53 protein-coding genes and 3 pseudogenes (1 of these 56 only partly in view) are annotated in these 56,292 nt (G+C 64.3%); 27 read left to right on the top strand and 29 right to left on the bottom strand.

Annotation, left to right across the window (positions count from 1 at the left end; translation table 11 throughout):
• A protein-coding gene (locus V8683_RS23650) for an MFS transporter (protein WP_411190937.1) crosses the window boundary here: on the bottom strand, positions 1-546 show its beginning. The gene continues 642 nt to the left of window position 1, outside the view; the window shows 546 of its 1,188 coding nt (coding positions 1-546); the start codon lies at positions 544-546; its stop codon lies beyond the left edge, outside the window.
• 382 nt (positions 547-928) lie between these two features.
• Between V8683_RS23650 and V8683_RS23645 the strand changes: the two genes are divergently transcribed.
• Together V8683_RS23645 and V8683_RS23640 are read left to right on the top strand one after the other, a co-directional pair.
• Positions 929-2,014, top strand: coding sequence for a helix-turn-helix transcriptional regulator (locus V8683_RS23645; protein ID WP_411192490.1), 1,086 nt, complete (start codon positions 929-931; stop codon positions 2,012-2,014).
• Positions 2,015-2,153: 139 nt separating this feature from the next.
• Positions 2,154-2,288 (top strand): hypothetical protein, encoded by a 135-nt coding sequence (locus tag V8683_RS23640; protein WP_281175886.1) that lies wholly within the window; start codon positions 2,154-2,156, stop codon positions 2,286-2,288.
• A 61-nt stretch (positions 2,289-2,349) separates the two neighbouring features.
• Here V8683_RS23640 and V8683_RS23635 read toward each other — a convergent pair whose 3' ends face one another.
• Positions 2,350-3,453 carry a DmpA family aminopeptidase gene (locus tag V8683_RS23635; protein WP_411190938.1) on the bottom strand — a complete coding sequence of 368 codons (1,104 nt, stop codon included), beginning with the start codon at positions 3,451-3,453 and terminating at the stop codon, positions 2,350-2,352.
• A 48-nt stretch (positions 3,454-3,501) separates the two neighbouring features.
• Positions 3,502-4,908 carry an APC family permease gene (locus tag V8683_RS23630; protein ID WP_411190939.1) on the bottom strand — a complete coding sequence of 469 codons (1,407 nt, stop codon included), beginning with the start codon at positions 4,906-4,908 and terminating at the stop codon, positions 3,502-3,504.
• A 132-nt stretch (positions 4,909-5,040) separates the two neighbouring features.
• Here V8683_RS23630 and V8683_RS23625 point away from each other — a divergent pair, with 132 nt between their 5' ends.
• Positions 5,041-5,832: a helix-turn-helix transcriptional regulator gene (locus tag V8683_RS23625; RefSeq protein ID WP_411190940.1), complete on the top strand. Its 792-nt coding sequence runs from the start codon at positions 5,041-5,043 to the stop codon at positions 5,830-5,832.
• A gap of 130 nt (positions 5,833-5,962) precedes the next feature.
• The gene (locus V8683_RS23620) at positions 5,963-6,580 is read left to right on the top strand and encodes a LysE family translocator (protein ID WP_411190941.1); all 618 of its coding nucleotides are present in this window, start codon (positions 5,963-5,965) and stop codon (positions 6,578-6,580) included.
• A gap of 13 nt (positions 6,581-6,593) precedes the next feature.
• Here V8683_RS23620 and V8683_RS23615 read toward each other — a convergent pair whose 3' ends face one another.
• Positions 6,594-7,997: an aminotransferase-like domain-containing protein gene (locus V8683_RS23615; RefSeq protein ID WP_411190943.1), complete on the bottom strand. Its 1,404-nt coding sequence runs from the start codon at positions 7,995-7,997 to the stop codon at positions 6,594-6,596.
• Positions 7,998-8,154: 157 nt separating this feature from the next.
• On the opposite strand from V8683_RS23615, the gene aptA reads away from it, so the two are divergent.
• Both aptA and V8683_RS23605 read left to right on the top strand, forming a co-directional pair.
• Positions 8,155-9,483 (top strand): omega-aminotransferase AptA, encoded by a 1,329-nt coding sequence (gene aptA / locus V8683_RS23610; RefSeq protein ID WP_411190944.1) that lies wholly within the window; start codon positions 8,155-8,157, stop codon positions 9,481-9,483.
• Between the two features lie 215 nt (positions 9,484-9,698).
• Positions 9,699-9,947 (top strand): hypothetical protein, encoded by a 249-nt coding sequence (locus V8683_RS23605; RefSeq protein ID WP_411190945.1) that lies wholly within the window; start codon positions 9,699-9,701, stop codon positions 9,945-9,947.
• 28 nt (positions 9,948-9,975) lie between these two features.
• On the opposite strand, the gene pcaC is transcribed toward V8683_RS23605, so the two are convergent.
• The 5 genes from pcaC to V8683_RS23580 all read right to left on the bottom strand — a co-directional run bounded on the left by pcaC (position 9,976) and on the right by V8683_RS23580 (position 14,075).
• The gene (pcaC, locus tag V8683_RS23600; RefSeq protein ID WP_411190946.1) at positions 9,976-10,365 is read right to left on the bottom strand and encodes a 4-carboxymuconolactone decarboxylase; all 390 of its coding nucleotides are present in this window, start codon (positions 10,363-10,365) and stop codon (positions 9,976-9,978) included.
• Complete coding sequence (pcaD, locus tag V8683_RS23595) at positions 10,362-11,153, bottom strand: 3-oxoadipate enol-lactonase (RefSeq protein ID WP_411190947.1); 792 nt, start codon at positions 11,151-11,153, stop codon at positions 10,362-10,364. The genes pcaC and pcaD overlap by 4 nt, the downstream gene beginning before the upstream one ends.
• A 5-nt stretch (positions 11,154-11,158) precedes the next feature.
• A complete protein-coding gene (locus tag V8683_RS23590; protein WP_411190948.1) occupies positions 11,159-12,538 on the bottom strand; it encodes a 3-carboxy-cis,cis-muconate cycloisomerase in 1,380 nt (459 codons plus the stop codon).
• Positions 12,539-12,702: 164 nt separating this feature from the next.
• Complete coding sequence (locus V8683_RS23585; protein ID WP_411190949.1) at positions 12,703-13,362, bottom strand: 3-oxoacid CoA-transferase subunit B; 660 nt, start codon at positions 13,360-13,362, stop codon at positions 12,703-12,705.
• 11 nt (positions 13,363-13,373) lie between these two features.
• Positions 13,374-14,075 carry a 3-oxoacid CoA-transferase subunit A gene (locus V8683_RS23580; RefSeq protein ID WP_411190950.1) on the bottom strand — a complete coding sequence of 234 codons (702 nt, stop codon included), beginning with the start codon at positions 14,073-14,075 and terminating at the stop codon, positions 13,374-13,376.
• A 357-nt stretch (positions 14,076-14,432) separates the two neighbouring features.
• Here V8683_RS23580 and folE point away from each other — a divergent pair, with 357 nt between their 5' ends.
• Positions 14,433-15,080: a GTP cyclohydrolase I FolE gene (folE, locus tag V8683_RS23575; RefSeq protein ID WP_411190951.1), complete on the top strand. Its 648-nt coding sequence runs from the start codon at positions 14,433-14,435 to the stop codon at positions 15,078-15,080.
• Between the two features lie 46 nt (positions 15,081-15,126).
• On the opposite strand, the gene epsC is transcribed toward folE, so the two are convergent.
• Complete coding sequence (epsC, locus tag V8683_RS23570) at positions 15,127-16,056, bottom strand: serine O-acetyltransferase EpsC (protein WP_411190952.1); 930 nt, start codon at positions 16,054-16,056, stop codon at positions 15,127-15,129.
• Positions 16,057-16,195: 139 nt separating this feature from the next.
• A complete protein-coding gene (locus tag V8683_RS23565; protein WP_411190953.1) occupies positions 16,196-16,429 on the bottom strand; it encodes a hypothetical protein in 234 nt (77 codons plus the stop codon).
• A gap of 302 nt (positions 16,430-16,731) precedes the next feature.
• Here V8683_RS23565 and V8683_RS23560 point away from each other — a divergent pair, with 302 nt between their 5' ends.
• Complete coding sequence (locus V8683_RS23560; protein WP_411190954.1) at positions 16,732-17,094, top strand: DUF3005 domain-containing protein; 363 nt, start codon at positions 16,732-16,734, stop codon at positions 17,092-17,094.
• Between the two features lie 338 nt (positions 17,095-17,432).
• Positions 17,433-18,137 carry a helix-turn-helix transcriptional regulator gene (locus V8683_RS23555; protein ID WP_027794511.1) on the top strand — a complete coding sequence of 235 codons (705 nt, stop codon included), beginning with the start codon at positions 17,433-17,435 and terminating at the stop codon, positions 18,135-18,137.
• On the opposite strand, the gene V8683_RS23550 is transcribed toward V8683_RS23555, so the two are convergent.
• Entirely contained in the window at positions 18,121-18,444 is a 324-nt protein-coding gene (locus V8683_RS23550; RefSeq protein WP_411190955.1) for a helix-turn-helix domain-containing protein, read from the bottom strand. The two genes, V8683_RS23555 and V8683_RS23550, sit on opposite strands and share 17 nt — an antisense overlap.
• Positions 18,445-18,615: 171 nt before the next feature.
• Between V8683_RS23550 and V8683_RS23545 the strand changes: the two genes are divergently transcribed.
• A complete protein-coding gene (locus tag V8683_RS23545) occupies positions 18,616-19,206 on the top strand; it encodes an acyl-homoserine-lactone synthase (RefSeq protein WP_027794509.1) in 591 nt (196 codons plus the stop codon).
• A 155-nt stretch (positions 19,207-19,361) separates the two neighbouring features.
• On the opposite strand, the gene V8683_RS23540 is transcribed toward V8683_RS23545, so the two are convergent.
• A complete protein-coding gene (locus V8683_RS23540) occupies positions 19,362-20,891 on the bottom strand; it encodes an MFS transporter (protein ID WP_411192491.1) in 1,530 nt (509 codons plus the stop codon).
• A 309-nt stretch (positions 20,892-21,200) separates the two neighbouring features.
• On the opposite strand from V8683_RS23540, the gene V8683_RS23535 reads away from it, so the two are divergent.
• The 3 genes from V8683_RS23535 (at position 21,201) to V8683_RS23525 (ending at position 23,953) form a co-directional block, all read left to right on the top strand.
• A complete protein-coding gene (locus V8683_RS23535) occupies positions 21,201-21,665 on the top strand; it encodes a universal stress protein (protein ID WP_411190956.1) in 465 nt (154 codons plus the stop codon).
• 180 nt (positions 21,666-21,845) lie between these two features.
• Positions 21,846-22,601: a helix-turn-helix domain-containing protein gene (locus tag V8683_RS23530; protein WP_411190957.1), complete on the top strand. Its 756-nt coding sequence runs from the start codon at positions 21,846-21,848 to the stop codon at positions 22,599-22,601.
• 74 nt (positions 22,602-22,675) lie between these two features.
• On the top strand, positions 22,676-23,953 hold the full coding sequence (locus tag V8683_RS23525; protein ID WP_411190958.1) for an SUMF1/EgtB/PvdO family nonheme iron enzyme: 1,278 nt from the start codon (positions 22,676-22,678) through the stop codon (positions 23,951-23,953).
• Positions 23,954-23,989: 36 nt separating this feature from the next.
• On the opposite strand, the gene V8683_RS23520 is transcribed toward V8683_RS23525, so the two are convergent.
• Entirely contained in the window at positions 23,990-25,234 is a 1,245-nt protein-coding gene (locus V8683_RS23520; protein ID WP_411190959.1) for a metal-dependent hydrolase family protein, read from the bottom strand.
• Between the two features lie 55 nt (positions 25,235-25,289).
• Positions 25,290-26,657: an MFS transporter gene (locus V8683_RS23515; RefSeq protein WP_411192492.1), complete on the bottom strand. Its 1,368-nt coding sequence runs from the start codon at positions 26,655-26,657 to the stop codon at positions 25,290-25,292.
• 274 nt (positions 26,658-26,931) lie between these two features.
• Here V8683_RS23515 and acnB point away from each other — a divergent pair, with 274 nt between their 5' ends.
• On the top strand, positions 26,932-29,517 hold the full coding sequence (gene acnB, locus V8683_RS23510) for a bifunctional aconitate hydratase 2/2-methylisocitrate dehydratase (protein WP_411190960.1): 2,586 nt from the start codon (positions 26,932-26,934) through the stop codon (positions 29,515-29,517).
• A gap of 163 nt (positions 29,518-29,680) precedes the next feature.
• Positions 29,681-30,124, top strand: a complete 444-nt coding sequence (locus V8683_RS23505; RefSeq protein WP_411190961.1) for a hypothetical protein — start codon at positions 29,681-29,683, stop codon at positions 30,122-30,124.
• Positions 30,125-30,139: 15 nt separating this feature from the next.
• On the opposite strand, the gene V8683_RS23500 is transcribed toward V8683_RS23505, so the two are convergent.
• Complete coding sequence (locus V8683_RS23500) at positions 30,140-30,376, bottom strand: hypothetical protein (protein ID WP_411190962.1); 237 nt, start codon at positions 30,374-30,376, stop codon at positions 30,140-30,142.
• Positions 30,377-30,889: 513 nt separating this feature from the next.
• Here V8683_RS23500 and V8683_RS23495 point away from each other — a divergent pair.
• Both V8683_RS23495 and V8683_RS23490 read left to right on the top strand, forming a co-directional pair.
• Positions 30,890-31,468 carry a LysE family translocator gene (locus V8683_RS23495; protein ID WP_411190963.1) on the top strand — a complete coding sequence of 193 codons (579 nt, stop codon included), beginning with the start codon at positions 30,890-30,892 and terminating at the stop codon, positions 31,466-31,468.
• A gap of 26 nt (positions 31,469-31,494) precedes the next feature.
• Complete coding sequence (locus V8683_RS23490) at positions 31,495-32,793, top strand: NAD(P)/FAD-dependent oxidoreductase (RefSeq protein ID WP_411190964.1); 1,299 nt, start codon at positions 31,495-31,497, stop codon at positions 32,791-32,793.
• A gap of 51 nt (positions 32,794-32,844) precedes the next feature.
• Here the strand turns inward: V8683_RS23490 and V8683_RS23485 are convergent, their stop codons facing one another.
• Entirely contained in the window at positions 32,845-32,976 is a 132-nt protein-coding gene (locus V8683_RS23485; protein WP_411190965.1) for a hypothetical protein, read from the bottom strand.
• Between the two features lie 220 nt (positions 32,977-33,196).
• On the opposite strand from V8683_RS23485, the gene V8683_RS23480 reads away from it, so the two are divergent.
• From V8683_RS23480 to V8683_RS23470, 3 genes are read left to right on the top strand one after another with little or no spacing between them, the layout of a single operon-like run.
• Positions 33,197-34,441 (top strand): alkaline phosphatase family protein, encoded by a 1,245-nt coding sequence (locus V8683_RS23480; RefSeq protein WP_411190966.1) that lies wholly within the window; start codon positions 33,197-33,199, stop codon positions 34,439-34,441.
• Positions 34,438-34,689, top strand: coding sequence for a hypothetical protein (locus V8683_RS23475; RefSeq protein WP_411190967.1), 252 nt, complete (start codon positions 34,438-34,440; stop codon positions 34,687-34,689). The genes V8683_RS23480 and V8683_RS23475 overlap by 4 nt, the downstream gene beginning before the upstream one ends.
• A gap of 1 nt (position 34,690) precedes the next feature.
• A complete protein-coding gene (locus V8683_RS23470) occupies positions 34,691-35,650 on the top strand; it encodes a quinone oxidoreductase family protein (RefSeq protein WP_411190968.1) in 960 nt (319 codons plus the stop codon).
• A gap of 67 nt (positions 35,651-35,717) precedes the next feature.
• Here V8683_RS23470 and V8683_RS23465 read toward each other — a convergent pair whose 3' ends face one another.
• Positions 35,718-36,587 carry an intradiol ring-cleavage dioxygenase gene (locus V8683_RS23465; RefSeq protein ID WP_411190969.1) on the bottom strand — a complete coding sequence of 290 codons (870 nt, stop codon included), beginning with the start codon at positions 36,585-36,587 and terminating at the stop codon, positions 35,718-35,720.
• Between the two features lie 110 nt (positions 36,588-36,697).
• On the opposite strand from V8683_RS23465, the gene V8683_RS23460 reads away from it, so the two are divergent.
• Entirely contained in the window at positions 36,698-37,621 is a 924-nt protein-coding gene (locus V8683_RS23460; RefSeq protein WP_411190970.1) for a LysR family transcriptional regulator, read from the top strand.
• A gap of 29 nt (positions 37,622-37,650) precedes the next feature.
• Here V8683_RS23460 and V8683_RS23455 read toward each other — a convergent pair whose 3' ends face one another.
• From V8683_RS23455 to V8683_RS23440, 4 genes are all read right to left on the bottom strand, one after another.
• Positions 37,651-38,619, bottom strand: a complete 969-nt coding sequence (locus tag V8683_RS23455; protein WP_411190971.1) for a hypothetical protein — start codon at positions 38,617-38,619, stop codon at positions 37,651-37,653.
• An 88-nt stretch (positions 38,620-38,707) separates the two neighbouring features.
• On the bottom strand, positions 38,708-41,689 hold the full coding sequence (locus tag V8683_RS23450; protein WP_411190972.1) for a Tn3 family transposase: 2,982 nt from the start codon (positions 41,687-41,689) through the stop codon (positions 38,708-38,710).
• A gap of 35 nt (positions 41,690-41,724) precedes the next feature.
• Entirely contained in the window at positions 41,725-42,198 is a 474-nt protein-coding gene (locus tag V8683_RS23445) for a 3'-5' exonuclease family protein (protein WP_411190973.1), read from the bottom strand.
• A gap of 89 nt (positions 42,199-42,287) precedes the next feature.
• On the bottom strand, positions 42,288-43,241 hold the full coding sequence (locus V8683_RS23440; protein WP_411190974.1) for a DNA-binding protein: 954 nt from the start codon (positions 43,239-43,241) through the stop codon (positions 42,288-42,290).
• A 179-nt stretch (positions 43,242-43,420) separates the two neighbouring features.
• On the opposite strand from V8683_RS23440, the gene V8683_RS23435 reads away from it, so the two are divergent.
• Entirely contained in the window at positions 43,421-44,563 is a 1,143-nt protein-coding gene (locus tag V8683_RS23435; RefSeq protein ID WP_411190975.1) for a tyrosine-type recombinase/integrase, read from the top strand.
• 45 nt (positions 44,564-44,608) lie between these two features.
• The gene (locus V8683_RS23430) at positions 44,609-45,802 is read left to right on the top strand and encodes an MFS transporter (RefSeq protein ID WP_411190976.1); all 1,194 of its coding nucleotides are present in this window, start codon (positions 44,609-44,611) and stop codon (positions 45,800-45,802) included.
• A 103-nt stretch (positions 45,803-45,905) separates the two neighbouring features.
• On the opposite strand, the pseudogene V8683_RS23425 reads toward V8683_RS23430, so the two are convergent.
• Positions 45,906-46,076: pseudogene (locus tag V8683_RS23425) on the bottom strand (DUF1289 domain-containing protein); the annotation flags it as partial.
• Between the two features lie 13 nt (positions 46,077-46,089).
• On the opposite strand from V8683_RS23425, the pseudogene V8683_RS23420 reads away from it, so the two are divergent.
• The 3 genes and pseudogenes from V8683_RS23420 to V8683_RS23410 all read left to right on the top strand — a co-directional run.
• Positions 46,090-46,328: pseudogene (locus V8683_RS23420) on the top strand (IS3 family transposase); the annotation flags it as partial.
• Positions 46,329-46,430: 102 nt separating this feature from the next.
• Positions 46,431-46,814 (top strand): annotated as a pseudogene (locus V8683_RS23415) (divalent metal cation transporter); the annotation flags it as partial.
• Between the two features lie 195 nt (positions 46,815-47,009).
• Entirely contained in the window at positions 47,010-47,741 is a 732-nt protein-coding gene (locus tag V8683_RS23410; protein WP_411190977.1) for a hypothetical protein, read from the top strand.
• On the opposite strand, the gene V8683_RS23405 is transcribed toward V8683_RS23410, so the two are convergent.
• The 6 genes from V8683_RS23405 to V8683_RS23380 form a co-directional block, all read right to left on the bottom strand.
• On the bottom strand, positions 47,738-48,178 hold the full coding sequence (locus tag V8683_RS23405) for a hypothetical protein (RefSeq protein ID WP_411190978.1): 441 nt from the start codon (positions 48,176-48,178) through the stop codon (positions 47,738-47,740). The two genes, V8683_RS23410 and V8683_RS23405, sit on opposite strands and share 4 nt — an antisense overlap.
• A gap of 530 nt (positions 48,179-48,708) precedes the next feature.
• Positions 48,709-50,121 (bottom strand): TolC family protein, encoded by a 1,413-nt coding sequence (locus V8683_RS23400; protein ID WP_411190979.1) that lies wholly within the window; start codon positions 50,119-50,121, stop codon positions 48,709-48,711.
• 56 nt (positions 50,122-50,177) lie between these two features.
• Positions 50,178-53,366, bottom strand: coding sequence for an efflux RND transporter permease subunit (locus V8683_RS23395; RefSeq protein ID WP_411190980.1), 3,189 nt, complete (start codon positions 53,364-53,366; stop codon positions 50,178-50,180).
• Positions 53,258-54,337, bottom strand: a complete 1,080-nt coding sequence (locus V8683_RS23390) for an efflux RND transporter periplasmic adaptor subunit (protein ID WP_411190981.1) — start codon at positions 54,335-54,337, stop codon at positions 53,258-53,260. Before V8683_RS23390 ends, V8683_RS23395 begins: the two co-directional genes overlap by 109 nt.
• Positions 54,325-55,209 (bottom strand): hypothetical protein, encoded by an 885-nt coding sequence (locus tag V8683_RS23385; RefSeq protein WP_411190982.1) that lies wholly within the window; start codon positions 55,207-55,209, stop codon positions 54,325-54,327. Before V8683_RS23385 ends, V8683_RS23390 begins: the two co-directional genes overlap by 13 nt.
• On the bottom strand, positions 55,199-55,594 hold the full coding sequence (locus V8683_RS23380) for a BlaI/MecI/CopY family transcriptional regulator (protein WP_411190983.1): 396 nt from the start codon (positions 55,592-55,594) through the stop codon (positions 55,199-55,201). The genes V8683_RS23385 and V8683_RS23380 overlap by 11 nt, the downstream gene beginning before the upstream one ends.
• 124 nt (positions 55,595-55,718) lie before the next feature.
• Here V8683_RS23380 and V8683_RS23375 point away from each other — a divergent pair, with 124 nt between their 5' ends.
• Positions 55,719-56,270: a DUF2127 domain-containing protein gene (locus V8683_RS23375; RefSeq protein ID WP_411190984.1), complete on the top strand. Its 552-nt coding sequence runs from the start codon at positions 55,719-55,721 to the stop codon at positions 56,268-56,270.
• Positions 56,271-56,292: the final 22 nt, after the last annotated feature.

The following is a 56,292-nucleotide window of genomic DNA, read 5'->3' as shown; positions in this document are numbered from 1 at the left end:
GAGCGCGCCGAGGGCGAAGTACAGCACGCGCAGGCCGAAGTTCGCGAACAGCGCCGGCAGCACGAAGAGCCCGATAGCGCCCGCCACCAGTTGCCCGACCACCCACAGGCCGTAGACGCGATCGCGGTTCGTGCTCGTGGCGGCGCTCGTCATGCAGAGCACCATGAGCGTGCCGCCGCCGAGCGCGGTGATCGTGCGCAGGACGAGCAGCCCCGCGAAACCCGGCATCAGCAGCGCCGTCGCGAAGTTGCCGGCGCAGAACACGACGATGGCGCAGGCCGCGACGCGGCGGGCGTCGACGCGCCCGAGCCACAGCAGCGAAGGCAGCGTCGCACTGCTGAACGCGCCGAGCTCGACGAAAAAGTAAGTGCCGATCTGCGAGGCGGATAGCCCGAGCTGCGTGCCGAGTTGCGCTGCGACGGCCGGGGCGACCAGCAAGAGGAGCGGCGTGATGGCCGCGAAAACCACGAGCGAAAGCAGCGTCGAGGCGGAAAAATCGCGCGGCGCGAGATCGGCCGGGGCGAAGGACGGTGAGAGATTCTTCATGGCGGTCGAGTCCGGCTCCATGGGGTTGTTTCGGTCTGCGCACAGTGTCCGTAGCGGGAAAAAGGGTGAACAGACGTTCAAGTGGACGTTGCGGAAAACCCGCATGCGCGCCGCGCGGCGCGCTCGGGCCGCCCGTACGGGGCCCCGCGGCGGGGACCGCAGGCACGCCGTAGCGGTCCGCCCCGTTCAAATGGAGGGGGTAAACGGGCATTCAGGAGCGGGGTTCGCCGAAAAACGGCGGCCCGTATAATCGGCTCGAAGCCGGCGCTTGACCGGCCACGCCGGAAACCGCAGCGGCAACGACAACGGCACGACAGCACCGGAGGAGTCCAGCTTGACCCGCATCGCAAACCGGCTCCTGCCATCCGGGAGCGCGCCGGACATGCCGGCAGCCATTGCCGTCGACGGCTATACGCAGTCGGCGCCGCCTACGCGCAGCGCCGACTTCGAAGGCCCGTTCGCGCGCAACGGCGCGCCGGGGCGCGACCTGAGCGTCCTGCTGCTCGATCTCTACGCGCTGGCGAACGAAACGGGCATCGGCGAATTCGAAAACGGCTTTTTCCGGCTGCTGTCGCAACTGCTCCCGTTCGATGCGGGATGGACCGGCGTGACCACGCATACGGAAAGCGGTCCTGTGATGCACAACAGCTTCACGTGGTGCCTGCCCGATACGTTCTTTGGCGACTGGATCAAGGTGCGCGAGTGCGACCCGCTGGCAGAGCGAACGCGCGGCGCGTATGGCCGCGCGATGTCGGTATCGATTGTCGAGCCGGGCGTGCCGCCGCGGTTTCGCGACTGGTCGGTCAAATACGGGCTGGCCCAGTTGATGGTGGTGACCGCGCTCGATCACCGCTTCGGCTTGACGACGTTCCTCTCCGTCTACCGGCGCGCGCTCGACAAACCCTTCACGCGCGAAGACGCGCACAAGGTCGAGGACATCATTCCTCATCTGGCCGCGGCACTGACGATCAATCGCTCGTTCCAGCTCACGCGCGAACGCGGCATTACCGCCGGCGCCTCTCCCGCGCGTGCGATCTGCGATTCGTTCGGCACTGTGCATCAAGCGGACAAGGCATTCGAGACGATGCTGCGCGAGGACTGGCCCCTCTATGCGAACCAGACACTGCCGCAGCCGCTTGTCGAGTGGCTGCGCGACGGCGCGGGGCATCCGTTCGCGGGGGAACGCGTAACCGTGCAGTGCGTGCGGACCGCGGGCCTGTTTCAGCTCGAGGCGCGGGTACGCTCGGGGCTCGACCGGTTGAGTCCGCGCGAGCTGGTGGCGATCCAGCACTACGGCGAAGGACTGTCGCACAAGGAGGTCGCCCAGCGCATGGGGATCTCGCCGACCACGGTCCGGCACTATCTGCGCTGTGCGTACCGCAAGCTCGGCATGCACGACAAGATCGAAATTCCCCGGCTGCTGGCTTCGCTCAGGCAGGTCGAGGCGGCCTCTCCCCCTCGGGACTGAGCGCGCCGCCGGGTCCGGCGCAGCGGTTCGTCCCCTGTGTTGCGAAATCCCCGCATCCTGGGCCCGCGGGGCTTGATTTTGTGCGGCGCATCACTATAATAGGGTTAACCCTTAGGTAACAACCCTGAACGAGAACATCATGGTCGCGATTATCGCCGCAGTGTCGTCCACCGCCGCCCAGGCTTTCGAAGTGGTCCGCCGTTTCAGCGTCAAGGCACTGAACCGCCATCTGGAATACTGCGAACTCCTCGCAGAGGCCCAGCGCCGTTTCTGATTCGCTGCCGCGGTCTCCTGCTGCCGGCATCAGCGATGCATTGGCCAGGATCAAGCCGCGTTCATCGCCCCGGGCGCCAGCCGACCTCGCGTAACGCATCGACGAGGCGCGCTCCGCCCAGTGCTTCGGCGCGCGCGCCGCGCGCCTCCACGTCGCTCGCCGCGACGAGGGCATTGATGATCGCCTCTTCCACCGCCTCCGCCGCTGCCACGAACAGCGCGGAGATATGGTCGTTGCTCACCATCTTCACGTCGATTGCCGGCGCGCCCTTGCGTCCGTAGTTCGCCGCAGGCAGCCCGCGGTTGCCGGTTGCGAAGGCGAGGAAGATGTCGCCGCTCGAATCCTCGGTGCCGCCGCCCACCCGTGCCAGGCCCACGCTCGCCCGCTGCGCGAGGCGCGCGCATTGATGCGGCAGCAGCGGCGCGTCGGTGGCGAGGGTGACGACGATCGAGCCCATGCCGGCCTCGCCGCGCGCGGCCGGCGCGCGAAATGGCGAATGCACGTGCCGCAGCACTTCGCCCACCGGATAACCGGCGACCCTCAGCATGTCGCGCCGGCCGTAGTTCGCCTGCACGAGCGCGCCAACGGTCCAGCCGCCCGCCTCGGCCTCGACGACCCGCGACGCCGTGCCGATCCCGCCCTTGAACTCGTGGCAGATCATTCCCGTGCCGCCGCCCACGCAGCCCTCCTCCACCGGCCCCGACTGCACTGCCGCGAGCGCTTGTCCGACGTGCGCCGCGCTTACGTGCTGCCCCCAGACATCGTTCAGGACTCCGTCATAGGTCTCCATCACGACCGGCATGCACCAGTAGACGCGCTCGCGCGCAAACTCGCGCTCGGCCGCGACGAGCGCATCGCGCACGACGCCCACGCTATGGGTATTCGTCCAGGCGATCGGCGTCGTGAGCAGACCGGCTTCGCGGATCCACTCCAGCCCGGTGGCATCGCCGTTGCCGTTGAGCACGTGCACGCCCGCGAAACACGGCTCGTCGCGCGCGGCGCCCGCGCGTGGTTCGATGATCGTCACGCCCGTATGAACGGACCGGTCGCCGGCCTCGGCGTTCAGCGTGCAATGCCCGACGCGCACGCCCGGCACGTCCGTGATTGCGTTGAAACGGCCCGGCGTGCCGAGCCCGATGCGGATGCCGAGATCCCTCGTACGCATGGTGCAGATTCTCCTTTGACTGACAGTGACCGTTCAAACGGTCGAGGTTCAGAGCGCGCGAAACGTATCGCTATGGCGCGCCCAGGCGGTGTACATGACGAGCGCGGCAACGAAGAGTCCCGCAATGATGTAGAGATCGGCGGGCCTCGTGGCCGTGGCGAGCGTCGTGTAGAGGATGTACGCGGCGCCGGCCACGGCGACGAGCGGCGTCACGGGCCACAGCGGCATGCGGTAATGGTGCTCCACGTCGCGGCGCAGAAGCCGGCTCGACAACGCCGCCAGCCCGACGACGAGATAGACGACCAGCAACAGGTCGACCGTGAAGGCGGTCAGCTCGTCGAGGCTCGACACGAACACGAGCCCCGCGGACGGCACTGCCAGCGTGAGTGTCGCGAGCCACGGCGAATCGAGGCGCGGATGGATCGCCGAGAACGCGCGGTTGCAGGGGCGCGGCCACAGCGCATGACGGCCGCTGCTGTAGAGCAGACGTCCCATCGTGATCACGATCGCGATGATCGCGTTGAAGACCGAGAGGAAAATGCCGCCGCTCACGGCGCGCGAGACGGCCGTGTTGCTGAGCGCACGCACGACATAGCCGATCGGATCGGCGCTCTTCGAGAGTTCCGTGAGCGACGGCGCACCGAGCACGATCGCGATAAGCGGCAGGAGCTCGACGACCAGGATCACGAGCAGCGAATAGATCACGGCTTTCGCGACATTGCGATTGCCGCCGCGCAGGTCTTCCGCCAGAAACACGGCTGAGCCGAAACCGTTGTAGCAGAAGATCGCCGTGCCGATTGCCGGCACGATCGCGGCGGCCGTAGCCGGTATGAGCGCGGCGCCGTTCGCGACCACGGGATGGGTCAGCGCGTCGAGGCCGCGGTGCGGGGCACCGAATCCGAGGCCCGCGATCAACATGAGCACACCGACCTCGACGAGGAGAAAGGCCCCCGTGATCCACGCGTTGGTCTTGATGTTGAGCATGCCCAAGGCATAGCTGAGCAGCACGATGGTCAGCGCTACCGATTGATTGCCGAACTGCGTGCCGAGCGCGTTGTTGAGATAGGGTGCCGCGCCGCTCGCGAGCACCGCCGGAATGAACACACTCACGGAGAGGACCGTGATGAACGTGAGATAACCCGGCAACGTGCCGAACACGCGCTTGGCCATCACGTACTCGCCGCCCGCGCTGCGGTGCGCGGCGCTCAGCTCCGCGTAGCAAAGCGCGAACGCAAGCGCGAGCACGCCGCCCAGAAGGAACGACAGCACCGCGCCGCTGCCGGCCTGCTGGATCGCAAACGGCGCGATCACGAAAATCGAGCTGGCGGGCGTAACGCCCGACACCGTGATCATCACCGCGTCGCGCACGCTGAGCGTCTGCGCGAGCGTGCGCGACGCATCGTCTGCTGCAGAAGGCGCTTGCATCGCACCTGTCGATTCCGACATCATCGCCATCTTGCTCTCCTGTGCTGCCGCTTTTTGAACGCCCATACTTCGGGCCACCAGTTTGCGTGGCAGTCTAGGAAGCCAATTTCTGAAGCGCTATTCCCCCTTGGGGTTACACCCTTTCGGTTGTTTCGGTTGCCTATGGATCGCCTGTTTTCGGAAATCGCCATGCATCAGGCGCTGGGCCGCGCGCTCGACCAGCTCGGCCAGCCGCGTTTCTGGCGCCATCTCGTGCTGCTGCTCAACGAAATCGTGCCGTTCGAGAACGCATTGGCGACCGCGATTGGCCCGGACGGCGTGCCCTTCGTGCTCGAGGAATACGACGCGTTCAGTCACGACGCGCCCTCGCCCGTCCCGCTCTACCTGAACGGGCTCTACCTGCTCGATCCGTTTCTGCAGGCGGCGCACGACGGCCTGCGCGACGGCTGCTACCGGCTGGAGGAAGTGGCGCCCGATCTGTTCCGCCAGAGCGAGTATTTCCTGAGCTATTTCCGCGACGCAGTGGGCGAGGACGAGATCCAGATCCTCGTACGGCCGCAGCCCGACATGCTGCTTTCGCTGTCGCTCGGTGCCTCGGCGCGCTTCGATGCCGAACCGCTCGGCAAACTGGTCACGGCGCTTCCCTGGGTGCTCGCGACCATGCGCCAGCACTGGAAGCTGGCCGGCGAGTCGGCGCACAGCGCGCCCGACGCCGTCGATCTGGGGGCGCGCGTCGAGCAGGCGCTTGCCCGCTTCGGCGCCGGTCTCTTGACCGAGCGTGAAATGGCGATCGCCCGGATGGTGCTCCGCGGCAACTCGTCGAAGGCGATCGCCGAGCAGCTCGCTATCTCACCGGAGACCGTGAAGGTACACCGCCGGCATCTGTACACGAAGCTCGGGGTTTCGACGCAGCCGGAGCTGTTTTCGCGCTTCATCGAAGCGCTGGGGGAGTAGCGGCGCGGACACTTTCCGCCTTCCGTTCTCCGATCCGTACCGCTATCCGGCCTCCAATCTGTACCGGTACTGTACAGACCATACTCGATACACTGCGCCGGTATAGATCGTTACCCGGAGTGCCCGCGTCATGTTGCCCGAATTGCTCAGCGCCCTGCCCGCCGGCATGCTCTTCGTCGTCGTCACGACCATCACGCCCGGCCCCAACAACACCATGCTGCTTGCTTCCGGCGTCAACTTCGGCTTTCGCCGCACGGTGCCGCACATACTCGGCATCAGTGCCGGCGTCGTCGTGCTCATGCTCTGCGTGGGATTGGGCCTTGGCGAAGCGTTCCAGCACATTCCCGTTCTCTACAACGTGCTGGAGGCGGCGAGCGTCGCGTATCTGCTCTATCTGGCATGGAAGATCGGCACCTCGGGCGAGCTCAAGGTGAAGCGCGGCGAGCATCGGCCCATGCGCTTTCACGAAGCCATCGCCTTCCAGTGGATCAACCCGAAGGCTTGGATGATGGTGCTCACGGCCGTCACGACAATCCGCCTTTCGGCCGATTTCAACCTCAATACCGTGATCATGGCGGCGCTGTTCTATGTGATCGGCCTGCCCTGCATCTGTATGTGGGCCGCGTTCGGCACCGGCGTGCGGCGCTTTCTCTCGAATCCGCGGCGCATGCGCGCGTTCAACGTCGCGATGGCGCTCTCGCTCGTCCTCTCGATGTATCCGCTCTTCGCGCATTTCATTTCGCGCTAATCTCACGTCCGCTTCAGCGCACGCGGGCAATGAAGCGCCACAGCGCGTCGTCCGTCGAGTACGGCGCGTTGAAGCGGAACCAGCCGCTGGCCGCGTCGTCGGGACGGAAGTAGGAGCCCGGCGCGAGCCAGATGCCGTCGGCGAGCGCCGCCGTGGCGATCTCGCCGGCGCGCGCCGGCTCCACGGGCAGGCGCGCCCAGACGAAGAGCCCGGCGCGCGGCCGGTGAAAGATCTCGAACCCCAGCGCGTCGAGCCGCTCCTCGACCACGGCGTGCGCCCCCTTCAGCCGCTCGTTCACGAGTTCGACGTGGCGGGCGTAGCGGCCCTCCAGCAATACCTTGTCGACAATGCGCTCGATCGTTTCCGACGAAGTCAGCCCCACGGCCATCTTGGCGCGCGCCAGCTCGCGCAGCACGTCGCGCTCGGCCACCACGTAGCCGCAGCGCAGCGAGGGCGTCACCGTCTTCGAAAAGCCCCCCACGTACAGTACGCGCGAGAGCCCCTCCATCGCGGCGAAGAGCGGCGCCCCCGCGGGCGCAAGCTCGCGGCTCACGTCGTCCTCCACCACCCACATGCCGTGGCGCTCCGCGATCTGCAGGAGGCGGAAAGCGTTCGCCATCGTGAAGGTCGCGCCCGTGGGGTTCTGCAGCGTCGTATTCACGAAGATCGCCTTCGGCTGGTGCGCCGCGGCCTGCTGTTCGAGCGCCTCGATATCGAGCCCCGCCGGTGTGCGCGGCACGCCATGCACCGAGAGCCCCGCCAGCTTGAGGATCTGCAGCAGGTTGCAGTAGCCGGGGTCTTCGACGAGCACGACGTCGCCGGGGCGCAGCAGTGTCCGCACGATCAGGTCGAGCCCTTGGGTGGCGCCTTGCGTGAGCAGCACGTTGGCCATCTCCACCGGCAGGCCCTGGCGGTCGAGCTGCGCGGCAATGCGCTCGCGCAGCGGCGCGAACCCGTAGGGATGGCCGTAGTCGCCAAGGCGCACGGCCGGCACCCGGCTCGTCGCACGCAGCGCGTGATGGAGCCCGGTTTCGTTGATCCACTCGCTCGGTATCCAGCCGCAGCCCGCCTTGATGGGCACGGAATGGTCGGCGAATACATCCGAAAGCAGCCAGGTGGCCGTGAGCGTGGGAGGCTGCCAGTGCGCCGGGCTTGCGTTCGCAGCCGGCGCGCGCGGCGCGACGCGATAGCCCGAGCCGCGCCGCGCCACCACGAGGCCCATGGACACCAGCCGCGTGTAGGCCTCGGTAACCGTATAGGTCGAGAGCGCGTGCTGCTGCGCCAGTTGCCGCACCGAGGGCAGCAGCGCGCCCGCGCGCAGCGAGTGTCCTTCGATTGCCCGCGCGAAGGCGCTCACGAGCTGTTCGACGAGGGTGGACGTGGCGCGGCGGCCGCGCTCGAGTTCGAGTTCGATCATGGGAAACGGTGATGAATGGCGGTCGGCATGGCGCTCTTGCCAATACAGTTGGCGAGGATTGCCCAGCACAGTTATCAGCGCAGTATAGAGACTGTCTATGCCGACGTTCAAGTCGGGGCGCTACAGTTCGTCTCACCTACTTATGGAGGAGAACAGCATGACTTCGCGCCCCGTCATCGACGATCTGTCGTCGTTCTGGATGCCCTTCACGGCCAACCGCCAGTTCAAGGCCGCGCCGCGCCTGCTCGAATCGGCCAAGGGCATGTACTACCGAACCAGCGACGGCCGCGAAGTGCTCGACGGCAGCGCGGGCCTCTGGTGCGTGAACGCGGGCCACGCGCGCGACGAAATCGTCGCCGCGATCGCCCAGCAGGCCGGCACGCTTGATTTCGCGCCGACCTTCCAGATGGGCCACCCGCTAGCCTTCGAAGCGGCGGCCAAAATCGCCGGGCTCATGCCCGAGGGCCTCGACCGTATTTTCTTCACGAACTCGGGCTCGGAGTCTGTGGACACGGCGCTCAAGATCGCCCTCGCCTACCACCGCGCACGCGGCGAAGGCCAGCGCACGAAGCTGATCGGCCGCGAGCGCGGCTATCACGGCGTGGGCTTCGGCGGCATCTCGGTAGGCGGCATCGTCACGAACCGCAAGGCGTTCTCGGGTCAACTGCTGCCGGCTATCGACCATCTGCCGCACACGCACAATCTGGAACACAACGCGTTCACGAAAGGGCAGCCCGCGTGGGGCGCGCATCTCGCCGACGAACTCGAGCGCATCGTCACGCTGCACGACGCCTCGACCATCGCGGCTGTCATCGTCGAGCCGGTGGCAGGCTCGACTGGCGTGCTGATCCCGCCGCAAGGTTATCTGCAACGCCTGCGCGAGATCTGCACGAAGCACGGCATCCTGCTGATTTTCGACGAGGTCATCACGGGCTTCGGCCGTCTCGGCAAGGCCACGGCGAGCGAGTATTTCGGCGTCACGCCGGACCTCATCACGATGGCGAAGGCGATCAACAACGCCGCCGTGCCGATGGGCGGCGTGGCGGCGAGCCGCACGGTCCACGACACGATCGTGAACAGCGGCGCGCCGGGCGCGATCGAACTGTTCCACGGCTACACCTATTCCGCCCACCCGCTCGCGGCGGCGGCCTGCGTGGCCACGCTCGACCTGTATCGCCGCGAAGGCCTGTTCGAGCGGGCCGCGAGCCTCGCGCCGAAGTTCGAAGCCGCCGCGCACGCGCTGCGCGACGCGAAGCACGTCAAGGACATCCGCAACCTCGGCCTCGTGGCCGGCATCGAGCTCGACTCGCGCGACGGCGCCCCGGGCGCGCGTGCCTACGAAGTGTTCCTCAAGTGCTTCGAGGCCGGCGTGCTGGTCCGCTTCACGGGCGACATCCTCGCGTTCTCGCCGCCGCTGATCGTGAGCGAAGAAGAAATCGCGCGTATTTTCAACACCGTGCGCAACGCGCTCGCGACCGTGCAGTAAGGCTCATGCCAGCGCCGCGGTTGCGGCGCGAACGGTTCCATCACACGAGCAAGGCGGCCCCGGACGAGTCACTGAAACGGGCCGCTTTTCATTTGAGCCGCCGCACCTTTCCCGGCGACGGCTCAGAAATGACGGCACGACGCGCGCCAACGGCGTATCTTCGGGTTATCGAAGCATGCAACGCCGCGATGGCGCGGCTCGTGGAGAATGGACCGATGAAGACACCGATCCGTGTGGGGACGCATATCGAAGGCGTCCACTGGGTAGCCGAGTACTTCACGAACACACACGAAATCCGCGTGTTTCGCGAGGGGCAGGAAGTCGAGACCTTCGATGCGCCTGCCTCGATGTTCGGCGAGGAACGCGAAGCCGGGTCCGCCAGCGACGCCGCGACGCGCGCCGAGGAAGCCGCCCTGCTCGCCACGCTGCGCCGCTACGTCGCCGAAGGCGAGCCCGAGGAATAAGCCCCCGCGCCCGCCCGGCGCCTCCCGCTCAGCCCTGCGCTCCGTCTTCCTCGCGGAAGATGCGGTCGGCCAGGTGGTACGCCGAGTTCGCCGCGGGCACGCCGCAATAGATTGCCGTTTGCAGCAGCACTTCCTTGATCTCCTCGCGCGTCACGCCGTTGTTCTTCGCGGAGCGCAGATGCAGCGCGAGTTCCTCGCCGCGGTTGAGCGCGACCATCATCGCAATCGTCAGAAGACTGCGCGTGTGGCGCGGCAGACCCTCGCGCGTCCAGATCTCGCCCCACGCATAGCGCGTAATGAGCTTCTGGAACTCCTCGGTGAGTTCCGTGCGGTTCGCGATCGAGCGGTCGACATGGGCGTCGCCCAGCACCGCACGCCGTACCGTCATCCCGGCTTCGTAGCGCTCGTCTTCGGTCATCGTGCCTCCCGCAGAAAATCGGCGACGGTCTTCGTGAACGGCCCGGCAAGCTCGACGTTCGAGATGTGCGAAGCGTCGAGTTCCACGTAGCGCGCGCCCGGAACCGACTCCGCAAGCTCGCGGCCCTGCGCGGGCGTGGCGGCGAGATCGTGCGTGCCGGAGATCACGAGCGTCGGCGCGGTGATCGAGCGGGCCTCGCCGCGCAGGTCGGCCGCGTTGAGGGCGTCGCAGTTCGACGCATAACCTTCGTTGTCCGTGTGCGCGAACACGTCGCGCGCCTGGGCGATCACGAGCGGATTGCGCTCCATGAACCCGGCTGTATACCAGCGCGGCAGTACGGCGTCGGCGAGCGCGAGCATCCCTTCGTTGCGTGCCTTCGCCGCGCGCGGCCCCCACACTTCGGGCGAGCCGATCTTCGCGGCCGTGTTGCACAGCACGAGACGGTCGATACGGCTCGCGTAGCGGGCGCCGAGACCCACACCGGTCAGACCGCCCATCGAAAGACCCGCGAAGTGCGCACGCTCGATGCCGAGGTGGTCCATCAGGCCGATCACGTCGCCCGTGAGCTGCTCGATGGTGTACGGTCCCGGCGGCACGTCCGAATGACCGTGGCCGCGCGTGTCGTAGCGCAGCACGCGGAAGTGCTTCGAGAATTCGACGAGCTGCGGCGTCCACATCGACACGTCGCTGCCCAGCGAGTTCGACAGAACCAGCCAGGGCGCGGCACCGTTCGCGGCTCCGTCGATGCGGTAAAACAGCTTCGTGCCGTTGACGGCTGCATAAGACATGCGGATTACTCCTCGTGAGTCTGCGATGAAGAAGGGGTGGCGCGCTTCGCGTACGACGCGAGCACCGCGTCGACGAAAGCATGCGCCTCGCCCGTGTAATTGGCCGGATCGAGCAGCGCCTTGAGGCGCGCGGCATCCAGATGTTGCGTGACGGCGGGGTTGGCCGCGAGCACGTCGTAGAGCGGGCGGCCGCTCTGCACGGCCGTTTTCGAGGCCTGCTCGACGAGGTGATGCGCATCGAGCCGGCCGATGGCGTCGCCGAGCGCGAGCATGACGGCCTCGCCGAGAATCAGGCCGTGGGTGGCGTCGAGATTCGCCGCGAGACGCTCGGGCCGCACTTCGAGACCGCCCGCGATCTGCCCGATATGGGCGAGCGCGCCACCGGCAAGGCGCGCGAGGTCGGGCAGCGCATCCCACTCGGCCTGCCAGCCGCCGAGCGCGCGCTCGTGCTCCTGCACCATGCCGCCGAACACCGTTGCGACGAGGCCGGGCGCGCGCGCCGCGGCAGTCAGCACGGCCGCGCAGCCCACGGGGTTGCGCTTGTGCGGCATCGTGGAGGAACCGCCCTTGCCCGCCGCCGCCGGCTCGGCCAGCTCGCCTACTTCGGTCTGCATCTGCAGCGAGATGTCGCGCGCGATCTTGCCGAGCGTGCCGATCAGCATGCCGAAGAAGGCGGCCGCCTCGGCAATGCGGTCGCGCTGCGTGTGCCATGGCAGCGTGGGTTGCGCGAGCGCCAGTTCCTGCGCGAGCGTTGCGCTCACGTTCGCCGCCGCATCGCGCAAGCTCGCGAGGGTACCGGCCGCGCCGCCGAACTGCAGCACGAGCGCGTGCTCGCGCAGCGCCGCGAGCCGCTCGCGGTGGCGCAGCAACGCATCGAGCCACTGTGCGAACTTCAGGCCTAGCGTGATGGGCAACGCCTGCTGGAGCCACGTGCGGCCCACCGCGGGCGTCGAGCGATGCGCGCGCGCGAGGCCCGCCAGCGTCGCACAAAGCGCGTCGAGCCCGGCCTCGATCAGCGCCAGCGCGTCGCGCAACTGCAGCACGGTCGCCGTATCGATGATGTCCTGGCTCGTTGCGCCCCAGTGCACGTACTTCGACGCTTCGGGATCGATATCCTTGACGCGCGCCGTCAGTTGCTTGACGAGCGGAATGGCCAGATTGCCGCCCAGCGCGGCGTCGCGCGCGAGTGCCTCGGCGTCGAGCCGGTCGGCCTGGCAGGATTCGGCGATCGCGGCCACGGCCGTGTGCGGAATCACGCCATGGACCGCCGACGCGCGCGCGAGCGCCGCCTCCACGTCGAGCATCCGTTGCAGCGTCGCGCGCGGCGACCAGACCGCGTTCATCGGTTCGGTTCCGCAGATCAGGTTCGTCAGGCGTTCAGTCATGGGGCGGGCAGAAAGATGTCAGGCTTCGGAGTCGGCGTGCAATACCCTGGAATGCGCACATGGCGCGGCGCCCGCGCGGCAGGTGCCGCCGGCTGCCGCGCCATGCCGTCAAGCTAAAGCGCATGCGCCCACGTCAGCTCGGGTCGCAAGCTCAGGTCGCAGGATCAAGCCGCGCGGCGCGTTCCGGTGGCGTCGATCAGCGGTACGCCGGCCAGTTTCCGCAGCGCGTCGAAGTCGATGTCCGAGTAGATCTCGCGCACGGCGAGGCCTTCGCCGGTCACGTCGAACGCGGCGATGTCGGTGTAGATGCGGTCCACGCACTGCACGCCGGTCACGGGATAGGAGCACTCGGCGACGAGCTTGCTCTCGCCCTGCTTGGTCAGGAGCTCCATCATCACGAAGACCTGCTTCGCGCCGATGGCCAGATCCATCGCGCCGCCGACGGCCGGAATCGCATCCGGCGCGCCCGTGTGCCAGTTCGCGAGATCTCCCTTCGCCGAGACCTGGAACGCGCCGAGCACGCAGTAGTCGAGATGGCCGCCGCGCATCATCGCGAACGAATCCGCGTGATGGAAGTAGGCGCCGCCGGTCAGCAGCGTGACGTGCTGCTTGCCTGCGTTGATGAGTTCGTCGTCTTCCTCGCCGGGCGCCGGCGCCGGGCCCATGCCGAGCAGACCGTTTTCGCTGTGCAGGAAGATTTCCTTGTGCGGATCGAGGTGGTTGGCCACCAGCGTGGGCACGCCGATGCCCAGATTCACGTACGCGCCTTCGGGAATGTCCGCGGCCACGCGCTGGGCCATTTCATCGCGATTCAATCGTTTCATGGCTTGTCTCCTCAGGCCGCCTGCTCGGCTCGCTGCGTCGGGTGCGCCGGCTGCGGCACTTCGACGACACGTTGAACGAAAATGCCGGGCGTGACGATCACCTCCGGGTCGAGTTCGCCGAGCGGCACGACGTCCGACACCTGGGCAATCGCGACCTTCGCGGCGCTCGCCATGATCGGGCCGAAGTTGCGCGCGGTCTTGCGGTAGACCAGATTGCCCCAGCGGTCGCCCTTGTACGCCTTGATCAGCGCAAAGTCGGCATGGAGCGGCGACTCCAGCACGTAGTGGCGGCCGTCGATGAGGCGCGTCTCCTTGCCTTCGGCCAGCTTCGTGCCATAGCCCGTGGGCGTGAAGAAGCCGCCGATGCCGGCGCCCGCCGCGCGGATGCGCTCGGCGAGATTGCCCTGCGGCACGAGTTCGAGCTCGATCTCGCCGGCGCGGTAGAGCGCGTCGAAGACATACGAGTCGGTCTGGCGTGGGAACGAACAGATGATCTTGCGCACGCGTTTTGCCTTGAGCAGCGCGGCGAGGCCCGTGTCGCCGTTGCCGGCATTGTTGTTGACGATGGTGAGATCGCGGGCGCCCTGCGCGATGAGCGCGTCGATCAGTTCGGCCGGCATGCCGGCCGTGCCGAAGCCGCCGATCATCACCGTGGCGCCGTCGTGCACGTCGGCGACGGCGACTTGAAGCGAGTCGAAAATCTTGTTGATCATGCCTCTTCCTGAAAGCGGCGCGCCCAGCGACATGTGTCTGCCACTCGATCGCAAAAAGTTCTATATACGAACGTTGATTCGTTTAGCGAACGCTTGGCGCATTATCGGAGCCGTCAAGGCGGATTGTCAAGGCGTGCGTCACCTGGGGTGCAGACACGAAAGCTGCCAGCGGTGCGGCACCTGACCGGCACCACCGCAGTTGAAACCGCAGTTGAAACCGCAGTTGAAACAATACGCCCGGCAGCGAACGGCTGGCGCAAATCGTGTCCGCGCTGCACGGTCATACATAAAACATGAAACAATGCTTGCTCGTGGTGCGCGCCGCGCGGCGCCGGCCACATGACAGGAGCCGATTGCATGAGCGACGGAAAAAACGCAGGCAAGACGAAGAAAAGCAAGTCGCAACCCGTGGCCCGCCCGTCGCGGACGGAAGCCGAAGATGCCGTACGGGTGCTGTTGCGCTGGGCCGGCGACGACCCCACGCGCGAAGGCCTCATCGACACGCCCGCGCGCGTGGTGCGCGCCTACGAGGAGTTCTTCGCGGGCTACGAAGTGGACCCGCGCGAGATCCTGTCGCGCACGTTTTCGGAAGTGGACGGCTACGACGAGATGATCGTCCTGAAGGACATCCGTTTCGAAAGCTACTGCGAGCACCACATGGTGCCTATCATCGGTCGCGCGCACGTAGCCTATCTGCCCGAGCATCGCGTCGTGGGCATCTCGAAGCTCGCGCGCCTCGTGGACGCCTTTGCGAAACGCCTGCAGATCCAGGAAAAGATGACGGCGCAGATCGCCGACACGCTCAACGAAGTGTTGCAGCCCAAGGGCGTGGGCGTGATCCTCGAAGCGGCGCATCAGTGCATGTCGACGCGCGGGGTGCACAAGGCAGGCGTAGCGATGGTCACCTCGCGCATGCTGGGCACATTCCGCTCCGACCCGTCCACGCGCCGCGAATTTCTCGCCATTGTCGGCAATTCGGGGGCGATGAGCCTCTCCAACACCTGAGTCCGGTGAGCCAGGCAGGGGACGCCGCTCACGGCATCCCCGCGCCTTACTTCTGCGACCCTTCTTCGCCGCGCTCGATCTCGCGGATCTTGCCCTGCCGCACGCTGCTGCCGGGCGGCACGCTATGCGTGAGCCACACATTGCCGCCGATCACCGACCCACGCCCGATCGTCACGCGGCCGAGGATCGTCGCGCCCGCATAGATCACCACGTCGTTCTCGACGATCGGGTGGCGCGCATTGCCCTTGACGAGCGTACCGTCCTGATCGGTCGCAAAGCTCTTCGCGCCGAGTGTCACGGCCTGATAAAGACGCACGCGTTCGCCGATGATCGCGGTTTCGCCGATCACCACGCCCGTGCCGTGGTCGATGAAGAAGCTCGGGCCGATCTGTGCGCCGGGGTGAATGTCGATGCCCGTCAACGAATGGGCGATCTCGTTGATGAAGCGTGCGAGCAGCGGCACGCCGAGCCGGTGCAGCGCATGGGCAAGCCGGTGGTGCGTCATTGCCCAGACGCCGGGATAGCAGAGCAGGATTTCGGTGATGTGCTGCGCGGCCGGGTCGCCGGAGAAGGCGGCCTGGATATCGCTCACGAGGAGCGCGCGGATGCCCGGCAACTGGCGGCCGAACTCGCGCGCCACTTCGAAGGCGCGAGCGCGCAAGATTTCCTCGCCGGTATCGGCATTTTCCGGCAAGAAACGCAACGCGCGGCGAATCTGCTCCGCGAGCAGGCGCAGCGTGCTTTCGAGCGTGTGGCCGACGTAGTAGTCCACGCTCTCGTCGGTGAGATCGGGCGCGCCGTAATGCGTCGGGAAAAGCGCCGCGCGCAGGCCTGCGACGATGCTGACAACGGCGTCGCGCGAAGGTAGCTCGCGAATGCCAAGCGGATGACGCGTGCGGTGCAGTTGCTCGCGCGACGCACGCAGGTCGGCGACGATCTGTTCGAGTCCCCAGTCGGGGGTAGCGGCATTTGACATGGTCAAGCGGGCGTGGCGGCGTGGGCCGCCGGTGAGATGTACGGACCCCAAAGATTACCGCGTTTTGCACGAGTTCGCCGAGGCGCCCGTGGCTGGGTGCCTCTGCTTTCAGAGGTCTGTGGCCAGGTCCGGCCGTGCGCTAGAGCGGCACGCTGCTGGCGTCGATCCAGCGCACGGCCCAGTCGCGTGCGTGCGCGATGGCGGTAGCTTCGTCGGGAAAGCGCAGCTCTGCGGGAAAGAACCGGTTGGCAACCAGTTCGCCGTCGCTCGAACGGGAAATCACCACATAAGGTTGCCAGCGGCCATCGCCCGTGCGCGCCGGTGCGCAATTGAGCAAATAGCCGCGATGCGTGAATGCAGCGTCGAAGTGCATGTGTGTCATCCGCCCCTGACTGCCTCTTCCGTTTTTCCGTTATCGGCGGGCGCGTCCAGGATCATGCGGCAAAGCCACGGCACGGCCGCCTGTCAGGGCCGTTGATTGATAGCGCGCCAACTCGTTGAAAGAGGATCATACTCCGAGGAAAAAGCGCGATCCAAACTAAAAAAGGTTAAATCGCTGGAGCCGTTTCCCTGGGCGTTCGCCTTGCTTTGCGGCCCGTTTCAGGCCACGGAGGAACGCGCGGGGCACGGCTGCCCGCACGGCGGCCAACCCGCAACCTCCCTGGAGGACGCACCATGAAACGCAGAGACGACGCGGTCGAGCAGCGCCGCGAGCTGGCGGCGCTCGCCGCCAACGCCGGCATGAGCTCCGACGAGGTCACGACGAGCGACGCGACGCTCGACAACAGCATGCCGGAAGCCGGCGACGGTCTTGGGGGCTTCGACAGCCGTAGGGGCGGACATCATCTGCTGTTCGCCCTGGCGCCCGGCTTCGAGATGCTGGACAAGGGCATGGCCGCCCCGCTCACCGCCTACGACTTCGACTGGCAGTTCGTCGACGCGCAGCCGCCCGGCACGCGGCGCAGCCCCGGCCGGCTCCACTATTCGCTCAATCATCTGCGGCCAACGCGCATTGTCGAGCTGCAGCGCAAGGGTTGATGCGCCCCGGGCCGCGCCTGCGGGAGCCCTCGCGCGCCCGTGCCTGCCGATGGGCTACACAGCCTTTAGGCCGCAGTGCTGCGCGCGGCGCGAAGCGGGACAGGCTTTACTCTCTTGCGCCGTTAAACACCTTACCGGCCCGACACTTCTCCGGCGATGCCGCTGCCATTCCCCTTTCGTCTTGCCAGACTTAAAGCCAGGGAAAAACAATGAGGGCGAGATTTAGTGATAAATTGTTACATCATAAGAAGCGAGGCCGGATCTCGCCAGGGCTCGACTTGCGATCTGGCCCACCGCCGACGGAGAGTCTTGAAGTGCCTCTACATTTCATCGAGCAGATGTCGCCCGTACTCGACGCGCCAGGAGAGGCCGCGTGGTTCGAGGCGGTGACCCGGCTCGCCAGTTCATGGGGATTCAGCCAGATCTTGATGGCGATCCTGCCGCGCCCGGGGATGCGGCTCGAGGATGCCTTCATCCGTACGAACTACGCCAGCGCCTGGCGGCAGACGTACAACGACCACAACATGGCGTATTTCGATCCGACGGTGGCGCATTGCACGACGCGCTCGGCGCCGCTGATCTGGTCGCCCGCGCTGTTCGCCAGCGAGCAGCAACAGACGATGTACGAGGAGGCCCGGTCGTACGGCCTGCGCGCGGGCATCACGCTGCCGATCCACGGCCCGCGCCAGGAGATCGGCATGCTTTGCTTCGTCAACGACACGAATCCGACCGAGCAGTTCTGGCAGGACGTCGATCGCGCCCTGCCGAATCTCGTGCTGCTGCGCGATCTCGTGCTCGACACGAGCCAGCGGCACCTGAACGACCACGTTCAGTCGCTGATCCCCAAGCTTACGCCGCGCGAAAAGGAATGCCTCAAGTGGACTGCTCTCGGCAAGTCCACCTGGGAGATTTCGCACATCCTGAACTGCTCGGAAGCCGTCGTGAACTTCCACATGAAGAACATTCGTGCGAAGTTCGGCGTCAATTCGCGGCGCGCGGCGGCCGTGATCGCGACCCAGATGGGGCTTATTGACCCGGGCTAAGCGCTGCCAGCGGCAGGTCGGCGCGACGCAGAACGCGCTCGGCACGGCCGAGATCGCCGTCCGAAATCGTCTTGTTGAAATAAAGACCGAGCAAAATCGAGACCGGCGGCGGAATTTCCGCGCCCGACTCGAACCGGCTGCCGCGCGACTGGGTAACCCCGAAACGGGCCCAGAAACGGCGCTGGCTTTCTTTCTTCTTCTTGCGATACGCAATGATCAGGATGCGGTCGATTGCCGACGACAGTTCGCCTGACGGAAGCGACTGCGTATGCGCACCCACATGCCATTGATGATCCAGAAGTTCCATGGTGTTTCTCGCTCTCAGAGTTATGCCTGGTGAGTGACTGCCGCCGAAGTCATTCTCCAGAACTGACCCTCTCCGCGCACCTACCTATCTGGATAGGTGTTCTTTTGTACCCAAAACGCATAGCTTTCGATCGGTACTGCTGTACTTCCTACACGCAACCGGGAGAAAGCCATGCAAGCTGTTATCCGGATAGGACAAAGACAGGATTTCAATAACGAAGACGTCAACGAGATGTACCGCCTGCGGGCCCGTGTGTTCCGGGACCGCCTGGGGTGGGACGTGCCCACCATCGCCGGTATGGAAGTCGACGGCTATGACGCGCTCGGGCCCCACTACATGCTGATCCAGGAGCCGTCCGGCCGCGTACGCGGTTGCTGGCGCCTGATGCCCACGGAAGGCCCCAACATGCTGCGCGACACCTTTGCCCAACTCCTGCAGGGCGAGAGCGCGCCCGCCGACCGCCAGATCTGGGAGCTGAGCCGCTTTGCGATCGAATCGGACAACGACCATGCCTTCGGTTTCGCCGACCTGACCTCGCAGGCGATCCGCTCGGCCATTACCTTCGCCGACCGCATGGGTATCCAGCGCTACGTCACCGTGACGACGACCCCGATCGAGCGGATGCTGCGCCGCACCGGCATGGAGATCAAGCGGCTCGGGCAGCCCCAGCGCATCGGCGTGGAGAATGCCGTCGCGCTCGATATCGCCATGAGCCAGCAGACCCATACAGCCATGTTCGGGCAAATGGCGAGCGCCGCCTGAACCTTTGCCCCGATCCTGGGAACCGGCAAGGCCTGCATCAGGGCGGGAAGCTTACGCGTTTTGTCTGAGGATTGTGTCTGAAGTGACTGCCGCCAACGGTCGTCAGCGCAACCGGGCCGATGCGGAGCCGTCGCCCACCCGCTGCTTCAGCAAGCTCACGGGGTTTTAGCCGCCGGCGCCGCGCGGCCGAAGCGGATATGCGAGATCCGCCGCACAAGCAACGCCGCCACGAGCGCGGCGACGCCCGTCAGCCCGATGCCGAGGTGAATGGCATCGACGAGCACATGGCGCACCGCCTCCATGAGCCCCGCCCCGTCGAGCCCGGCGGTTTTCAACTGGGAGACGAGCGTGTCGCGCAGCGCCGGATCGACCAGCACGCGCGGATCGGCCAGTTGCGGCCGCCAGCGCGCCTGCAGCGGCGCGCCCAGCACGGCCAGCGCGTCGCCCACGCCCGCCGCGTAGCGGTGATTGACGATCGTCGCGACGATGCTGGTGCCGAGCATGCCGCCCACCATCCGGGTCGATTGCAGTAGCGCGGTCGTAATGCCGAAGCGCTCGCGCCCGGCAATCTCCTGCCCGAACACATTCAGGTTGTTGAGGATGAAACCGAGCCCGATGCCGACCGCCGACATCGCCAGCTCGAGCCACAGGTGCGGCGTGCGCAGCGTCGCGAACGCGAGGCTTGCCGAAGCGATCACGAGCAGGCCGAAGCCCACCGTGAGAATCGCGGTCGGCTTCGGCAGGCGGATCACGATGCGCGTGTTGATCACGCTGCCGAGCGCGATGCAGGCGGCAATCGGCGTCGCGAGCAGCCCCGCTTCCTGCGGCGAGAGGCCGAAGCCGCCTTGCAGCAGCAGCGGCGCGAAGAAAATCAACGAAAACATCACGAAGCCCGACAGCGTGGACAGCGTAAACAACGTGACGAGCTGCGGATCGCGAAAGAGATCGAGCGGAATCATGGGATGCGTCGCGCGCCGCTCGCAGACGAGAAGTGCCGCCGCGCCGGCCACCACCACGGCGGCAAGCGCCAGGCTCGTCACGCTCAAGCCCTCCTTCGGCACGGCTTCGATCAGGGTCTGGAAGCAGCCCAGCACGAGCGCGACGAGCGCCGCGCCGGTCCAGTCGATGCGCACCTCGCCCGTGCGGGCAGGCCGGTAGGCAGGCAGATGCGCCCAGATGAAGTACAGCGCGAGCGCGCCGACGGGCAGATTGACGAGAAACGTCGAACGCCAGCCGAAGTGCTCGCTGAGCCAGCCGCCCAGCGAGGGCCCCGCCGCCGTGCCGATGCCGTACGCGGCCGCCATGACGACCTGCCAGCGCACGCGGGCGCGCGGATCGGGAAAAAGATCGGGAATCGAGGCGAACGCCGTGCCCACCATCATTCCCCCGCCGATGCCCTGCAGCGCGCGCGCCACGGCGAGAAAGCGCATGCCCGTGGCCAGCCCGCACAGGACCGAAGCCACCGTGAACACGATCACGGCGGCGATCACGAACCGCTTGCGCCCGAAGTAGTCGCCGAGCCGGCCGAACACCGGCACGGTCACGACCGAGGCCAGCAGATAAGCACTCGCGATCCAGGCATAAAACTCGAAGCCGTGCAGTTCGGCGACGATGGACGGCAATGCCGTGCTGACGACGGTCTGGTCGAGCGCGACCAGCATGTTGACGAGCCCGATGCCGAGCATGGCAAGCAGTGCGTCGCGAAACGACAGGGAGGAAGAGGCGGAAGTCACGGCAGGAGTCGAAAGCGGCGCGGCGCAGCGAAAGAGTCGCCACGATAGCGAGACGGCAGAGCCTCCGCAAGTCTCCGGCCGACGTCCATTTGTTGATCTTCCTTCCAGCCGCTTCCATTTCTCATACAACTGACCCGCATTTTTTTCCACAATCGTTTAGACTTTCTGTCAGCTTGGTCAGCCCTACCGGATCTTTCAAGGCTGCGCCATCACGCGAAGTCCAAGCCGCGCACGTTCCGATCTCATACAAGCGGAGGTTCCATGTACAAACGCATTCTCGTCGCGGTCGACGGCAGCGACACGTCGCGGCGAGCCTTCGAAGCGGCGCTCGAACTCGCGAAAGCGATGGACGCGACCCTGCAGCCTTACTACGTGATCGAAAACACGCCGATGTACTTCGACGCACCCGGTTACGACCCGTCCATCCTGCGCAACCAGATGATCGCGCAGGGCAACGAGCTTGCGGCGCAGTTGACCAGCACCATGCGCGAGCGCGGCGTGAATGGCGACATGCTCACGGGCGAGGCGTCGTCGCTCGACGACGTTCCCACGCTCGTGCTAAACGCCGCGAAGACGGCCGGCGCCGATCTGATCGTGATGGGCACCCACGGCCGCCGCGGGTTCCAGCGGCTCATTCTCGGCAGCGTTGCCGAGCGCTGCGTGCGCCAGTCGACGCTTCCGGTCCTGCTGATTCCGTCCTCGGCCGGCGCGACGGTGGCGGTATAATAAAAAGATAGCGGTCCGAAACTTGACGCTTGACAAGAGGCTGCTTGCGCGTATCCCTTGACGCGCGCGGCCTCTGACAACGCGCAAAGACATCCATCTCAAAAGCGCGTCATTTTGCCGCCAATTCAAGTCTGAAACACGGTGGGACAATTGCTCCAGCACAAATACAGGAGCAGGCAGATGCTAACGCCAACCGTCGTCTCTCATACCACCGTACGCCGCACGAACCGGACGTCTGCAGCGAATCTTCGCAGCTCGGCCCGCTGCTCCAGTTGTGCGATGCGCCACCTCTGCATGCCGCAGGGCCTCGCTGTCGACGACATGCCCAAAATCGAAGCCCTTATCTGCAGCGCACGCAGCGTGCGGCGCGGCGAAGCGCTCTATCGCGCGGGAGATCCGTTCGACAATCTCTACGCGGTTCGTTCCGGCTCGCTCAAGACCGTCATGGCCCACCGCGACGGGCGCGAGCAGGTAACAGGCCTTCGTCTCGCCGGCGACCCGCTAGGCCTCGACGGCATCAGCACCGACAGCCATACCTGCTCGGCCGTCGCGCTCGAGGACAGTTCCGTCTGCATCATCCCGTACTCGGCGCTCAAACACCTGTGCCGTGAAACCGGCGCGATGCAGGACCGCCTGCACCGGCTGATGAGCGAGCAACTGTACCGGGAGTCGTCCCAGATGATGGTGCTAGGCTCGCTCTCGGCCGACGAGCGCGTCGCGGCCTTCCTGCTGGACGTATCGGACCGCAACGGCCAACGTGGCTATTCGCACGCCGAATTCAATCTGCGCATGACGCGCGACGACATGGGCAGCTATCTTGGCATGACGCTGGAAACCGTGAGCCGTACCTTGTCAAGATTTCAGAAGCGCGGCCTGATCGACGCGCAGGGCAAGCTCATTCGCATCATCGACTTCGAAGGGTTGCGCCACGTCTGAGCGTCGCGCCGTGGCACGACTCCTGCGACAGCGGTAAAGTCTCGAACACCGCCCAAGCATGGAGAACCGCCATCATGCCTCTCCCGCCCGCCCTCACGCTCGGCGAGCGCCTTATCGCCGCACGCGCCGCCAGCGATGCACTATTCGACATCGTCAAGCCCGAGTTCCTCTACGAACGGCCGATAGGCGAGCGGCACCGGATCGTGTTCTATATCGGCCATCTCGAAGCGTTCGACCGCAATCTCTTCGATCAGCGCCTGTTCGACCTGCCGTCCGTCGATCCCCGGCTGGACCGGCTGTTCGCCTTCGGCATCGATCCCGTCGACGGCGGGCTGCCCACCGACATGCCGGAAGACTGGCCTCGCCTCGCCGAAATACGCGATTATGCGCACGCGAACCGTGCACATATCGACGAACGGCTCGCCACGCTCGGCCTGCCTCCCGACACCTCGCATCATGCAGGTCCCGGGCAATTGCTCAACGTGGCGATCGAACATCGGCTCATGCACGTCGAGACGCTCGCCTACATGCTTCACCAGTTGCCGCACGGCCAAAAGCAAGCGCTCGCTGCGACGTGCGCCCTGCCGGATCATCTGTACACCGTAACGTCTTCGATGGTCAGCGTGCCGGCGGGCCGCACCGAGCTCGGGATGACGCCGGAACGCGGCTTGTTCGGCTGGGACAACGAATTCGGCGAACAGCAGGTGGAGCTTCCGGCCTTCGAGATCGACCGCTACATGGTCAGCAACGGCGAGTATCTGGCGTTCCTCGAAGACGGGGGCTATCGCAACGAGACCTGGTGGAACGATGCCGACTGGGCGTGGAAAGAGGCACAAGGCGTCGCCCATCCGGTGTTCTGGTCGCAGAACAAGGGGCAATGGCGCCTGCGAACCATGTTCGACGACATTCCCCTGCCGCTCGCCTGGCCTGCGTACGTGAGCCACGCGGAAGCGAGTGCGTTCGCGCGCTGGCGCGGCGCCCGCCTGCCAAGCGAGGCGCAGTGGCAGCGGGCGGCACATGGCGCCCTGCCCGGCACGACCGACAATTTCGATTTCCGCAGCTGGAATCCCGTTGCCGTGGACGCGACTTCGGATAGTGCAAGCACGTGGGGCGTGGAAGGGCTGTATGGCAACGGCTGGGAGTGGACGTCGTCGGTATTCGGACCGTTGCCCGGCTTCACGGCCTTTCCTTTCTACGAGGGGTATTCCGCGAATTTCTTCGACGGCCGGCACTACGCGATGAAGGGCGGGTCGCCGCGAACGGCGGCTTGCATGCTGCGGCCGACGTTCCGCAACTGGTTTCAGCCGAGGTATCAGTATGTGTATGCGGGGTTCCGGTGCGTGAGGTCGTAAGGAGCAACGCCTGCACCAGAACCATCGTACTCCTGTTCAATGCAGTTCGTTGAATTCGATGCGACCGCCCTTCATCACCAGCGGAATGTGGTCGCCCTGGCCGCCGAGACAGTTCAAGTCGCGCAGCGGATCGCCATCGACCACCAGCACGTCGGCGCAGGCACCCGGCGTAAGGCGTCCCAGCTTGCCCGTCATGCCGAGAATTTCGGCGCCGATAGTCGTGGCGCTACCGATGATCTCCGCGGGCGTCAGGACTTGTGCGCGAATCGCGAACTCGTCGCTTTGCATGCGATGCGACGGGCCGAGCAGATCGCTGCCGAAGCCCATCTTGACCCCGGCGCGTTTGAATATTTCCAGCGACTTCAAGCCGGCCTCGCGCACGATGTCGATCTTGGCCGCGCTCTCGGGGGGCAAGCCGTAGCGCACGCCCTCGAGATGCAAGGCCTCGTAGGCCACCAGCGTAGGGACCGCGTACGCGCCGTACTCGGCCATCAGCGCGGCGCTTGGTGCGTCGATCAGGTTGCCGTGCTCGATGGTGCGCACGCCGCAGCGCACCGCACGCTGCATCGATTCAGGCGTATAGGCGTGCGCCATCACGTAGGTGCCGCGCGCCTCGGCTTCGGCGACGACCGCGCGGATCTCGTCCTCCGAGTAGCCGAGCGCGCCAACCGGGTCGGTCGGCGACGCAACGCCGCCGGAAGCCATGATCTTGATCTGGTCGGCGCCCATCTGCAGTTCTTCCCGCACTGCCCGGCGCAACGCGTCGACACCGTCGACTACCCGGCTCAATGCCCCGACGCGCACGCAGCAGTTACACGGCGCGTCGCCGGCGATGAAGTCCGAGCGCGCGCGCACGTCGCCGTGGCCGCCGGTCTGGCTGAGCGCGCGCCCGGCGATGAACAGCCGTGGGCCCTGCGCGAGGCCCATTTCTATCGACTGCTTGAGCGCGAAGCCGGCACCGCCCGCATCGCGCACCGTCGTGAACCCGCGCCGCAAGATGCCGCGCATGATCGGAAGCGTCTTGAGGGTCACGAATACGTTGGGCATTCTGGCCTGGCTCGGCAGGTCGAACTGTGTCGCGATCATATGTGCGTGCAGGTCGATCAAGCCAGGCATGATGGTCTTGCCTTCGAGGTCGATGACCTGCGCGTCGTGCGCGGCAATCGGCTGTTGCGATACTTCCTTGATCGTGTCGCCCTCCACCAGCAGATTGTGGCCCGGCTGCAAGGCCCCTCGCTGTGGATCAAGCAAAGCGCCGTTCTTGAACAGGATGCGGTCCATACGTTCCTCCTTCGAATGCCTCGTGTGAGCGCACCATGCGCGGGCTGCGAGCGGTTCAGCGTTTCAGGCGCATGGCGGCAATTTCTTCCAGCGATCGGCCGCGCGTGGGTACGCCCATGATGAGAACGGCGAGCGCGCCGATGATCAGTACCAGCGTCGTGGCGCCGAAAACTCCGCCGAAGCCCAGACGCGGGTAGAGATAGCCGACCAGAATGGGCGCGGCGATCGCGCCCAGGCGCCCGATTGCCGAAGCAACGCCCATGCCGGTCGCACGGACATCGGTGGGGAACACTTCGGGCGTGAAAGCGTAGACGCCGGCATAGGTCCCGTTCATGAAGAACGACAGCAAGAAACCCGACGTCAGGATTCCGGCATTGCCGTGCGTGAGCGCGAGCCCCAGCGCGGAGATACCGCCAAGGGCCATGTAGATCGCGATGGTGGCCTGGCGGCCGATCTTTTCATTGATCCACGCACCCGAAAAGTAACCGGGAATTTGCGCCAGGTACATGACGAGCGAATACGAAAAGCTGCGTGTAATGGTCATGCCGCTTTGCACCAGCAGGCCGGGGATCCACGTAAAGAACGCGTAGTAACTGAACGTGATCGACAGCCACATCAACCAGGCCATCGCGGTAATGCTCGCCAGTTCGCGCGACCAGAGCGCCTTGAGGTTACCCAGCGGTGTGCCGCGCCCCGCGGTGGCCAGGGCGACCGGCTCGTGCGCCTGCAGCGGTTCGAGCTGTACGCCGGCGGCACGCAACTCCGCCTCCATTTGGTCGACGATCGCCTCCGCTTCGGCGGTTCTGCCGCGGCTGTCGAGCCAGCGCGGCGATTCCGGCAGCGCGCGCCGCCACCACAGCAGCATGACGACCGGGAGCGCGGTGATCACCGAGACAAGACGCCACGCGCCGGGCGCGAGCGGAATGACCAGATAGCCGAGCACCGCGGCAGCGACGAAGCCGAACGAGAAGAATGCCGCCAGACTACCGGTGAACGTGCCGCGATACTTGCGCGCCACGAACTCCGAGAGGAACGGCGCCACGATGGCACTTTCGGCGCCGGTGCCGACACCGGCGACGATGCGCATCGCCATGAAGAAGGGCCAATCCTGCGCCGCGGCGCTAATGAGCGAGGCGACGCAGTAGATGATCAGCGCCCACACCATGACCGTGCGCCGGCCGATCACGTCGCCGAGGATGCCGGCCACCGCGGCGCCGAAGAAATAGCCAATGAACGTGCCGCTGCCGAGCACGCCGGTCTGCACGCTGCCCAGATGCCACTGCGCGCGCAGCACGGGCAGCATGAAAGCCAGCACGGCGGCATCCATCGCATCGAACACGTACCCCAGCCCTCCCAGCCACAGCAGTCGACGATGAAAGCTCGCGTACGGCATGCGTTCTATGCGTGCTGGAATCGTCGACATGGCTTGCCTCCGGGAGGGGAGCGGCGTGGCGTCGGGCAATGTCAGGCGAGTATATGGAGCCAAAACAGACGCGTCTTGGCAAAAAGACACGCCCAACATGCGGATTCCAGCATAACGGCAGGCCGCATTGAGCGAAGGGTTGATCAAGTCTTATATAAGACATAAGACATTTGACGTTACAGGGCATTGGAACTAGAATCGCGATCAAAGCAGTGCCCGGAACAGCCTCGCCGCGCCCGGCCATCCCCTGAAACGCAATACCAGCAGGTCCACCATGCTTGAAAACTTCCGTGCTCATGTAGCCGCGCGCGCCGCGCTCGGCATTCCCCCCCTGCCGCTGACGGCTCAGCAGACCGCCGAGCTGGTGGAACTGCTGACGAATCCGCCCGCGGGCGAAGAGCAGACCCTGCTCGACCTGATCACCCACCGCGTGCCCGCCGGCGTGGACGAAGCCGCCCGCGTGAAGGCCGGTTTCCTGGCCGCCCTCGCCAAGGGTGAAACCGCCTGCGCGCTGATCTCGCGCGCTCGCGCCACCGAACTGCTGGGCACGATGCTGGGCGGCTACAACATCGCCCCGCTGATCGAGCTGCTGTCCGACGCCGCAGTGGGCACCACGGCCGCCGAAGCACTGAAGAAAACCCTCCTCATGTTCGACCAGTTCCACGACGTGAAGGAACTGGCCGACCAGGGCAACGCGAACGCCAAGGCCGTGCTGCAAAGCTGGGCCGACGCCGAATGGTTCACGAGCCGTCCGGAAGTGCCGCAAAGCCTGACCATCACCGTGTTCAAGGTGACGGGCGAAACCAATACCGACGACCTCTCGCCGGCCCCGGACGCCACCACGCGCCCGGACATCCCCATGCACGCGCTGGCGATGCTGAAGAACGCCCGTCCCGGCATTACGCCGGAAGAAGACGGCAAGCGCGGCCCGGTCAAGTTCATCGAGTCGCTGAAGGAAAAGGGCCACCTGGTAGCCTATGTGGGCGACGTGGTCGGCACCGGCTCCTCGCGCAAGTCGGCCACCAACTCGGTGCTGTGGTTCACGGGCGAAGACATTCCCTTCATCCCGAACAAACGCTTTGGCGGCGTGTGCCTGGGCGGCAAGATCGCCCCGATCTTCTACAACACGATGGAAGACGCCGGCGCCCTGCCGATCGAACTCGACGTCTCGCAGATGGAAATGGGCGACGTGGTCGAACTGCGCCCGTACGAAGGCAAGGCCCTGAAGAACGGCACAGTCATCGCCGAATTCCAGGTCAAGTCCGACGTGCTGTTCGACGAAGTGCGCGCCGGCGGCCGCATTCCCCTCATCATCGGCCGTGGCCTGACCGCCAAGGCGCGTGAAGCGCTGGGCCTCGCCCCGTCGACGTTGTTCCGCCTGCCGCAGCAGCCGGCCAACAGCGGCAAGGGCTTCTCGCTCGCGCAGAAGATGGTCGGCCGCGCCTGCGGCCTGCCGGAAGGCCAGGGCGTGCGCCCGGGCACGTACTGCGAACCGAAGATGACCTCGGTCGGCTCGCAGGACACCACCGGCCCGATGACGCGCGACGAACTGAAGGACCTGGCGTGCCTGGGCTTTTCGGCCGACCTCGTCATGCAGTCGTTCTGCCACACCGCCGCCTATCCGAAGCCGGTGGACGTGAAGACCCACCAGACGCTGCCGAACTTCATCAGCAACCGTGGCGGCATCGCGCTGCGCCCGGGCGACGGCGTGATCCACTCGTGGCTGAACCGCATGCTGCTGCCCGATACCGTGGGCACCGGCGGCGACTCGCACACGCGCTTCCCGATCGGCATCAGCTTCCCGGCGGGTTCGGGCCTCGTCGCCTTCGCGGCCGCCACCGGCACGATGCCGCTGGACATGCCGGAATCGGTGCTCGTGCGCTTCAAGGGCAAGATGCAGCCGGGAGTCACGCTGCGCGACCTCGTCAACGCGATCCCGCTGTACGCCATCAAGCAAGGCACGCTGACGGTCGCCAAGCAAGGCAAGAAGAACATCTTCTCCGGCCGCATTCTCGAAATCGAAGGACTGCCCGACCTGAAGGTCGAGCAAGCGTTCGAACTCTCGGATGCATCCGCAGAACGTTCGGCCGCCGGTTGCACGGTCCACCTGAACAAGGAACCGATCATCGAATACCTCAACAGCAACATCACGCTGCTGAAGTGGATGATCGCGCAAGGCTACCAGGACCCGCGCAGCCTCCAGCGCCGCATCAAGGCGATGGAAGCATGGCTGGCCGATCCGCAACTGCTGCAACCGGATGCGGACGCCGAGTACGCCGCCGTCATCGAGATCGATCTGGCCGACATCCACGAGCCGATCGTGGCCTGCCCGAACGATCCGGACGACGTGAAGACGCTCTCGGACGTGGCGGGCGCTACGATCGACGAAGTGTTCATCGGCTCGTGCATGACCAACATCGGTCACTTCCGTGCCGCGTCGAAGCTGCTGGAAGGCAAGCGCGACATTCCGGTCAAGCTGTGGGTCGCTCCGCCGACCAAGATGGACCAGAAGCAACTGACCGAGGAAGGCCACTACGGCGTCTTCGGCACGGCCGGCGCGCGCACCGAAATGCCGGGCTGCTCGCTGTGCATGGGCAACCAGGCACAGGTGCGCGAAGGCGCGACGGTCATGTCCACCTCGACCCGCAACTTCCCGAACCGCCTTGGCAAGAACACGAACGTATACCTCGGCTCGGCGGAACTGGCGGCGATCTGCTCGCGTCTGGGCAAGATCCCGACCAAGGAAGAGTACATGGCCGACATGGGCGTGCTCAGCGCCAACGGCGACAAGATTTACCAGTACATGAACTTCGACCAGATCGAGGACTTCAAGGCAGTCGCCGACAGCGTGACGGTGTAAGCGCGCTGCCGAACTCCGGCGCGGTGTTTGCGTCGTAGTCGTAGCACCACGAAATGGCGCCGCAGGCTGAACGCTTGCGGCGCCATTTCTTTTGGCGTGCCCTGAGGGACCGTTTGTGCGTCACACTCCGTTATCGGAGCCGCCACCCAATCTGGAAAACACCATGAAACGCCTGTTACTTGCCGCGCTCGCCGCCGCCTCGTTCACGACTTGCGCTCATGCGCAAAGCACCGCGTCCGATGCGCTCGTCACCGCTTCAGGCACACTGCAATTCGTGCGCGACGACCACGATTTCGTCGCCATGCTCGACAAGGAAATTTTCGACCGCTTCGACGCGAAAACGCTGGTGCATTTCGACGAAGCCGGCCAGGAAACTGACCACGCAAGCGGCACGATCACGCGCATGCTCGTGCAGACCGCTTACGGTCCCGTACTCTACGACTTTCGCCGCCATCCGCCGCTTGTACAACGCTCGAATCTGCGCATGACGGTCAAGCGCGTGTACTGGCAACCCGATGAAGTCGTGATGCAAAGCCCGGAAGGCTGGTTCCGGTTCAGAAACGGTACGCTGACGAAGCTGCAATCGTCGACGACAACGTACCATTGACGCACTCACGCACGGTCAGGCCGGCACGTGGGCTTCGCCGGCCGGTTGCCAATGCTCGGCGATAGCCTTGTCCGGTATGCGCACCGTTGCAAGCAACGGCAGGTAGCCAAGCAGCCTTGCCTCACTAATCGCGAGTCTCTCGGAACGAAGCAGTTCCTTCGATATCTTCGTGCCATCCTGCGTTTCAATGCGATAGCCATCAATCGGCCCCCACTGCCCCTTCGGTACCGGCTCGATATAAACGTGCAACATCTCGTCTCTCCACAGGTTCAAGAATCTTTATGTAGAGAGTACCGGGATAAGTGACCGTCGCGGCCCCCATGCCATCTCTGCGGAAGCCAAAAAAAACATTGTTGATTCAACGACATACCACCGTCTTGTCACAATACGCAATTCACTCCAACGATACGCAACGTCTGTCTGTTGCGCCGCGGCAGCGTTTTCTGGCATACGCGACATAATTTTGTATTGTGAGATTTGGGCATCATCCCGGCATGCCGGCACCCTCGCTGACTAACCGCGCTTCGATCCCGCTTTCGTGCGCGCGCTCATCGCACGAAAGCACAGACCGTCCGCGATGGCAAAATACGGCTATCGGCTGCGGCAGGCCGCCGGGAAACCGTCTCGCCGCTTCCGGTTGCGCTGATCGGGAACAAAAATTGCCGCGTCAGCCCGCTGAATCTCCGTGCCCCCTTCGGCAAATTTCATACGTCACGCCGGAAGGCACCTTCTGACAACACGATGATTCCACTCCCTGGCCTCGGCTTGTTCCTGCCTGGCGTGCTCCTCCTTCTGGTGATGCCGGGCCCCACCAATACGCTGCTTGCTGCCGCGGGACTCGCGCAGGGTTTTCGCCGGTCGTCGCGACTTACCCTTGCGGAGGCCGGTGGATATGCAATCGCTATCTCCTTCTGGGGGATGTGCCTCACCACGCTCGCGCAGAGCTTGCCCTGGCTTCCGGCCGTCGTGCGAGGGGGAAGCGCAATCTACATCGCTTATCTCGCGGTGCGCTTGTGGAATGCGACGCTCGAACTCGCCAACGGAGAACATAAAGTGATCGGCACGCGGGACCTGCTTTTCGCGACGTTGCTGAATCCGAAAGCGATTCTGTTCGGCGGAACGATTTTTCCCAAAGCCGCTTTCGCGAGCGGCGTGGCCTGGCTGGAAGCAATGGGACTCTTTCTCGCCTCGGTGTTTCCCATCGGACTGCTCTGGGTGGGTCTGGGCGCGCAGCTCGGCGCCAGTCGCCTGGGAGTGCTGACGCCGAAATATCTGCTTCGCAGTGCTTCCCTTGTCCTCGGCGTTTTTTCGGTGACGGTCGCGCTATCGGCCTTGCGTTCATGAATACGCCCTTTCTGGAAGCCAGCACAATGAACTCATCGAAAAGCGATTCGAGCCGGCCGGACGTGCTGATCATCGGCGGCGGCCCCGCCGGCGCCACGGCGGCAGCCTTCCTCGCGATGAAAGGACGCCACGTCGTGCTCGTGGAGAAGGAAGCGCATCCGCGCTTTCATATCGGCGAAAGCCTGCTGCCGCGTAACCTCGACGTTTTCGAGCGGCTCGGCGTTCTGGATCAGGTACAGGAGATCGGCGTCCATAAGCCGGGGGCCGAATTCGTTTCGGACCGTACCGGCCGCAGTTGTGCGTTTCCGTTCGAAAACGCGCTGAATCGAGATCGTACGCACGCCTGGCAAGTACGGCGTGCGGACCTCGATGCCCTGTTGTTCAGACACGCCGGCGCGCGCGGGGCCGAGTGCTTCGAGCGCACGCGTGTCACGGAAGTCAGGCTGGACGACGCCGGCGGACGTCACGTCGTGTCCGCACAGGACGAATCGGGCGGCACCCGCGAATGGCATCCGCGCTACGTGCTCGACGCTTCGGGCCGCGATACGTTTCTCGCGTCGCGGATGAAGGTCAAGACTTCGAACAAATACAACAACACGGCGGCCGTTTATGCGCATTTCACAGGCGTGGCGCGCCGGGAAGGCGACCTCGCGGGCTACATCAGCATTCATCTGGCGGAGGACGGCTGGTTCTGGCTGATCCCGCTGCCCGGCGACACCATGAGCATTGGCTTTGTGGGCAACCAGGCAGCGTGGAAAGCCCGCAAGGGAACGCCGACCGATCTGCTGACCGAGCGTATCGCCTCGAGCCCGACCGTCGCGGCTCGCGCGCAAGGCGCACAGCGCGTATCGGACGTCTACAGCACCGCCAATTACAGCTATCGCGCGCGCGAGGGCAACGGTAACGGCTTCCTGATGATCGGCGATGCCTACGGCTTTGTCGATCCGATGTTCTCGACAGGCGTATTGATGGCGATGACGGGAGGAGAACTCGGCGCCGAGGCGGCCCACGTCTGGCTCGACGATCCGGCACGCGGAAAGAAGCTTGCGCAAACCGCCAACGAAGAACTGTCGGCGGCAATGGATCGGATCAGTTGGCTGATCTATCGCGTGAACGACCCTGTCATGCGTACGCTTTTCATGGCGCCGTCCAACGGTTTGTGGATGCGAGACGGCATCGTCAATCTGCTGGCGGGCAATCTCCGCGGAAGCTGGCGCGCCGCACTCCCGGTGATGTGCTTCAAGGGCGTGTATCACGTGCTTTCTGCACTGCACCGCCGTGGCATCGAGATCTCGCTGCCGGAGGCGCCCCCGTCCGAAACCTGAAGGGCTTCGCTTGCGGATTGCGGATTGCGCTTTGAAACGGGCTTGAGCGCGTCAGAACTTGTGAACCATGCCGACGATGATGCCGCGCGTATTGGCCCCCGGTGTAACGGCGATACCGCCATAGGCCGTACCGTTCAGCGTGAATTCACCCGTGTTGCGGTTCTCGATGAAGCCGGCCGACACGTTGCGTCGACGTTGTATCGACGGGGCCGGTGCCGGGCGTATCGCTTTGAGGGAGGAAGAATATCGGCAGGAAAATCGACTGTCCCTGCACAAAAATTCGATTCGACAGCACTTTCGGAAGTGCCGGTGCCATGCGGGTTACTATCTGGCATTGAGCGGGCCTCGCGCCCGAAGGCAGAAGAACCGCCCGGATGTGCAGCGAACGACAGGAGCATGCCTCATGAACGCAAACGCAGCGGCCACAGCCGGTCTGGACCAGATCATCCAGCATGTCTTCGTGCTGATGCTGGAAAACCGGTCCTTCGACCATCTGTTCGCGCTGTCGGGTATCGCCGGAATCGCGGGCGCGACCGCCGCAAATTCGAACGCCTTCAACGGCGCCGCCTACGCATTCGGCGGCGGCGCGCCTGGCCAGATGCCCACCGACCCCGGGCACGAATTCACCGACGTGGTCGAGCAGCTTTGCGGCCCGGGCGCGCAATTCCAGCGGGGCCAGCCCTATCCGCCGGTCGACAACTCCGGCTTCGTCTCGAACTACGCGACCACCCGCACCGAGGGCGCGCCACCGCGAGGCGGCGACGTGGACGACATCATGCTCGGCGTCGACGCCCGCGCGCAGTCTCCCGCGCTGTACCAGCTCGCCACGCAGTTCGTGCTATGCGACGGCTGGCATGCGTCGATGCCCGGCCCCACCTGGCCGAACCGCTATTTCCTGCATGGCGCTTCTTCGGCCGGACTCGATCATTCGCCAAGCTCGGACGAGATGTGCACGTGGGATGGACTGGACGGTTTCCCCTATCCGAACGGATCCATTTTCGACGCGCTCGGCAAAGGCAACTACCGCCTGTACCAGGACCACCTGGGCGATCCGCTCGGACACATACCGCAGGTGGCGTCGCTCAAGGGCATCAGCTTCAGCGACATCGACGATCTGTCCCATTTCGAAGCGGACCTCGCCTCGAACTACACGGCCCGCTATACCTTCATCGAACCGGGCTACGGCAACGTCGTGAACAACACTTACGAGAACGGCAGTTCGCAGCATCCGATGGATGGCCTCTCCGGCGGCGACCAGCTTGTCGCCCGCGTCTACGGCGCGATCCGCAACTCGCCGGTGTGGGACAAGAGCCTCCTTTTGATCCTCTACGACGAGCACGGCGGCTTCTACGACTCGGTCAGGCCCGGCCAGGCCGTGCCGCCGAACGACGGCGCGCCCGCGACGCTGAACGCAAACGGATTCGGCTTCGACGTGTATGGCGTGCGCGTTCCCGCCATCGTCGTGTCGCCCTGGGTCGCACAGGGTCAGGTCGATCACACGACGTATGATCACAGTTCGGTGCCAGCGACCCTGCAACGCCTGTTCGGCCTCTCACCGCTGACCGATCGCGACAGGGACGCCAACGACGTCCTGGCGCTGATCACCCAAACCTGCCGCCCGGACTGCCCGGAAAGGATCGGAACATGACCCAGCCAACGCCCGCGCACGAGCGCGACCACGAGCCCGTGCCCGATTCCAGCACGCTGATGGGCCTGCTACACGTGCTGCGCAAGGCACACAGGGAACGGGTCGGCAACGACGCGGCACACGCGCGCTTCAGCCGGGTCGCCACGCGTGGCGACGCGCGCGAGTACATCCTCGAGGTGATGGCGCCGCTGAAAGAAGAGCGCGAGAAGCAGCGGCAAAAACGGCAACACAACACCAGGAGCGGATGACGTGAAAGCCTTGCAATTCAAATCCTTCGGCGCCCCGGACGTTCTCGAATACGTCGACGTGCCCACACCGGAACGGGACAGCAGCAGCGCCATCGTCCAGGTTCGCAGCGCGTCGGTGAATCCGAGCGACGTCAAGAACGTATCCGGGCATTTCGACCACACGGTTCGGCCGCGCATCCCCGGACGGGATTTCAGCGGCGTCGTGGTGGAAGGGCCGTCCGAATGGCTCGGCAAGGATGTGTGGGGCACCGGCGGCGACATCGGCTTTACGCGTGACGGCACGCACGCCGAGTACCTCCGGGTGCCGCTTGCGGCGCTTTCTCGCAAGCCCGAAACGCTCTCGCACGAAGAGGCGTCGGCCATCGGCGTGAACTTCGTCGTCGCCTGGCTCGGGACCGTCACCTATGCACAACTGAAAGAAGGCGAAACGATTGCCGTGATCGGCGCAGGCGGGGGAGTCGGCGGCGCCGTTACGCAAATCGCAAAGGCGCGCGGCTGCCGGGTGATCGGCATTGGCACTGCCGCGCCGGCTGCCGGCTCGCCTGCTGCGGAGCTCATCGACGAATACGTGCCGTTCGACGACAACACGATCCACCGTGTTCGCGAACTGACGGGCGGCGTCGACGTGGTGTACGACTCCGTGGGTGGCATTGCCTTCGAAACCGCCCTGCATCTGGCGAAGCGGCGCGGCCGCGTGGTGGAGATCAGCGCCACGGGCAAGCGGCGGGTGGATTTCGACATGATCGACTTCTACCACAACGAAACCCAACTGTTCGGCGCCGACAGCGCGAAGCTGAGCGTCGCCGAGTCGGCGCCGCTCATGACCGCGCTCGTAGAAGGCTTCGAAAGCGGCAAGCTGAGAGCGCCCATCATCGCTCACCGCTTCGATCTGGCTCACGGCCAGGACGCATATCGCGCCGTCGCCGCGGGTACCGCCGGCCGTGTTGTCATCAACATGTAATTGCGTTTGATCATCGAATGACTCTACCAGGGAGTACGAATTACGGAGTGCGCGAGTAACGACGGACTCAACCGCCGGAAGCGCGGTTCAGCACAAAAGTGAAATCGAGCGTGCTGAAGGGCGTTTCCATGATCGTGCCGTCCGGCGCCGCCCCGGCTTCGTGACGATGCCAGTCGGCAATCAGCGATGAGCGCACGCCGAAGACGGCGTCGGAGTCGAGGTACTGGTCGCCGTCGCGAAACACGTGCGTAATCAGACGCTCGTAGCCCGGCGCCTCGATCATGAAATGGAGGTGAGCCGGCCGCCACGGGTGGCGTCCCAGTGCCTTCAGCATGCGCCCCACCGGGCCGTCGTGAGGAATGGGATAGGACTCCGCCGTGATCGAGCGGAAGTGGAAGGTGCCGTCCTCCTGGCTACGGAGCGTGCCGCGCCCCTTGTTTTCCGCCTGCCCCTCGTACTGCACGTCGTAGAAGCCGTCCGAGTCGGCCTGCCAGACCTCGACGCGCGCGTGCGGCACCGGCTCACCCGCGAGGCCCGTCACCTTCCCGCTGACGAAGCACGGCTCGCCCTTCGCCCCATTGCCCACGTCGTCGCCGTTCTCGTATTCCGGCGCATTCTCGACGAAGAACGGTCCGAACACCGTGGATTCGGTGCAGCCGGCGGGCTTCCGGTTATTGAGCGCCGTGACCAGCATGGATAGCCCCAGGGTATCCGAGAGCAGGATGAACTCCTGGCGCTTGTCGTCGGTGATATGCCCGACGTCGGTGAGAAACTGGATGCCCTTGAACCACTCTTCCTCGGTCAGCTCCACGTCGCGCGCAAAGGCGTGCAGGTGCTGAACCACGCTCGTCACGATCTGCTTGAGACGCCGGTCGGTCGCATTGGCGTGGCGAGCGAGAACGATCTGGGTAATGGTGTCTTCGTCGACGTTACGCATGGTGTCTCCGTGTTTGTCCGCTTTGAGACAAAATATAGTCGACCGTCGGCCGGTGAAAAAGCCCGCCGCCGGGAAACATAATCCCGCCCGGCGGGAAACCGGAGACAGACGTGGACAAGTGGGCGGAAGTCCAGCTATTCGTGGAAACCGCGGAGCGCGGCAGCATTTCGAAGGCCGCCGAGGTGCTGGGGCTTTCGACGTCGGCGGCCGGCCGGCATCTCGCCAATCTCGAACAGCGCCTGGGTGCGCGGCTCGTCGAGCGCAACACGCGGCGCCTGTTCCTGACGGAGGTTGGCGAGGAGTTCTATCGCCGCTGCCGGAATCTGCGCTCGGAAATGGAGGAAGCGGAGGCGTGGGTCGGTTCCGCCCTGTTGAGCCCGGCCGGCACGCTACGCCTGACCGGATCGGTCTCGTTCTGCTCGCAGATCCTCGCGCCGTTGCTGCCTCAGTTCACGGCGCTCTATCCGAAGCTGGAGGTCGCCATCACGGCGGCCAACCGCTACTTCGATCTGATCGAAAGCGGCATCGACCTGGCCATCCGCACGCGCGAGCACGAAGCGGATTCAGGCCTCGTCATTCGCCGTCTGGCGGAAACGCGGCGCATTCTTGCCGCGTCGCCCGAATATCTCGCGCGTCACGGCACGCCGCGCTCGATCGACGAGCTCGCCGGGCATCAATTCCTCATCTATACGCTCGCCAACAACCCGCACGAGCTTTCGTTCACGAAAGGCGCGTTGACCCGGACGGTCAAGATCGGCGGCACGCTCGAATCGAACGAAGGCCAGGTGATCTGCAAGGCGGGACTGAGCGGGCTTGGCATCGTCATCCAGCCGATCTACATCATCCACGACGACGTGGTGGCCGGCCGGCTCGTTCCGATCGTCGACGACTGGGATCTGCCCCGCCTGAAGATCAACATGGCCTACCCGAAGCGGCAGTACGTGCCGTCGAAGGTACGCGCCTTCATCGACTTCCTGGTCGCGCACTTCGACGCCATGGAGTACGAGCGGCGCTGGACGCAACGCTGGCCATGATGCGCATTCAACGCTTGATCGGCAACGACTCAGGGGTTCGGCACGCTTTTCGGCACATACACGACGAACTCCGGTTGATCGGGAAGATTGTCCAGCAACACGGTGCTGTTCCCGCTCGCGTCGTAGCGATAAATCTGGCGCTGCTTCCGAAGGGCAACGTAGAGGTTGCCCGTGCCATCGAGCGCCATGCCCGATCCCGAATCCGGCAGTTTGATCTTTTTGGTCAATGCCAGCGTTTCTCCGCCCTGCCCGACCGGACTACCGCTCCAGATCCGGTCGCCCGCGCACACGAGCAAGGTCGTGCCTTGCGCGAGCAGATGGGTCACGTCGCCAACGGCGTCGCTGGCGCCCCAGTAGGTGCCCGCTGCCGGGTCGTACAGCCTCACGACCCCGGCCGCCTCATCGGCCACGCACAACACCCCGTTGCAGAGCACCACGTCGCGGACCGAATGATGGATCTTCTCCTGCCCGCCCCTGGCCGCAGCGTCCGCTCCGGCGGTGGTCGTACTGTAGGCAAGGCCTCCCTTGCCGGTCGGCACGGGGGGCGTAGCCGGCACCGGCGGCAAGGCGGGCGTGGCCGACGCCACCAGGGTGCCGTCGAGAAAGGCGGTCTTCTTCGATGGATCGAGAAACTGGTTGAGCCAGGATCCCGCGGGACCTGGCTGCACGCTTGCCGTTTTCCCGTCGACCGAAACGTTTAGCAACGTCACGACGTTCGTGTCCTGGCTGGACACGAAACAGGTGCGTCCATCCGCCGTGAATTCGACGGCGAACGGATGATCGATCGCCCGCACGTCCGTGCCGCCCTGACCGCCAGAAGCCAGCGCGCCCACGTAAAACCAGTTTTCGTTGGGCAATGGCGAGGCGGGCGCCTTGACGAAGCAAAGGACGTTGCTGGTCGCCTTCGCGCCGTTGGCCACGTAGAGATAGCCGTTTGCGAAGCTCAGGTCCCGCAACTCCGAAAGCTCGACGCCCGCCGGCACGCAGAGAATGTTCAACCAGGGCGGAGGCGGCCCGTCCGGGGCCGTCTCGTCATAGGCGTAAAGAGGGTCGGCCGGGATTCGTAAAATTTTCGCCAAAAGCACTTTAAGCCGCTGATTCAAAAACGAAATCGATGCTCGGATCGAGCGGTGGCGCCTTCCGCTGGAGATCCAGCAAGTAGGAGCCGAGCCGGTTGATGTGCTCGCGCCGGTACGGCGACAGCACCCGCAGCACCGCAGCGTCGACCGGATGGCGCTTGGCCTGCAACTCCTTGAGCTTTCGGGACATCCACTGCACGTTGTAGAGGATGACCATGTTCGCGACGAGCTGGTTGTACTTGATGACCTTGCGCTGCTCGTGCCGCAGGTTCTCCGCGATCACATCCCCGCCGAACATCAGCCACTTCGCGAAGTCGTTGAACTGCTCGCTCTTGTTCGTTGCGGCGTGGATCGTGCGCCGCATGTCCGGCTCGTTGATGTAGCGCAGCAGGAACATGGTGCGCACGACGCGCCCGAGTTCGCGGAAGGCGAAATACAGCTTGTTCTTCACGCTCTCCGAGCCCAGGCGACGCAGAATCGTTGAGGGCGTCATTCGGCCAGCCTTGATCGAGATGGCGACGCGCAGCATGTCCGCGAAGTGTCGCTCGATCAGCGCCCAGTCGATACTCGCCCGAAATAACGACTCGATGTTCTTGTACCGCCGGCGCCGATCGGCCTTGTAGAAAACCAGATCTTTGACGTCGCGGATGCGCGGCATCAGGTTGATACCGAGCAAATGCGCGAGCGCGAAGACCGGCGCGCTTTGCGCGTGCGTGTCACCGTGAACGGTATCGGGCGGCACGTCGGACGTGTTCTTGATCAGCCCGTCGAGGATGTAGACGGCTTCATGCACGCCGCAGGGAATGAAGTGGCTGAACAGCGCGATGTACTTGTCGGAGACGTGGTAATAGCCGATGCCGCCATAGCCGCCGTACCGGATGTGGTATTCGGACAGCAGATTCTGCTCATAGAGGTTCCACTTCGTGCCGTCGGCTGACACGCGGCTGCCGGAACCCCAGAATTTGGGCAACATGAATTGGTTGAAGGCGTTGATGACCTTGACGATCGCCTTGTCGAGCCGCTCCTCGGTGACGTGGCGCAGATTGAGCCAGGCAACCTGCTTGCGGCTGAGATTCTTCACCGAGCGCGCGGTCTGCGTCGGGCCCAGGTTGCAACCGTAGCAGAACAGCGTCGTGATGAAGCGCTTGCGCGGCTCGTCGACCTTGGCCTCGAAGCCCGAGAGCGGGCCAAAGAACTTGTGCAGATCGAGCCACTGCTCGGTCTCGCTCAGGATGTCGAGAATGCTGACGGCCCGCATCGACGCCGTGATGGCGTGGTCGATCAGCTCCATGTTCGGGGGATCGGGCTTCTTCTCGAGCTTGTGGAGAATCAGACCCTGCTCGCCGATCTCCACGTGGTCGTTTTCCGGGAACGCGGCATCGACCGCGTCGGCCAGTGCGCTCAGTTCATCCTTGAGTTGCCGCACGAAGGCGCTGCCGTCGATGGGGAAGTCGACGAGTTCGCTGTAGCGCGGCAGCTCGTCGCGGAATTCGTCCCACGACACTTGATGCTCGCGGGGATCGTCGAACTGGTCACTGTGCTCAACGTAGACGTCGCCGGAGTTGAGTTCGCGCATGAGCTGGCTGAACAGGCACAGTTCGAAGTACTTCCGGTGCAGCAATCGAGACGATCGGCCATCCGGAAACACGCACTTCTCCCACTTTTCCGGAATCCAGTCGAGAGGCAACTGGGCAAGATCGGCCTCGCTAAGCAGCAGATACTCACGTCGCGACGAGCGGTATGGCTTTAGCCAATCGAGCGCTTTGAGCAGCGCATCATCCTGCGAGCTCGACTTCACTGAGAGGATGTCGAGGCATTGAAACAACAGCGAGCGAAGCTTTTGGTATGGCGCCAGTAAGAACGGAAACGTGTGGTTGCCGGCTTGCGCGATGTGCTCGTTGCACTGAACCAACACCGAATCCGGATCGTCGTTGAGGGCTACGCGCATGCGCTCGATGCGAGCGGCCGCGGGCAACTCGTCATCTTGGAGGATGTGAAGCACATCGCGAAATTGGCTAACGAGCGATTGCAACTGATCGGCGTGTCTCAGTCGATATTGCTCGAGCCGGAGCTTGGCCGTGCTCTCCAGGTTGCGCACCGTCTTGATGAAGATCTCGGCGACGTCGTCGAGCGCTTTCTGCAACTGCGAGAAGATAAACAGGACGGCAAGCGTGTAGCGTTTGGTAGGCTTGAGGGCACGCATCTCATGGATGTCGAGTGCCCGCGCCTCCGTGACGAGCTGCATGCGTTTCGGCACGGAGAGGATATCCGGCGCCGGCGGCAGTCCATCGGCCAACTCGCTCATCGCCTGGATGTGCTTGAGAAAGCTTGCCACCTCGCGCGGTCCCGGGCGCTTGGGTTCGCGCTTCAGTTCATCCCAGGCTGTGCGGCCTGCGCGTGCCAGGAAAAGCTCGTCGAGCCGCTTTCGCAAGGGTTCGTCCAGCGCCTCTGTGAATGCGCGGTAGATGGCCTCGTTGAGCTGACCGCGGGCCTGGCTCGCGATGCGCGAAAGTGTCGCGAGCGGCGGCAATTCGTAGCGATGGCGAACGAGCTCCTCGAGCATGACGTTGATGATGTCAGGCAGTTCGGCCTTGGTGCGCGCAGCGTTGGCAGCCCAGGAAGTGAGCTGTTCGTTGGTCGAGGCGTCCAAGGGAAGAATGCGGGCGTACTCGCGCAGGATCTTCTGATGCCGAGACTTGCTGCCCGAGCGGTCGTAACGCGTGAGCGTTGTGCGCGGCAACGGGCGTGCGCCGAGCACCGTGCAGACATGCTCGATGATCGCCGACGGCACGTCGGATACGAGCGGCATGTATCCAAGCCGTTGCAACAGCTTCAACTGCGTGAGGATCAAAACGCGCGTCGGCGCCTGGCGGAACAGGCCGCCAACGAAGCGAATTTCAACCGAGCTGGGCGTGTAGACCACGCGTAGCTCGTCGTCGCTTACCTCGGCAGGCAGGACGGGGTAAGCGGTGTCGTGAACGTTGCTCATACCGTCGGGCTGGATCGATTGTCGAACTGCGGCGGTTAGGTGAAGGCACAGGCGTTGGCTCGTGCGTCGTGCAGCGCGTGATGCTCGCCCCCGTGCTCGGCGAAGTATGACGCAAGGCGTTCCGCGCTCAGCCGCGGATTGACGTTCTCGTTCTTCCAGCCCCGAGGCAGCGGGCCGCCGAGCAACAAACCAAGCAGCACAAAGTCGCCTTCATAGTCGTAGCACAGCACCGGCTTTGGCCTGGTCGGTATGGCTTGCAGCCAAGCCAGTAGTTCGCATTTCAACTGTTCGGCCGTCATCGCTCGCCCCGGGAACTGGCCGAGTTGTGGGAGCACAACTTCGCGGACGAAATCACTGCACCGCGCACGATCGAAGTCCGAGCGCTCGGCGTAAAACTCACGGTCATCTTCGCCGACGATCGCCACGCTAACGAGCTCGCAGGCATCGAAAGACGTGAATTCGGTGTCGAGAAAGTAACGGGTCTTCCACGGACTGCGCGGGGCATTCATCGTTGTTGTTCCCGAGAGGTGCGTTCTGGCCGCGCGATTGTAGCGCGGGGCGTCGGGCAGCTCGACGACGTATGCGCCGAGTCACATCATCACGTCGCCTGGCGAGAGCGTTTCGTCGCGCGCGCCGGCGTGGGCTCTGCTCGCGCACTGAGCTGCCCACGCAAGAGGGCAATCCCCTGGGCAAGTGCATCGCGCTCGCGCCGCAGTTCGCGCGCTTCCTCCATGACGCTCGTGAGCTGCTTTTCGTGTCGCTCGGCGAGGCGCCGCTGCTCGGCCGCGTCGGCCGTGAGCCGCTGTACGTCGCCGACGAGCTGCTCGTTGCGCTGCTGGGCCTTCGCAAGAGCGGTTTCCGCGCGGCGCTGTGCGTCGCGAGCCTCCTCGCTTTGCATCATGACACGCTTTTGTACGCTCTCGAGCCGCACGGTGGCCGTGTCGATTTCTACGCGCAAAGTGGCCTCCTGAGCAACACGGTCAGCTCGAAGCGCATCGAGCTCGCGGGTGTGCGCCGCCTGCGCTGCACGCAGTGCCTCTTCGCCCTGGGCACGGGTGTTGTCGCGTTCCGCAGTAGCAGCCTGCGCGGCTTGGACGGCCGCATCGCGCTCGGCTTGCGCACGCGCGCGCTCGACGGTCACCGCGGCGAGTTGCTCCTCGCGTTCATCGAGCTGCGCACGCAGCGTCTGGGCATGGGCCTCCAGCGCCGCGTGAGCAGTGGCCAGGGATTCGGCCCGCGCCGTGGCGTCGGCCGCTTCGCGCTCAAGTTCCTCGCCGCGTCCGGCGAAAGCCTGCTCACCGTGCTCAACGGCGAGGGCCCAAAGCGAAAGCATTGCGTTGGCGACCGGCGCAGGCAGCGCTGCTGCGAGCGCGTCGTTGCGCGCCTGTTCGTCTTTCCAGAGCTTCAGTTCGTCGTTGATCGTCGTGCGGCTGCCCTGGCGGATCTCGGCATAAATCATGTCAACGGTGAGTGCGTGCGGGAGCCGACCAGCGGCGACAAGGCGTGCGGCGGCTTCGCGGGTGCGCAGACGGGTATCACTGATGCGGCTCATGGGCGGATTTTCACCGTGAAAAGTAGTCAGGACGGCGGAGTTTTGCCGACGATTTTACATGTATATCACTGTATTACGTTATGCACGTAACGATATTGGCTGCAAATTTACGATAACACCTATAATCGAAATGATTTCCGGTGTACGCTGCAATCTCGCCCTTCCAAAACGTGCCAGCGATGAACCTGCCCGCCCCGGCATCCGAAGCGCTCCTGCCGCTCGCTCTGCCTGTCGCGCTTGATGGCCGCGACGGCGCCAACCGGGCACACGGCGTCCACCGGCAGATCGCCGCCGACACGGACGTTGAGGCCGTGCGCCTGTGGCTCGCGGAATACGCGGGCTCGCCGCACACCCTGCGCAGCTATCGCAAGGAAGTCGTGCGTCTGCTCGTGTGGACCACCCGGACCCTTGGCAAGCCGCTTTCGAGCCTCACGCGTGAGGATTTCCTGCTCTACGAGCGGTTTCTGGCGGCGCCGACGGTTGACTGGACCGACCCGACGTTGCCGCGCCGCGGCGGGGCACGGCGCCTGTTTGAGGGGCCACTCGCCGAGCGCAGTCGCCGGCAGGCGCTCGGTATCCTCTCGGGCCTCTTCAACTACCTGGTGGCTGCCGGCTACCTTGTCGGCAACCCGCTTGCACTGCGCCGGGGACGGTCCACGCCCGCGGTGCGCACCCGGCGCGTCGAGCGCTATCTCGATGCAGCGCTCTGGCGTATCGTGCTCGATTCCCTGGAGGCGTGGCCGCAAACCAGCGCGCGCGAGCGCCAGCACTACGAGCGCAGCCGCTGGGTCATGCGCTTCCTTTATCACACGGCACTGCGCGCGAGCGAGGCCGCCAACGCGAAGGCAGCCGACTTCTTCCTGCGGCGGGGACGTTGGTGGCTGCATGTCGTCGGCAAGGGGGGCGTCGAGGGCGAGGTGCCCGTGAGCGATGCATTGATCGCCGACTTTGGCCGGTACCGGACCTTCCACGGCATGCCGTCGCTGCCACGCGCCGACGAACTTGCGCCGGCGGTGATGGGCATTGCCGGGGATGCCGGACGGCACCTCACCCCTGCAGCCGTCTATCTGATCGTGAAGGAAGTGTTCCGTCGAGCGGCACATGCGCTCGAGCCCGCTAACCCCACGGGTGCAGCAACGCTGCGGCGCGCTTCCACGCACTGGTTGCGTCACTCGGCAGCCTCGCACCAGGCGGACGCGGGCACCGACATCCGCTTTATCCAGAAGAATCTACGGCACGCATCCATCGAGACGACGGGGCTTTATCTGCACGCTGAGGACGATCGACGTCATGCGGATACGGTAGGCGAAATGCCTCATTGAACACGTATCATTGGCCGCCCACTCACTGCTGCATCTTTCCAGAATATGGAAACACCGTCTCGAGCCCACGTTCTGCGCCAGATACCCCGAAGCGTCATACTGGGCTGCGTCAGCCTGTTCATGGACGTGTCCTCCGAGATCATCCATAGCCTGCTGCCGATGTTCCTGATGGCAGGACTCGGAGCCAGTGCCACGACGATCGGCCTGCTTGAAGGCATCGCAGAGGCAACCGCCCCTGTCGTCAAGGTGTTTTCCGGGACGCTGAGCGATTACCTGGGCCATCGGAAATGGCTTGCAGTTGCGGGATATGGTCTGGGTGCGCTGAGCAAGCCGCTGTTTGCGATGGCGCCGACCATCGGCGTCGTGATCGCGGCGCGCGTGATGGACCGGGTCGGCAAAGGCATCAGGGGAGCGCCTCGCGATGCGCTCGTCGCCGATGTCACGCCATCGCATCTTCGGGGCGCCGCCTATGGGCTCAGGCAGTCGCTCGACACGGTTGGTGCCTTCCTTGGGCCACTGCTCGCTGTTCTCATCATGCTGACGTGGGTGGACAACTTCCGGCTGGCGTTCTGGCTTGCCGTCATTCCCGGTCTGCTCGCCGTTGCCCTGCTCACCGCAGGCATCCAGGAGCCCGCGCGGGAGCGCGGTGCGAAGCGGGTCAATCCGGTTCGCTGGGAAAGCCTCAGGCAACTCGACCGGCGTTACTGGGAAGTCGTCGCGGTGGGCGCGGTGTTCTCGCTAGCGCGCTTCAGCGAAGCGTTCCTCGTTCTGCGAGCCATGGGAAGTGGCGTGCCGGTTGCACTGGTTCCGCTCATGATGGTCGCCATGAATGTGGTCTACTCGCTATCGGCGTACCCGTTCGGCAAGCTTGCCGATACGATGAGTCATGCCCGGCTGCTGGTAGCGGGTCTCTTCATGCTGTTCGCCTCGGACCTGGTCCTGGCACATGGCATTCACTGGGGTATGGTTCTGGTCGGCGTCGGATTGTGGGGGCTGCACATGGGAATGACCCAGGGGCTGCTCGCGACGATGGTCGCTCATGCCGCACCGGAGCAACTGCGCGGCACGGCGTTTGGTTTCTTCAATCTGCTCGGTGGAGTCGTTACGCTGCTGTCCAGCGCGATTGCAGGTGCGTTGTGGGATCGCGTTGGCGCGGCCACCACGTTCTATGCGGGCGCCGCGTTTTGCGTCGTGACCATCGCGCTGGTTTGGCTACAGGGGCCGCCTCAGAGAACCTGAAGCACGTCGGGCCTGCCACAGTGGCAACAACGGGCTGGACTCGCGCAATCAATCCGCGCGCTCCAGAGCCCGTGGCGCTCCGGCCATCGCCGTGCACCGGCCCTCGTACCAGTTTTGCCTGCCGTCGCGAGCGGTCGTTGATGACCTGGTGCCGGCGGTGGTCCGTCATTGTCTTCCAGTTGCGGATTTCATCGCGTGTGCGCAGGCAGCCGGCGCAGAATCCAGTCCGGCCATCCATGGCGCACACGTCGATGCACGGCGATCTGTCAGCCACCGGTCAGGCCGCGAGCCGCAAAGGCAATTGCTGGGACACGCGCCGACGGATAGCTTCTTCGATAGCCTGAAAAACGAACGGGTTCATGCAACTCGCTATCACACGCATCGCCAAGCCGCAGCGGACTTGTTCAAATGCATCGAAGTGTTTTACAACCGCGGTCGCCGTCATTCGTCGCCCGGCTTCGCGTCACCGTCCCAGTTCATGCGAGACTGGCTCGCGGCTCAACAGAAAAAGGATGCTGCTGCATAACCCCAAGCATCTGGAAGGCCCCCGGCGTCAGAATAGTTGTCACGTTGTTTGATTCTTGGACATGGTCCGGGGGCGGTAGAAGGCGAAAAACAGAGGGAAGGTCACTGGCTTGCACACTCGAAGCTGTCGGACGTGATGCTCCTCGTCATTAGTATCGTTGGCACGATGATCGCACCCTAGCAGTTGTTCTTCCAGCAGAGCTATGTGATCGACAAGCGCATCACGCCGCGCTTCATGAAGTATGAGAAAGCTGACCTGTGGATGGGCATCGCGCTGATGCTGATCGGCGCGGTGGCCGTGATGGCATTCAGCGCCGCGCTGTTCTCGGGAAAGCCTGAATTTGGCAATTCCACGGATGCGGGCGGCGTCATCACCGGCCTTGAAAAATACGCCGGACGTACCTCGACCGTGCTGTTCGCGATTGTGCTGTTCGATGCGGCGATCATTGGCGCAGCGGCGGTCTGGTTGTCGACCGCCTATGCGGTGGCTCGATCACGCCGCCCCCGAAATGGCCCTATAACGCCGCCCGCTGACACGCCCGTTCTTGCGCGCCCCCAAACCGCCAAGACTCGACCCGGATGATATAAATTATCGGGGATGCGCAGAGGTTGTCCTATCGTCGGGTCTCAGCTCTGAATGACAGGTCGGCCGCAAATTTTTTCTGATTGCACGAGCATTATCATGATCAACATCAAATACCGGTTGTACCAGCCGAACCTCGCACCCCGCCGTACGCGGGTCCAGGTTCCTGGCTGGGGCGGCACAAGGGATCCCCGGCGGGACGGCTCCCACGAACAAGGCTGGCATTGCCTGCCGTTCGTGGAAGGCGCGCAATACGGTATTGAGCTGTTTTATCCCCACGGCAGCGAGGTCCGGGTCAGCCGTCGTGACGGACAATTCGCTTTTGAGGGGGACTTCGGCCCCAACCCGAACAACGGTGTGAACTGGCCCCCTTTCCGCGCATTTGGGGAGAATTTCTACACCTACCAGCTTCTGTTCGATCTGAAAGTCCCGGAAGGTTATGCCGTGCGCACCGAACCGCATCCGCGCTTCTACCTGAGTGATGCTGAAGACGTGCCGCTTGCCGTACCGGCACTGCTGCGCACAGCCTGGTGGCCCATGATTAACTTCGTGGTGTTCAAAGCCCCGCCTCAGGGTGGCGTTCACGTGTTCCGCCCCGGTGAGCCTTTCATGCAACTTTGTGTCGTGCCAGCTGAGCCGGATTTCACGCTCGAATCCATGGGTGTGGAGGAGGCGGCTGAGCGGGAAATGCAATCGAGACGAATTCATGCCAGCCGCGACACACTGGGACAGGACACAAGGTGGACGTCGTCAACCAATACGGTCTTCGACGGCACTTACCGCCGTATTCTGGGTGCCGCCCGGGCGAGGGATCGGATGGCAGACGATTAGTTTCCGTATATCTGAAAACCAATACCGGGTAACATCATCACCGCATTGTTGTGGTGGTGATGGTAGTAAGGCGGTGGCGGTGGTGGTGTGTAATATACGGGTGGTGGCGTGTAATACTCGGAGCCCGGAGCATAATATCCATGATGGTGATGGTGATGGTGATGGTGATGGTGATGGTGATGGTGATGCTCGCCGCCCGGATACCATTGCACCTGCTCAACCTCCGGCCCTGCTCTGTGTGCCTGTTTCGCCAGCTCTGCATTGTGAGCCCTGAGTGTCTCAACGGCGTTTGGAATGGGCTGAAGCAGGTCAGAATAGGATGACACGGGCAAAGGCACCTGCGGCGCAGCGACATCGGCTGCGGCGTGTGCGCTGGTACTGCTCAGGGTGGCAAGTCCGGCTAGTGTGCCGAGCAGCCCCGCGATCTTACGCTCCATCCGATACTCCTTTATTCAACGAATCGATGTTTCATGACGAAGTAGCGAATCGGCAAATGTGCCGGGATACCCGCTTCATCATGCTCATTCACCACGTGTCCTGCGTTGCGTAAATTGAAAAAGACGCGCTCGCCTGGGTATGCATGGAGAATCCAATTGACGTCCGATTTTAATCGTCACCCTACGCGTCGTCTTTCTGTCGCTCGTCAAATATGTAAGCGGTGGTAACGTCCGGCGACATGCTCGTTGTGGTCAGATGGCGCCGAGTCGGCGTGCCAAGCACGTCGTAAAGCCCCAGAGGATCAGGTTGCCCACCAGCCCGTGTCTTGCCAGTTTCCGACGCGAAGACCCAATGACGTGCATCAACAGTCCGGAAATATCTTTTCCGAACCCACTGGGCCTCTTTGTTCGGATGCCGGCACCGAGCCCAGCGCCACAAACAATTGCCATATCGCGCAACTGACCTTGGCAAAGGTCCGCTTCTACACGACTAAGCGCCTGCACAAAAGTTCAGGGCGCGTTTTTCGTCACTACGGCCTGACCTCGCGAGAGCTGGCATCGGGATGCCCGGCGGCAGATTCCGGCTCGAGTGGCACCAGTTGAGCCCGGGGCAGCCCCGCGCCCAGTTCAAGATTGAGGGCGACGCGCGTCTCGTCGAGTCCGCGCTCAAGATCGTAGACGCCGATACGGGTGCGCAGTGCGGTCGATTCATAGTCGATTATTGCGCGTTGATCGAGCGTGCCCTGGTTATATGCCTCTCGCGCGCACTCGACCTGCTCGTCGGCCGAAACGGCCTCTTCGCGCGCGACGGCCAGGGACGTGGCAATTTGCTTGCTGCGTACCTGAAGCCCACGAATGGTCGAGTCGACCTGATCGAGGCGGGTCTGATACTGCTCATGAAGCAAGCGCCGGGTGGCACGGGTTTTCGCGACCTGGCCCTGGTTTCTGTCAAATATTGGCAGGTCGAACGTGACAATTGGACCACCCGAGCGGATTGCGTCGGTGTCCGAGCCCCACGAACCCCCAAGGACCAGCGTGGGAAACTGTCCGAGAATCGCCGCGCGCACGTCTGCGTCTGCGGAGCGATATCCGAGTTGAAGCGCAATCAGGTCTGGGCGTCGTGCCGGAAGTTCGGTGATTTGCGCATCAAGGTTCGATGGCATTGCCGGCAGTTCGGGCTGGGTGATCCGGAAGCGTGCATCCGCCGTCATGCCTAGCAGTGCGTCGAGTTCCTGCCAGTTTCTGATCTGTGCCAGACGCAGGGACGAGATGGATTGCTCAAGCCCAGCCTTCGATGCCAGCAGCGGGGCAAGATCCGACTGACTCATCTCGCCCTTGTAAACCACCGCACGAACTTCCGAAGCCGCGTGTGAAACTGAGGCAAGCGCCGCTTCGCTGCGCTCGATCGACAATCGTCCCCAGTATAGATCGACAGCCAGAAGGCGCGCCTTTTGTGCCACCTGCCATTCCTTCCAGAGCAGTTCGGCGTTGACTTGCGATACATGCTCACTTGCCGACACCACACGCCATCGATAGGTCAAGAGGGACTTCACGTCCTGCGAAAGCGACGCACTGAACGCATCCGTCGTACCCGGGCCGCCAAGCAACGCAGCGTAACCGAGGCTGACGGACGGATTGGGCAGGACCTCACTTTGCGTGAGGCCCGCCTGCGCAAGATCGGATTCGCCGTGCCACGCTTGCAGTTCGGGATCGTTAAGTATCGCGAGCAATCCGATCTGGTCAACACTCAATGGCCTGTCCACGTCGATGACTTGCGGCTCGCCCCCCGCCGCCGCAGGCAACGCATGCCTGACGTCATCGATGCGGCTCACGAGTTGTGCATGAGCGGGGAGCGGTAGCGGGTGATAGGACGCACATCCGCTAATCCCGCTGACCGTGAGGACGCTGGCGAACAGCCTTTTGCCCGGCATTCGTTTTTGCATGTCTGGCTTCCTCAGCATGTCCCACGTGGTTGTACGAATGCATCGACATGGCTTCATCATGGCGCATCGCGCTGTGCAAGGCGCGCAAGCTGCCTGCGGCGCCCATGCAGATAAAGCGCGGGAATCAGGTTTGTGCTGCGCACAGCGCTCCAGAGGAGCCCGCCGAGGATCACGACGGCGAGCCCCTGTTCAGGCGCCGCACCCTGACCGAGTCCCAACGCAGTTGGCAGCATGCCGAGCATCGCTGTGACAGCGGTCAGCACGATCGGTCTGAAGCGCACGTGGATGCCTTCACGCACCGCGTCTTCCACCGGCATGCCTGCGGCCTCGTTTTTCTGCACGCGATCAAGAAGAACGATGCTATGACGAAGACCGATTCCGATCAGTGTGAGGAAACCGATCATCCCCGTCGCATTCAGTCCGACGCCGCTCACAACGAGTGCAGTCGTACCGCCAGTCAACGCCAGTGGTATTTCCAGCAGCAGGATGGCTGGAATCAGAAGGCCATCGAATTGCAGCAGCAAGATACCGACCATGATGCCAAAAGCCGCGAGCGTTGCGATGACGAGCCCGAGCGCAGCGCGCTCGAGCTGAGCGGCCAGTCCGCCGAATTCGATCCGGTAGCCGGCCGGCAGATGAAGCCCGGACAAGGCCTCGCGCGCGGCGGCGTCGGTGCTGCCGAGTGGCCCATTCGGCGTGGCCAGGATGTCGAGCGCCCGCGCACCCGCAACGTGCTGCATCTGGTTTGGCGTAGCAACCAGCGAGAGAGTCGCGAGCTGTGAAAGCGGTGTCCAGCCTGCCGGAGTCCGTATAGGGAGTGCGTCGAGCATTGCCACGCTCTGCTGCGATGCGTCGGCAAGGCGCAGATACAGACTGAGAGGGACGTTCCCTTCAGGCACCCGCGTAATCACTTCGCCGTTCACGAGGGCATTGACCTGCTCATAGAGCGACGCCGGTGTCATCCCATAGATACCGGGCGCCTGCGCGTCAGGGATGATCTGCAATTGCGTGACGGGGTAGCCATCGTTGTTGAATACGTCGCTGAGCGCGGAGACGTGATGCAACCTCGCCGTAATCCGGTCGGACAGTGCCCGCAATTCCGCGACACTGCTCCCGAACACGTGGATCACGAACGGCTGCGGCAAGCCCGACAAGCTCTCGCCGACCCGTTCGATCGTGGGCGTATCTACGGCGAGCTGGACGCCGGGCAGCCTCGACGCATGCTGAATGCGTTGGCCGATCGCGTCGAGCGCATTGACGCTCACACCGGGCTTGAGCACGACCTCGATCTCACCGGCGTAGGCCGGTTCGGTGTACGACGTGGATGCCGATGAACCCATGCGGGCGTACACGTGCGCGACCGCATCGTCGTGCAGCAATCGCCGGGTAATGGTCGCGACGGCTTTGCGGGTATCCAGGAGCGAGCTGCCGGGCGGCAACGTAAACGATTCGAGAAGCACACCTTCATTGGGCAGTGGCAGGAAATTGATTGGGACGAGGACGAGACCCGCGAGGCTCAGCACCAGAACAGCAAACGTGATCGCGAGACTCGTCCGGGGCGCTCGCGAGACCCACTCAAAAAGCCTCTCGTTTCCTCGCTGAAGGTGCTGCAGCAGCCGGTGGCCGCTACCCATGCCAGAAGCCGGCTTCGCATTCAGAAAGCCCAGGCCGAGCGGAGTCAACGTCAGCGAAACGACCAGCGACGAAAGCAGCGCGACGATCATCGCAAGCGAGAACGGAATGAAGAAAAGCCCGACCAGTCCGCCTACGAACAGTAGCGGCACGTAGATCGCGACATTCGTGAGCGTGCCGGTGATGTCGGGAATGGCGATCGCCTTCAGACCATTCCACACCCCTGCCCAATGCGCGTCCCCGCTTTCCCAGCGGTGATAGATGCTTTCCAGCACGATAATGGCGTCATCAGCGAGCAGTCCGACCGCCACGCTCAGCGCTCCGAGTGTCATCAGGTTGAGGTCCTGTCCGGATGCGTGCAGGGCAGCAATGGCGAGCGCGAGCGATAGCGGAATGCTCAGTGCGAGCGTCACGATTCCGCGTCCCGCGCCTAGTATCCAGAACAGCACGACAATGGCGAGCACCGCGCCGATCAGCAGGTTGCGCCCAAGGTCGGCTCCAACGAGTCTGACGACGTGTCCTTGACTGTACGTTCTCACCCAGCGCACGCCGGAGGGCAACTGTGACTGGCTGCCATTGAGCGTCGCCTGGACCGCACGGGTAACGGCGAGCGTGGACGCGCCCGGTTGCTTGATGACGGTCAGTGCGACACTCGGGTTTCCATCAAGCGAAACGGCACTGTGTGTCGGGATCGCCGAGCGCACGATTTTCGCGAGCGCCCCGAGCGGTATGGCGCCGTTCGGCGTAGTCACCGGAATCGCTTCGAGCTGCGCGATATGCACGGGCAGGCTGCGTGCCTCGATCAGCACGTCGTTATGGCCTAGCGTAACAAATCCGGCAGGCTCGAGCAGAATCTGCGCCTTGATGGCCTGCGCGAGCGCCGTGACCGGCACGCCGTAGCGCTGCATTGCGCGGAGATCCGGTTGAATCCAGAGCGATTCATCCCCCGCGCCAAACACATGCACGAATTGCACGCCGGGAATCGCACGCAACGCCGGCGCGATGTTCGCCAGCACGGCTCGTTGGACCTGGGCCGGCGCTACATCGGCGGGAATCCGGGCGCTATAGTCGGCAACCTCGTTGATCGCATTGCCCATGATCTGTGCGACCGGATCCATCTGCGCCGGCAGTTCTGCACGTGCCCGGTCGATCGCTCCGTTGACCGCCTGCAGGTCAATCTGGGCGTTGCTGCCTTCGCGGAAGCGCACGTCGATTTCGACAGTGCCGTTGCCCATCACCGAGCGCACGCTGCCGAGATTCGTCAGGGTAAGAATCTGGCTTTCGAGCGGGTTGACCACGAGTTGCTCAAGCTCGGTCGCGGTCGTACCCGGCAGATGGGCTGTTACGCTGATCTGCGGAAAATCGAATTGCGGTAGCACTTCAACCGGTGTGTGAACGAGCGCATACGCCGCGCAGAGCAACACGGCGCCAAGCAGCAGTATCCAAAGCACCGGGCGTTGCAATACGCGCGGTATGGCGACATCGCGATCCATAAGTCGGTCCGTCAGTCGGGCGGTTGATAGGTCTGCGCGATGCCGCGGTGGTATTCGAGAAAGGCGTCCCGGGCAACGATTTTTTCGCCGGGCCGCAAGCCGGAGACGATGCCGGTCCACCAGCCTCGCGCCGGGCCAGGGACCACGCGTCGAGGCTCGTCGCCTTTCGGCGTGTGAACAAGCACCCACCACTCGCCTCGATCAAGAATCAGCGCGGCTGTCGGCACCATCACGAGCGGCGCCGATGGGCCGTCGAGCGTGACAGTACCCCATTGCCCACTGATCCAGTGCGCTTCCGGGATTGCACCCAGGCCGACTTGCAAGCCGCCGTCAGCGCCAACGGCGGGCGCGATCGTGGCTATCTTGACGGGGACGGGAGCACCGCCACCGACCGGCGCAAAACGGCCCACCATGCCGACATAAAGCATTGACGCGTTGGCACCGTAGTACTTCGCGCGCACCCACAGAGGGCCTCGCGGTTCAATGGTGAGCAGCGTTTGCCCAGCATGAGTCTGTTCGCCATCGGCTGCCTGCACCGCGATGACGGAGCCTGCAACGGGTGCCGTGATCGCCAGAAGCTCACTCGTCTCCGCCAACTGCGCCTTCGCGGATTGTTCGGCCGCACGCGAGGCGGCGAGCTCGCTGATTGCGGTGTCGACTGCCTGCCGGGTCCCCAGGTGGATGGCGAGTTGTTCGCGGGCGATTTCGAGTGCGTGCGTCGCGGCGTCGAGCCTCGCCTTTGCGCCTTGTAACGCCCCCTCGCGCTGGGTCATCAACGAATACATTTGCGGGCCGCTCACGCGTGCGAGCACTTCGCCGGCGGCGACGATGCTACCGGGCAGGACATGCAGGTCACCCAGCGTCCCTGCGTCAACGGTGCGCACGTTTATGATTGCCGTGGGCTCGACCTGTCCGTATGCAGTCAGCCGCACCGAAAATGTCTGCTCACGCGCGACGACGGTCGGCGCTGCTCCTGCGTCGATGCCTGAACGATCGGCACGTGCGGATTCGCCGAATGTACCGGTCAGCCACAGTAGTGCCACCAGTCCAGCCACGAGGCTGCGACGATTGCGATGAATCAAGACGTCCATGCGAGCAGGTGGCGCAAGATGGGTTCGCCGTACAGGGCGCCGAGCAAACCGGCGACCATCAGCAGGCCCGCAAACCGCGCCTCGATCCGCGGAGATGTCAAGGCAGATGACATCTGCGATTCGGGTAGCGGCGCAAGGAGTCGTTCTATCCGTCGCTGCAGGGCGTCGCGATCGCCGACAAGAAGCGCGTGTGCCTGTATTGTCGACCGCCCCGGCCGACTCGGCTCCTTGCGCGCACCCTGCGTATGACGCAGCGTCGTCAACAAGGCGGCCGCCAGATCTTCGCCCGAAGTCCCCAGGCTGCGCGCCTCATCGTCGCGAGCACATTCGAGGGCCTCCAGCCAGCCATCAAAACGCGCACGTGCACCCGGCCATGGCCATTGCAAGTCGGTTGCGAGCTGTGCGAGCCAGATGCGCAGCGGGTCGCGATGACAAGCGTGTGCCTGCTCGTGTTGCCATGCCGCTTGCAGTGCCGCATCGTCCAGCGTCCTCGCGAGGAACGGAGAAAAAAGCACCCGTGGCCGCAGCAGACCGACAGTGCATACATCAGCATCTCGCGGGTCGCGCCCAAGTGCCCAGACCGCTCGGGCCACCGCCCGCGCAGCAATCAAGGCGAAAGGCAGACAGGCACCGATCAGCACCCATTGGCTGAGGCGATCATCTACTGGATCGGGTTCGCGCAATGCCCAGCCGCAGAGCCACGCTGCCACGAGCATCGCGGGCATGACCGGTAGCCAGAGCCGCAGCCACGCATGGCGCTCGACACCGTGAGCGCCGCCGACCGTCGGGCGCAGCGGAAGCATGGCCAGGGGCTGAAGCGCAACGCCACCGAGCAGAACCACCAGCACGGTGAGTAACGATTCACGTTCCATCGTTGTGACTCCTTTTGGCGTGGATCGCTCGTTCGAGCTCGTCCAGCAAGACCGGGTCTATCTCGTCGACCGCATCCACGAGCGTGGCGACGGCCGCATGGGGCGCGGATCCGAGCAGTCGGGACACGAGGTGTCGTGCCCGGGCGCGGTCAACCTGCACCCGACCGACGGCCGGCGTGTAGACGAATCCGCCCGCGACGCGCTCGCGCGTGATCAGTCCTTTTTCACGCAAGCGATCAACGACCTTCGCGGTCGTCGTATAGACGCGGCCGGCAGGCGCGCCGAGCCGCTCGTGCACGGCACGCACGGACGCCGTGCCCAACTCCCACAGCACGTTCAGGACGGCGTACTCGAGGTCATCGGCAGGTAGACGGAATGGACTCATTCGGGTAGATTACGACAGCTGTCGTAGCTGCGTCAAGCAATGAGACCCTTGGCACCGTGACGCGCACTGAAGCTACCTCGCCAGGTTCTTCGCCCGCATCGTGCTCGCAGCACGCCAGGCGTTGATGAAGTCCGTTCAATCCGTCTTGCCAGCCCATGAGGAAGATCGTGTGCTCGACCTGAGAAACGCATTCGACGAAAAGAAGCTTTTTATTGCCTTCGAGGTGAGCTTGTGGTTCAAGGGCGTTTTTGCCCTTGCTGAGGCGGTATCAGGCGTTGCCGCTTATTTGGCTTCGCCTCGAATCCTGCTGTCCCTCGTGCTTTGGGTTACCAGGGGAGAGTTTGCCGAGGACCCTCATGATCTGGTGGCACACTGCCTCCTTCATTCCGTGCAGCATCTTTCGGTAACCGCCCAGAAATTCGCGGCAGTCTATCTGCTCGCACACGGACTGCTCAAGCTATGGCTGATCGTCGGCTTGCTGCGGCGGCGTCTCTGGTACTACCCGGTGTCAATGGTCGTGTTCGCCTTCTTTATTGCTTACCAGATTTACCGATACACGCTGACCCATTCCGTATGGTTACTGCTGCTCACAGCGATGGATGCGGTCGTCATTGCGCTGACGTGGCACGAGTATCGATACCTGCTGTTCCGTCGCGATCTAAACGGTATTCTGTAGTGCGAGATATTTGGCGTTGAGA

This window comes from Paraburkholderia sp. AV2 (assembly GCF_054968425.1).
This window is presented reverse-complemented; position numbering and strand designations above follow the sequence as displayed.

Bases quoted from the DNA above. Each gene is read 5' to 3' on its own strand.
- V8683_RS23405 (WP_411190978.1), bottom strand. From the start codon at position 48,178: ATGGAGCGTAAGATCGCGGGGCTGCTCGGCACACTAGCCGGACTTGCC.
- V8683_RS23625 (WP_411190940.1), top strand. From the start codon at position 5,041: ATGGATCGCCTGTTTTCGGAAATCGCCATGCATCAGGCGCTGGGCCGC.
- V8683_RS23475 (WP_411190967.1), top strand. From the start codon at position 34,438: ATGACCCAGCCAACGCCCGCGCACGAGCGCGACCACGAGCCCGTGCCC.
- epsC (WP_411190952.1), bottom strand. From the start codon at position 16,056: ATGTCAAATGCCGCTACCCCCGACTGGGGACTCGAACAGATCGTCGCC.
- V8683_RS23620 (WP_411190941.1), top strand. From the start codon at position 5,963: ATGTTGCCCGAATTGCTCAGCGCCCTGCCCGCCGGCATGCTCTTCGTC.
- V8683_RS23450 (WP_411190972.1), bottom strand. From the start codon at position 41,689: ATGAGCAACGTTCACGACACCGCTTACCCCGTCCTGCCTGCCGAGGTA.
- V8683_RS23410 (WP_411190977.1), top strand. From the start codon at position 47,010: ATGATCAACATCAAATACCGGTTGTACCAGCCGAACCTCGCACCCCGC.
- V8683_RS23585 (WP_411190949.1), bottom strand. From the start codon at position 13,362: ATGAAACGATTGAATCGCGATGAAATGGCCCAGCGCGTGGCCGCGGAC.
- V8683_RS23385 (WP_411190982.1), bottom strand. From the start codon at position 55,209: ATGGAACGTGAATCGTTACTCACCGTGCTGGTGGTTCTGCTCGGTGGC.
- V8683_RS23615 (WP_411190943.1), bottom strand. From the start codon at position 7,997: ATGATCGAACTCGAACTCGAGCGCGGCCGCCGCGCCACGTCCACCCTC.
- folE (WP_411190951.1), top strand. From the start codon at position 14,433: ATGAGCGACGGAAAAAACGCAGGCAAGACGAAGAAAAGCAAGTCGCAA.
- V8683_RS23645 (WP_411192490.1), top strand. From the start codon at position 929: ATGCCGGCAGCCATTGCCGTCGACGGCTATACGCAGTCGGCGCCGCCT.
- pcaC (WP_411190946.1), bottom strand. From the start codon at position 10,365: ATGACCGAAGACGAGCGCTACGAAGCCGGGATGACGGTACGGCGTGCG.
- V8683_RS23590 (WP_411190948.1), bottom strand. From the start codon at position 12,538: ATGACTGAACGCCTGACGAACCTGATCTGCGGAACCGAACCGATGAAC.
- V8683_RS23530 (WP_411190957.1), top strand. From the start codon at position 21,846: ATGCTAACGCCAACCGTCGTCTCTCATACCACCGTACGCCGCACGAAC.
- V8683_RS23380 (WP_411190983.1), bottom strand. From the start codon at position 55,594: ATGAGTCCATTCCGTCTACCTGCCGATGACCTCGAGTACGCCGTCCTG.
- V8683_RS23560 (WP_411190954.1), top strand. From the start codon at position 16,732: ATGAAACGCAGAGACGACGCGGTCGAGCAGCGCCGCGAGCTGGCGGCG.
- V8683_RS23500 (WP_411190962.1), bottom strand. From the start codon at position 30,376: ATGTTGCACGTTTATATCGAGCCGGTACCGAAGGGGCAGTGGGGGCCG.
- V8683_RS23480 (WP_411190966.1), top strand. From the start codon at position 33,197: ATGAACGCAAACGCAGCGGCCACAGCCGGTCTGGACCAGATCATCCAG.
- V8683_RS23440 (WP_411190974.1), bottom strand. From the start codon at position 43,241: ATGAGCCGCATCAGTGATACCCGTCTGCGCACCCGCGAAGCCGCCGCA.
- V8683_RS23515 (WP_411192492.1), bottom strand. From the start codon at position 26,657: ATGTCGACGATTCCAGCACGCATAGAACGCATGCCGTACGCGAGCTTT.
- V8683_RS23525 (WP_411190958.1), top strand. From the start codon at position 22,676: ATGCCTCTCCCGCCCGCCCTCACGCTCGGCGAGCGCCTTATCGCCGCA.
- aptA (WP_411190944.1), top strand. From the start codon at position 8,155: ATGACTTCGCGCCCCGTCATCGACGATCTGTCGTCGTTCTGGATGCCC.
- pcaD (WP_411190947.1), bottom strand. From the start codon at position 11,153: ATGTCTTATGCAGCCGTCAACGGCACGAAGCTGTTTTACCGCATCGAC.
- V8683_RS23555 (WP_027794511.1), top strand. From the start codon at position 17,433: ATGTCGCCCGTACTCGACGCGCCAGGAGAGGCCGCGTGGTTCGAGGCG.
- V8683_RS23605 (WP_411190945.1), top strand. From the start codon at position 9,699: ATGAAGACACCGATCCGTGTGGGGACGCATATCGAAGGCGTCCACTGG.
- V8683_RS23635 (WP_411190938.1), bottom strand. From the start codon at position 3,453: ATGCGTACGAGGGATCTCGGCATCCGCATCGGGCTCGGCACGCCGGGC.
- V8683_RS23375 (WP_411190984.1), top strand. From the start codon at position 55,719: ATGAAGTCCGTTCAATCCGTCTTGCCAGCCCATGAGGAAGATCGTGTG.
- V8683_RS23465 (WP_411190969.1), bottom strand. From the start codon at position 36,587: ATGCGTAACGTCGACGAAGACACCATTACCCAGATCGTTCTCGCTCGC.
- V8683_RS23565 (WP_411190953.1), bottom strand. From the start codon at position 16,429: ATGCACTTCGACGCTGCATTCACGCATCGCGGCTATTTGCTCAATTGC.
- V8683_RS23545 (WP_027794509.1), top strand. From the start codon at position 18,616: ATGCAAGCTGTTATCCGGATAGGACAAAGACAGGATTTCAATAACGAA.
- V8683_RS23430 (WP_411190976.1), top strand. From the start codon at position 44,609: ATGGAAACACCGTCTCGAGCCCACGTTCTGCGCCAGATACCCCGAAGC.
- V8683_RS23550 (WP_411190955.1), bottom strand. From the start codon at position 18,444: ATGGAACTTCTGGATCATCAATGGCATGTGGGTGCGCATACGCAGTCG.
- V8683_RS23490 (WP_411190964.1), top strand. From the start codon at position 31,495: ATGAACTCATCGAAAAGCGATTCGAGCCGGCCGGACGTGCTGATCATC.
- V8683_RS23630 (WP_411190939.1), bottom strand. From the start codon at position 4,908: ATGGCGATGATGTCGGAATCGACAGGTGCGATGCAAGCGCCTTCTGCA.
- V8683_RS23535 (WP_411190956.1), top strand. From the start codon at position 21,201: ATGTACAAACGCATTCTCGTCGCGGTCGACGGCAGCGACACGTCGCGG.
- V8683_RS23580 (WP_411190950.1), bottom strand. From the start codon at position 14,075: ATGATCAACAAGATTTTCGACTCGCTTCAAGTCGCCGTCGCCGACGTG.
- V8683_RS23520 (WP_411190959.1), bottom strand. From the start codon at position 25,234: ATGGACCGCATCCTGTTCAAGAACGGCGCTTTGCTTGATCCACAGCGA.
- V8683_RS23445 (WP_411190973.1), bottom strand. From the start codon at position 42,198: ATGAATGCCCCGCGCAGTCCGTGGAAGACCCGTTACTTTCTCGACACC.
- V8683_RS23540 (WP_411192491.1), bottom strand. From the start codon at position 20,891: ATGCTCGGCATCGGGCTCGTCAACATGCTGGTCGCGCTCGACCAGACC.
- V8683_RS23390 (WP_411190981.1), bottom strand. From the start codon at position 54,337: ATGGACGTCTTGATTCATCGCAATCGTCGCAGCCTCGTGGCTGGACTG.
- V8683_RS23505 (WP_411190961.1), top strand. From the start codon at position 29,681: ATGAAACGCCTGTTACTTGCCGCGCTCGCCGCCGCCTCGTTCACGACT.
- V8683_RS23640 (WP_281175886.1), top strand. From the start codon at position 2,154: ATGGTCGCGATTATCGCCGCAGTGTCGTCCACCGCCGCCCAGGCTTTC.
- V8683_RS23435 (WP_411190975.1), top strand. From the start codon at position 43,421: ATGAACCTGCCCGCCCCGGCATCCGAAGCGCTCCTGCCGCTCGCTCTG.
- V8683_RS23400 (WP_411190979.1), bottom strand. From the start codon at position 50,121: ATGCAAAAACGAATGCCGGGCAAAAGGCTGTTCGCCAGCGTCCTCACG.
- acnB (WP_411190960.1), top strand. From the start codon at position 26,932: ATGCTTGAAAACTTCCGTGCTCATGTAGCCGCGCGCGCCGCGCTCGGC.